Annotated in this window: 56 protein-coding genes and 2 tRNA genes (2 of these 58 cut by a window edge); 41 read left to right on the forward strand and 17 right to left on the reverse strand. The window is 69.8% G+C overall.

The features are described from left to right. The 3 genes in view from MK786_RS00545 to MK786_RS00555 are tightly spaced (each overlapping or abutting the next) and all read left to right on the forward strand, a layout consistent with a single transcriptional unit that may run on beyond the window. Positions 1 to 318, forward strand: the 3' portion of a protein-coding gene (locus MK786_RS00545; protein ID WP_241110317.1) for a TetR/AcrR family transcriptional regulator. The gene continues 369 nt to the left of window position 1, outside the view; the window shows 318 of its 687 coding nt (coding positions 370-687); the start codon falls outside the window, past its left edge; the stop codon is at positions 316 to 318. Next, complete coding sequence (locus MK786_RS00550; RefSeq protein ID WP_241110318.1) at positions 318 to 1,070, forward strand: 3-hydroxybutyrate dehydrogenase; 753 nt, start codon at positions 318 to 320, stop codon at positions 1,068 to 1,070. Before MK786_RS00545 ends, MK786_RS00550 begins: the two co-directional genes overlap by 1 nt. Further along, positions 1,067 to 1,972: an alpha/beta fold hydrolase gene (locus tag MK786_RS00555; RefSeq protein WP_241110319.1), complete on the forward strand. Its 906-nt coding sequence runs from the start codon at positions 1,067 to 1,069 to the stop codon at positions 1,970 to 1,972. Before MK786_RS00550 ends, MK786_RS00555 begins: the two co-directional genes overlap by 4 nt. An 83-nt stretch (positions 1,973 to 2,055) precedes the next feature. Here MK786_RS00555 and MK786_RS00560 read toward each other — a convergent pair whose 3' ends face one another. Continuing rightward, positions 2,056 to 2,844 (reverse strand): IclR family transcriptional regulator, encoded by a 789-nt coding sequence (locus MK786_RS00560; RefSeq protein WP_277397149.1) that lies wholly within the window; start codon positions 2,842 to 2,844, stop codon positions 2,056 to 2,058. A 113-nt stretch (positions 2,845 to 2,957) separates the two neighbouring features. On the opposite strand from MK786_RS00560, the gene MK786_RS00565 reads away from it, so the two are divergent. From MK786_RS00565 to MK786_RS00580, 4 genes are all read left to right on the forward strand, one after another. Beyond that, positions 2,958 to 3,758, forward strand: a complete 801-nt coding sequence (locus tag MK786_RS00565) for a CoA transferase subunit A (RefSeq protein ID WP_241110321.1) — start codon at positions 2,958 to 2,960, stop codon at positions 3,756 to 3,758. Between the two features lies 1 nt (position 3,759). Then, on the forward strand, positions 3,760 to 4,413 hold the full coding sequence (locus MK786_RS00570) for a CoA transferase subunit B (RefSeq protein ID WP_241110322.1): 654 nt from the start codon (positions 3,760 to 3,762) through the stop codon (positions 4,411 to 4,413). Further along, positions 4,410 to 5,594, forward strand: a complete 1,185-nt coding sequence (locus tag MK786_RS00575; protein ID WP_241110323.1) for an acetyl-CoA C-acetyltransferase — start codon at positions 4,410 to 4,412, stop codon at positions 5,592 to 5,594. The genes MK786_RS00570 and MK786_RS00575 overlap by 4 nt, the downstream gene beginning before the upstream one ends. 67 nt (positions 5,595 to 5,661) lie before the next feature. Beyond that, positions 5,662 to 6,135, forward strand: coding sequence for a GNAT family N-acetyltransferase (locus MK786_RS00580; protein WP_241110324.1), 474 nt, complete (start codon positions 5,662 to 5,664; stop codon positions 6,133 to 6,135). A gap of 3 nt (positions 6,136 to 6,138) precedes the next feature. On the opposite strand, the gene MK786_RS00585 is transcribed toward MK786_RS00580, so the two are convergent. Beyond that, a complete protein-coding gene (locus MK786_RS00585) occupies positions 6,139 to 6,402 on the reverse strand; it encodes a hypothetical protein (protein WP_191766733.1) in 264 nt (87 codons plus the stop codon). Positions 6,403 to 6,505: 103 nt separating this feature from the next. On the opposite strand from MK786_RS00585, the gene MK786_RS00590 reads away from it, so the two are divergent. The 10 genes from MK786_RS00590 to serA all read left to right on the forward strand — a co-directional run bounded on the left by MK786_RS00590 (position 6,506) and on the right by serA (position 17,552). After that, entirely contained in the window at positions 6,506 to 7,972 is a 1,467-nt protein-coding gene (locus tag MK786_RS00590; protein WP_374200390.1) for a trehalose-6-phosphate synthase, read from the forward strand. Then, a complete protein-coding gene (otsB, locus tag MK786_RS00595) occupies positions 7,969 to 8,799 on the forward strand; it encodes a trehalose-phosphatase (protein WP_241110326.1) in 831 nt (276 codons plus the stop codon). The genes MK786_RS00590 and otsB overlap by 4 nt, the downstream gene beginning before the upstream one ends. A gap of 10 nt (positions 8,800 to 8,809) precedes the next feature. Then, on the forward strand, positions 8,810 to 10,516 hold the full coding sequence (gene ilvD / locus MK786_RS00600) for a dihydroxy-acid dehydratase (RefSeq protein WP_241110327.1): 1,707 nt from the start codon (positions 8,810 to 8,812) through the stop codon (positions 10,514 to 10,516). Between the two features lie 45 nt (positions 10,517 to 10,561). Continuing rightward, a complete protein-coding gene (locus MK786_RS00605; RefSeq protein ID WP_241110328.1) occupies positions 10,562 to 12,364 on the forward strand; it encodes an acetolactate synthase large subunit in 1,803 nt (600 codons plus the stop codon). Positions 12,365 to 12,367: 3 nt separating this feature from the next. Then, entirely contained in the window at positions 12,368 to 12,877 is a 510-nt protein-coding gene (gene ilvN / locus MK786_RS00610) for an acetolactate synthase small subunit (RefSeq protein WP_241110329.1), read from the forward strand. Positions 12,878 to 12,933: 56 nt separating this feature from the next. Continuing rightward, positions 12,934 to 13,959 carry a ketol-acid reductoisomerase gene (gene ilvC, locus MK786_RS00615; RefSeq protein ID WP_241110330.1) on the forward strand — a complete coding sequence of 342 codons (1,026 nt, stop codon included), beginning with the start codon at positions 12,934 to 12,936 and terminating at the stop codon, positions 13,957 to 13,959. Positions 13,960 to 14,185: 226 nt separating this feature from the next. Further along, on the forward strand, positions 14,186 to 14,710 hold the full coding sequence (locus MK786_RS00620; protein WP_241110331.1) for a hypothetical protein: 525 nt from the start codon (positions 14,186 to 14,188) through the stop codon (positions 14,708 to 14,710). 173 nt (positions 14,711 to 14,883) lie between these two features. Further along, on the forward strand, positions 14,884 to 15,435 hold the full coding sequence (locus MK786_RS00625; RefSeq protein ID WP_241110332.1) for a DNA polymerase III subunit gamma/tau: 552 nt from the start codon (positions 14,884 to 14,886) through the stop codon (positions 15,433 to 15,435). Continuing rightward, complete coding sequence (locus MK786_RS00630; RefSeq protein WP_241110333.1) at positions 15,432 to 15,797, forward strand: bacitracin resistance protein; 366 nt, start codon at positions 15,432 to 15,434, stop codon at positions 15,795 to 15,797. Before MK786_RS00625 ends, MK786_RS00630 begins: the two co-directional genes overlap by 4 nt. Positions 15,798 to 15,947: 150 nt before the next feature. Further along, entirely contained in the window at positions 15,948 to 17,552 is a 1,605-nt protein-coding gene (serA, locus tag MK786_RS00635) for a phosphoglycerate dehydrogenase (protein ID WP_241110334.1), read from the forward strand. A 36-nt stretch (positions 17,553 to 17,588) separates the two neighbouring features. Here the strand turns inward: serA and MK786_RS00640 are convergent, their stop codons facing one another. Then, positions 17,589 to 18,134 (reverse strand): TetR/AcrR family transcriptional regulator, encoded by a 546-nt coding sequence (locus tag MK786_RS00640; RefSeq protein ID WP_277397124.1) that lies wholly within the window; start codon positions 18,132 to 18,134, stop codon positions 17,589 to 17,591. 75 nt (positions 18,135 to 18,209) lie between these two features. Between MK786_RS00640 and MK786_RS00645 the strand changes: the two genes are divergently transcribed. The 8 genes from MK786_RS00645 (at position 18,210) to MK786_RS00680 (ending at position 27,065) form a co-directional block, all read left to right on the forward strand. After that, complete coding sequence (locus tag MK786_RS00645) at positions 18,210 to 19,754, forward strand: MFS transporter (protein ID WP_241110335.1); 1,545 nt, start codon at positions 18,210 to 18,212, stop codon at positions 19,752 to 19,754. Between the two features lie 36 nt (positions 19,755 to 19,790). Further along, the gene (locus MK786_RS00650; protein WP_241110336.1) at positions 19,791 to 20,858 is read left to right on the forward strand and encodes a 3-isopropylmalate dehydrogenase; all 1,068 of its coding nucleotides are present in this window, start codon (positions 19,791 to 19,793) and stop codon (positions 20,856 to 20,858) included. A gap of 63 nt (positions 20,859 to 20,921) precedes the next feature. Further along, complete coding sequence (locus MK786_RS00655) at positions 20,922 to 22,028, forward strand: branched-chain amino acid aminotransferase (RefSeq protein ID WP_241110337.1); 1,107 nt, start codon at positions 20,922 to 20,924, stop codon at positions 22,026 to 22,028. A gap of 215 nt (positions 22,029 to 22,243) precedes the next feature. Then, the gene (locus MK786_RS00660; RefSeq protein ID WP_241110338.1) at positions 22,244 to 23,011 is read left to right on the forward strand and encodes a fumarylacetoacetate hydrolase family protein; all 768 of its coding nucleotides are present in this window, start codon (positions 22,244 to 22,246) and stop codon (positions 23,009 to 23,011) included. Positions 23,012 to 23,028: 17 nt separating this feature from the next. Then, positions 23,029 to 24,288 (forward strand): MFS transporter, encoded by a 1,260-nt coding sequence (locus MK786_RS00665; protein ID WP_241110339.1) that lies wholly within the window; start codon positions 23,029 to 23,031, stop codon positions 24,286 to 24,288. Between the two features lie 107 nt (positions 24,289 to 24,395). Next, positions 24,396 to 25,538, forward strand: coding sequence for a 3-oxoacyl-[acyl-carrier-protein] synthase III C-terminal domain-containing protein (locus tag MK786_RS00670; protein ID WP_241110340.1), 1,143 nt, complete (start codon positions 24,396 to 24,398; stop codon positions 25,536 to 25,538). Next, positions 25,535 to 26,212, forward strand: a complete 678-nt coding sequence (locus MK786_RS00675) for an iron-containing redox enzyme family protein (RefSeq protein ID WP_241110341.1) — start codon at positions 25,535 to 25,537, stop codon at positions 26,210 to 26,212. Before MK786_RS00670 ends, MK786_RS00675 begins: the two co-directional genes overlap by 4 nt. Before the next feature lie 13 nt (positions 26,213 to 26,225). Continuing rightward, the gene (locus MK786_RS00680; protein ID WP_374200392.1) at positions 26,226 to 27,065 is read left to right on the forward strand and encodes a hypothetical protein; all 840 of its coding nucleotides are present in this window, start codon (positions 26,226 to 26,228) and stop codon (positions 27,063 to 27,065) included. 23 nt (positions 27,066 to 27,088) lie between these two features. Here MK786_RS00680 and MK786_RS00685 read toward each other — a convergent pair whose 3' ends face one another. Further along, complete coding sequence (locus MK786_RS00685) at positions 27,089 to 28,159, reverse strand: aminotransferase class V-fold PLP-dependent enzyme (RefSeq protein WP_241110343.1); 1,071 nt, start codon at positions 28,157 to 28,159, stop codon at positions 27,089 to 27,091. A gap of 81 nt (positions 28,160 to 28,240) precedes the next feature. Between MK786_RS00685 and MK786_RS00690 the strand changes: the two genes are divergently transcribed. The 3 genes from MK786_RS00690 to MK786_RS00700 all read left to right on the forward strand — a co-directional run bounded on the left by MK786_RS00690 (position 28,241) and on the right by MK786_RS00700 (position 30,899). Continuing rightward, a complete protein-coding gene (locus tag MK786_RS00690) occupies positions 28,241 to 29,221 on the forward strand; it encodes a LysR family transcriptional regulator (protein ID WP_241110344.1) in 981 nt (326 codons plus the stop codon). A 15-nt stretch (positions 29,222 to 29,236) separates the two neighbouring features. Then, entirely contained in the window at positions 29,237 to 30,751 is a 1,515-nt protein-coding gene (gene gltX / locus MK786_RS00695) for a glutamate--tRNA ligase (RefSeq protein ID WP_241110345.1), read from the forward strand. Between the two features lie 76 nt (positions 30,752 to 30,827). Then, positions 30,828 to 30,899 (forward strand) — tRNA-Gln (locus MK786_RS00700). A 141-nt stretch (positions 30,900 to 31,040) separates the two neighbouring features. Here MK786_RS00700 and MK786_RS00705 read toward each other — a convergent pair. Beyond that, a complete protein-coding gene (locus tag MK786_RS00705; RefSeq protein WP_241110346.1) occupies positions 31,041 to 31,211 on the reverse strand; it encodes a hypothetical protein in 171 nt (56 codons plus the stop codon). Positions 31,212 to 31,337: 126 nt separating this feature from the next. Between MK786_RS00705 and MK786_RS00710 the strand changes: the two genes are divergently transcribed. Next, complete coding sequence (locus MK786_RS00710) at positions 31,338 to 31,901, forward strand: hypothetical protein (protein ID WP_241110347.1); 564 nt, start codon at positions 31,338 to 31,340, stop codon at positions 31,899 to 31,901. A 73-nt stretch (positions 31,902 to 31,974) separates the two neighbouring features. Here the strand turns inward: MK786_RS00710 and MK786_RS00715 are convergent, their stop codons facing one another. The 5 genes from MK786_RS00715 to MK786_RS00735 all read right to left on the reverse strand — a co-directional run bounded on the left by MK786_RS00715 (position 31,975) and on the right by MK786_RS00735 (position 37,116). Continuing rightward, positions 31,975 to 33,384, reverse strand: a complete 1,410-nt coding sequence (locus MK786_RS00715; protein WP_241110348.1) for a glycoside hydrolase family 130 protein — start codon at positions 33,382 to 33,384, stop codon at positions 31,975 to 31,977. 44 nt (positions 33,385 to 33,428) lie between these two features. Then, positions 33,429 to 34,328 carry a glycosyltransferase gene (locus MK786_RS00720; protein ID WP_241110349.1) on the reverse strand — a complete coding sequence of 300 codons (900 nt, stop codon included), beginning with the start codon at positions 34,326 to 34,328 and terminating at the stop codon, positions 33,429 to 33,431. A gap of 110 nt (positions 34,329 to 34,438) precedes the next feature. Then, complete coding sequence (locus MK786_RS00725) at positions 34,439 to 35,572, reverse strand: glycosyltransferase (protein WP_241110350.1); 1,134 nt, start codon at positions 35,570 to 35,572, stop codon at positions 34,439 to 34,441. Between the two features lie 138 nt (positions 35,573 to 35,710). Continuing rightward, positions 35,711 to 36,739, reverse strand: coding sequence for a glycosyltransferase family 4 protein (locus MK786_RS00730; RefSeq protein WP_241110351.1), 1,029 nt, complete (start codon positions 36,737 to 36,739; stop codon positions 35,711 to 35,713). Positions 36,740 to 36,747: 8 nt separating this feature from the next. Further along, on the reverse strand, positions 36,748 to 37,116 hold the full coding sequence (locus tag MK786_RS00735) for a helix-turn-helix domain-containing protein (RefSeq protein WP_241110352.1): 369 nt from the start codon (positions 37,114 to 37,116) through the stop codon (positions 36,748 to 36,750). Positions 37,117 to 37,611: 495 nt separating this feature from the next. Here MK786_RS00735 and MK786_RS00740 point away from each other — a divergent pair, with 495 nt between their 5' ends. Both MK786_RS00740 and MK786_RS00745 read left to right on the forward strand, forming a co-directional pair. Further along, complete coding sequence (locus MK786_RS00740; RefSeq protein ID WP_241110353.1) at positions 37,612 to 38,316, forward strand: GAF and ANTAR domain-containing protein; 705 nt, start codon at positions 37,612 to 37,614, stop codon at positions 38,314 to 38,316. Between the two features lie 24 nt (positions 38,317 to 38,340). Next, positions 38,341 to 39,054 carry a GAF and ANTAR domain-containing protein gene (locus MK786_RS00745; protein WP_241110354.1) on the forward strand — a complete coding sequence of 238 codons (714 nt, stop codon included), beginning with the start codon at positions 38,341 to 38,343 and terminating at the stop codon, positions 39,052 to 39,054. Between the two features lie 33 nt (positions 39,055 to 39,087). Here MK786_RS00745 and MK786_RS00750 read toward each other — a convergent pair whose 3' ends face one another. After that, on the reverse strand, positions 39,088 to 40,188 hold the full coding sequence (locus MK786_RS00750; protein ID WP_241110355.1) for an acyl-CoA desaturase: 1,101 nt from the start codon (positions 40,186 to 40,188) through the stop codon (positions 39,088 to 39,090). Positions 40,189 to 40,442: 254 nt separating this feature from the next. On the opposite strand from MK786_RS00750, the gene MK786_RS00755 reads away from it, so the two are divergent. After that, entirely contained in the window at positions 40,443 to 41,288 is an 846-nt protein-coding gene (locus MK786_RS00755) for a hypothetical protein (protein WP_241110356.1), read from the forward strand. Here the strand turns inward: MK786_RS00755 and MK786_RS00760 are convergent. Continuing rightward, positions 41,228 to 42,148 (reverse strand): aminoglycoside phosphotransferase family protein, encoded by a 921-nt coding sequence (locus MK786_RS00760; protein WP_241110357.1) that lies wholly within the window; start codon positions 42,146 to 42,148, stop codon positions 41,228 to 41,230. The two genes, MK786_RS00755 and MK786_RS00760, sit on opposite strands and share 61 nt — an antisense overlap. A gap of 83 nt (positions 42,149 to 42,231) precedes the next feature. Between MK786_RS00760 and MK786_RS00765 the strand changes: the two genes are divergently transcribed. The 4 genes from MK786_RS00765 to MK786_RS00780 are packed head-to-tail and all read left to right on the forward strand — an operon-like array spanning position 42,232 to position 46,349. Beyond that, a complete protein-coding gene (locus MK786_RS00765; RefSeq protein WP_241110358.1) occupies positions 42,232 to 43,011 on the forward strand; it encodes a DeoR/GlpR family DNA-binding transcription regulator in 780 nt (259 codons plus the stop codon). Further along, positions 43,008 to 43,961 (forward strand): 1-phosphofructokinase, encoded by a 954-nt coding sequence (gene pfkB / locus MK786_RS00770; RefSeq protein WP_241110359.1) that lies wholly within the window; start codon positions 43,008 to 43,010, stop codon positions 43,959 to 43,961. Before MK786_RS00765 ends, pfkB begins: the two co-directional genes overlap by 4 nt. Before the next feature lie 31 nt (positions 43,962 to 43,992). Further along, positions 43,993 to 46,044, forward strand: a complete 2,052-nt coding sequence (locus MK786_RS00775) for a fructose-specific PTS transporter subunit EIIC (protein ID WP_241110360.1) — start codon at positions 43,993 to 43,995, stop codon at positions 46,042 to 46,044. A 35-nt stretch (positions 46,045 to 46,079) separates the two neighbouring features. Further along, a complete protein-coding gene (locus MK786_RS00780; protein ID WP_191766768.1) occupies positions 46,080 to 46,349 on the forward strand; it encodes an HPr family phosphocarrier protein in 270 nt (89 codons plus the stop codon). A gap of 97 nt (positions 46,350 to 46,446) precedes the next feature. Here the strand turns inward: MK786_RS00780 and MK786_RS00785 are convergent, their stop codons facing one another. Continuing rightward, a complete protein-coding gene (locus tag MK786_RS00785; RefSeq protein WP_241110361.1) occupies positions 46,447 to 47,085 on the reverse strand; it encodes an MBL fold metallo-hydrolase in 639 nt (212 codons plus the stop codon). Positions 47,086 to 47,226: 141 nt separating this feature from the next. On the opposite strand from MK786_RS00785, the gene MK786_RS00790 reads away from it, so the two are divergent. After that, positions 47,227 to 47,302, forward strand: a tRNA-Glu gene (locus tag MK786_RS00790). Between the two features lie 43 nt (positions 47,303 to 47,345). On the opposite strand, the gene MK786_RS00795 is transcribed toward MK786_RS00790, so the two are convergent. The 4 genes from MK786_RS00795 to MK786_RS00810 are packed head-to-tail and all read right to left on the reverse strand — an operon-like array spanning position 47,346 to position 50,521. Then, positions 47,346 to 47,942, reverse strand: a complete 597-nt coding sequence (locus MK786_RS00795; protein ID WP_241110362.1) for a hypothetical protein — start codon at positions 47,940 to 47,942, stop codon at positions 47,346 to 47,348. After that, positions 47,939 to 48,781 (reverse strand): endonuclease/exonuclease/phosphatase family protein, encoded by an 843-nt coding sequence (locus MK786_RS00800; protein ID WP_241110363.1) that lies wholly within the window; start codon positions 48,779 to 48,781, stop codon positions 47,939 to 47,941. The genes MK786_RS00795 and MK786_RS00800 overlap by 4 nt, the downstream gene beginning before the upstream one ends. A 28-nt stretch (positions 48,782 to 48,809) precedes the next feature. Next, the gene (locus MK786_RS00805) at positions 48,810 to 49,967 is read right to left on the reverse strand and encodes a DUF4349 domain-containing protein (protein WP_241110364.1); all 1,158 of its coding nucleotides are present in this window, start codon (positions 49,965 to 49,967) and stop codon (positions 48,810 to 48,812) included. Next, positions 49,964 to 50,521: an RNA polymerase sigma factor gene (locus MK786_RS00810; protein WP_241110365.1), complete on the reverse strand. Its 558-nt coding sequence runs from the start codon at positions 50,519 to 50,521 to the stop codon at positions 49,964 to 49,966. Before MK786_RS00810 ends, MK786_RS00805 begins: the two co-directional genes overlap by 4 nt. A 286-nt stretch (positions 50,522 to 50,807) precedes the next feature. On the opposite strand from MK786_RS00810, the gene MK786_RS00815 reads away from it, so the two are divergent. The 4 genes from MK786_RS00815 to murA all read left to right on the forward strand — a co-directional run. Next, the gene (locus tag MK786_RS00815; RefSeq protein WP_241110366.1) at positions 50,808 to 51,878 is read left to right on the forward strand and encodes a TerC family protein; all 1,071 of its coding nucleotides are present in this window, start codon (positions 50,808 to 50,810) and stop codon (positions 51,876 to 51,878) included. A gap of 208 nt (positions 51,879 to 52,086) precedes the next feature. Then, positions 52,087 to 53,577 carry a 3-isopropylmalate dehydratase large subunit gene (leuC, locus tag MK786_RS00820; RefSeq protein WP_241110367.1) on the forward strand — a complete coding sequence of 497 codons (1,491 nt, stop codon included), beginning with the start codon at positions 52,087 to 52,089 and terminating at the stop codon, positions 53,575 to 53,577. Position 53,578: 1 nt separating this feature from the next. Further along, positions 53,579 to 54,175 carry a 3-isopropylmalate dehydratase small subunit gene (gene leuD, locus MK786_RS00825; RefSeq protein ID WP_241110368.1) on the forward strand — a complete coding sequence of 199 codons (597 nt, stop codon included), beginning with the start codon at positions 53,579 to 53,581 and terminating at the stop codon, positions 54,173 to 54,175. Between the two features lie 71 nt (positions 54,176 to 54,246). Beyond that, on the forward strand, positions 54,247 to 55,377 hold the 5' portion of the coding sequence (gene murA / locus MK786_RS00830) for a UDP-N-acetylglucosamine 1-carboxyvinyltransferase (RefSeq protein ID WP_241110369.1). The gene runs 237 nt beyond the window's last position; 1,131 of the gene's 1,368 nt are visible here — the first part of the coding sequence; it begins with the start codon at positions 54,247 to 54,249; its stop codon lies beyond the right edge, outside the window.

Genomic DNA, 55,377 nt, shown 5'->3' on the forward strand with positions numbered 1-55,377 from the left:
TACCGAGTGGTGCGCGAGGCGGAGTTCGTCTCGCCCGACGTGCTGCGCCTGCACTACACGCGGATCGTCGAGGGATACGAGGCCGGCCTGCGCGCGGCGCAGGACGTGGGCGACGTCGATCGCGCCCTCGACCCCGAGACCACCGCCTGGGCACTCATGGGCATGGGCGAACTCATCGGCATGCGCTTCCTGCTGTGGGAGCGCGACGCCGACGGCCGCCCGCCCGCCCAGCTGGACCCCGTCGTGTTCGACGGGATGACCCGACTCATCGACAACGCGCTGGCGCCGAGGACGACGCAGCCGGAAGGACCGAAGTGATGGCCGAGCAGGACCTGGCGGGCAAGCGCGCCCTCGTCACCGGAGGAGCGAGCGGCATCGGGCTCGCGTGCGCCCATGAGTTCGCGGGGCGCGGTGCGCACGTGATCATCGCGGACCTGAATGCGGATGCCGCGGCCGCCGCGGCGGCGGAGGTCGGCGGCGAGGCCTGGGTGGTCGACCTCTCCGACACGGCCGCGCTCGATGATCTGACCCTCGATGTCGACATCCTCGTCAACAACGCCGGCATCCAGCGGGTCAGCCCGATCACGGAGTTCGACCCCGACGCGTTCCGTCTGCTCCTGCGCCTGATGCTCGAGTCGCCCTTCCTGCTGGTGCGCGCGGCGCTCCCCGGCATGTACGAGAAGGGCTGGGGGCGCGTCATCAACATCTCGAGCGCACACGGTCTGCGGGCGAGCGCGTTCAAGTCGGCCTACGTCGCCGCCAAGCACGGCCTCGAGGGACTCTCGAAGGTCACCGCGCTCGAGGGCGCCTCCCACGGCGTGACGAGCAACTGCATCAACCCGGCGTACGTGCGCACGCCGCTCGTCGAGAAGCAGATCACCGATCAGGCGAAGGTGCACGGCATCCCCGAGAGCGAGGTCGTCGAGAAGATCATGCTCACCGAGACCGCCGTGAAGCGTCTCGTCGAGGCCGACGAAGTCGCCTCCCTCGCCGGCTGGCTCGTGTCGGACAAGTCGGGCATGGTCACCGGCGCGTCCTACACGATGGACGGCGGATGGACGGCGCGGTGAGTCACACGTACCGGCAGCTCGACGTCCCGGTGGACGGCGGCCTGCTCCACGCGGGGGTGTGGGAGACGGATGCCGCGGCCGACGCGCCCTCGGTGCTCGCGGTGCACGGCGTCACGGCGTCGCACCTGGCGTGGCCGTTCGTCGCCGAGCGGCTTCCGGGCGTGCGCGTGGTGGCGCCCGACCTCCGCGGCCGTGGTCGCAGCAACGGCATCGAGGGCTCCGCGGGTATGGCTGCTCACGCCGACGATCTCGCCGCGCTGCTCGATGCGCTCGGCATCGATCGCACGGTCGTCGTCGGCCACTCCATGGGGGCGTTCGTGTCGGTCGTGTTCGCAGCCCGCCACGCCGAGCGGGTCTCGCGCCTCGTCCTCGTCGACGGCGGGCTGCCGCTCGACGTGCCCGCGGGGATGGACACCGACGCCCTCGTCGCGGGGATCCTCGGTCCTACCGCCGCGCGCCTGTCGATGACGTTCGCCGACACGGGGGAGTACCTCGACTTCTGGCGCCGGCACCCTGCGTTCACCGACGCCTGGACGCCCGAGCTCGAGCGCTACCTCGCCTACGACCTCGTGGACGACGGAGCGGGGGCGCATCGCCCGGCCACGAGCTACGCGACGACGGCGGATGACACCGTCGACATGAACACCGGGACCACGCTGCCCGACGCCCTGGCCGGGCTGCGGCATCCGACTCGCCTGATCACCGTCCCGCGCGGGCTTCAGAACGAGCCCCCCGGCCTCTACGCGCCGGCGCACCTCGACCGCGTGCTCGCCGCCAACCCGTCCGTGCGGCACGAGCGGGTCGAGGGATTCAACCACTACACGATCGTGATGTCCCCGGGTGGCGCGGATGTCGTCGCGGCCGCCGTGCAGGAGGAGCTCGCCGCGGTCCCCACCCCCTGATGCTCACCTGTCACGAAGTGCCGCCCGCCGCGGCACTTCGTGACAGGTGAGCGGAGGCGGTTGTGGTGGGCGAGGGTGGCGGGTCAGCGGGCGGCGCCGGCGATGCGGGTGGTCAGCTGGTGAGCGTGCGCGAGGAGCGTGCGTCCGAGCTCCGGCAATCGCTCGGGGCCGAAGCGGAACTCGACGCCCGTCAGGCTCAGCGCCCACTGCGGGTGGCCCTCACGCGTGAACACCGCCGCGCCGAGACCCCAGCTGCCCTCGACGATCAGGCCCGGGTTGACCGCGTAGCCGCGCTCATGGGTGTCGCGCAGCCGCGCGCGCAGGCGCTTTTCGCCGTGCGACGCGCCCCACCGGCGGGAGAGCTCCGGATGCCGCTCCAGGTAGGCGTCCACATCGTGGGGCGGCAGGAAAGCGAGGATCGCGAGCCCGGCCGACGCGACACCGAGCGGAAACCGCACGCCCTCCGACAGCACGAACGAGCGGATGGGGAAGCTGCCCTCCTCGCGAAGGAGGCAGACGGTCTCGTCCCCGCGCCGCACCGAGAGGAAGGCGCTCTCTTCGGTGCGCACCGCGAGCGACCGCACGATGTCGCGGGCGATGCCGGTGATGTCGTAACGGGATGCCGCGACCGACCCCATGAGGTAGAGCTCGGGTCCGGGCATCCACCGGCCCGTGCGATCATCCTGGTCGACGAGGCCTTCATGGCGCAGCGCGGCGAGCAGGCGGTGCGCAGTGGGACGGGTGAGCTCGGCGTCACGCGCGAGGTCGACGACCGACATGCCCTCGGCACCCGCCGACGTGACGAGGCGCAGCAGCCGGGCCGCCCGCGCGACGGACTGCGCGCCGGGGATCGAGCGCGCGTGCTTCGCCAAGTTGTCCACGATGTGGACACTACGCCCGTGGTCTTCCACATGGCAAACCTCGGTGCGTCGGGGTTCGGGTGACGGACGCAGGATGGAGTCGTCCGGCAACGAAGGAGTAGCACGTGATCGACAAGACGTGGGGGTCTGCCGCCGAGGCGGTCGCCGACATCCCCGACGGGGCATCGCTCGCCGTCGGGGGGTTCGGCCTCTCGGGCAACCCCATCGCCCTCATCGAGGCCCTGCTCGCGCAGGGGACCCGCGAACTGAGCATCGTCAGCAACAACTGCGGCGTGGACGACTGGGGCCTCGGCATCCTGCTGAATGCGAAGCGCATCCGCAAGATGACCTCGTCCTACGTCGGCGAGAACAAGGAGTTCGAGCGCCAGTTCCTCTCGGGCGAGCTCGAGTTGGAGCTCACGCCGCAGGGCACACTGGCCGAGAAGCTGCGCGCCGGGGGCTCGGGAATCGCTGCCTTCTACACGCAGACGGGCGTCGGGACGCAGGTCGCGGAGGGCGGGCTGCCGCGCCAGTACGACGGAAGGGGCGGCATCGCCGTGGCCTCGCCGGTCAAGGACGTGCGCAGCTTCGACATCTCGGGCGAGCCGCGCGACTACGTGCTGGAAGAGGCCATCGTCACGGACTTCGCCCTCGTGCACGCGCTCAAGGGCGACCGGCACGGCAACCTGATCTTCAACAAGGCGGCCCGCAACTTCAACCCGCTCGCGGCCATGGCCGGGCGCGTGTGCATCGCGCAGGTGGAGGAGCTCGTCGAGCCCGGCGAACTCGACCCCGACGGCATCCATCTCCCCGGCATCTACGTGCACCGCATCGTCGAGGTCGGCGGCGACATCGAGAAGCGCATCGAGCGCCGCACCGTATCGGTCAGCGAGGCGCTGAGCCGCGACATCCCCGAAGGAGCCTGACATGGCACTCACCCGCAACGAGATGGCTGCGCGCGCCGCCCGGGAGCTCTCCGACGGCGCCTACGTCAACCTCGGCATCGGCCTTCCGACGCTCGTCCCCAACTATGTGCCCGATGACGTCACCGTCGTCCTGCAGTCCGAGAACGGCATCCTCGGCGTGGGGCCCTACCCGACCGAGGACGCGGTCGACCCCGACCTCATCAATGCGGGCAAGGAGACCGTCACGACGCTGGCGGGCGCGGCGTTCTTCGACTCCGCGACGAGCTTCGGCATGATTCGCGGTGGCAAGATCGACGCCGCCATCCTCGGCGCCATGCAGGTGTCCGCCACCGGAGACCTCGCGAACTGGATGATCCCGGGGAAGATGGTCAAGGGCCCGGGCGGCGCCATGGATCTGGTCCACGGCGCGGGCACGGTCATCGTCCTGATGGAGCACGTCGCGCGCGACGGCTCCGCCAAGATCGTGAACGAGTGCTCGCTGCCTCTCACCGGCCGCGGCGTCGTCGACCGCATCATCACCGACCTCGCCGTGATCGACGTGACGGAGGATGGACTCGTGCTCGTCGAGCTCGCGCCCGGCGTCACGGTCGACGAGGTGATCGCCGCCACTGAGCCGGCGCTGCTCATCGCCGACGAACTCAAGGAGGAATCATGACCCACGACGACGTCGTCATCGTCGCCGCCGCACGCACGCCACAGGGGCGTCTGAAGGGCCAGCTCGCCCCGCTCACCGCGGTGCAGCTCGGCAGCGCGGCCATCCGGGGAGCGCTCGAGAAGGGCGGCATCCCCGCTTCCGCCGTCGACGCGGTGCTCGTCGGTCAGGTGCTTCCCGCCGGCTCGGGCCAGAACCCCGCTCGCCAGGCCGCCGTCGGCGCCGGCATCGGGTGGGACGTCCACTCCGGGTCGGTCAACAAGGTCTGCCTCTCGGGCCTCACCGCCATCATCGACGGCGCTCGCATGATCGCGGTCGGCGACGCGAAGGTCGTCGTCGCCGCGGGTATGGAGTCCATGACCCGCGCGCCTCACCTGCTCATGGGATCTCGCGACGGCTGGGCCTACGGCTCGATCGAGGTGATCGACCACATGGCGTACGACGGTCTGACGGATGCGTACGACCGGGAGAGCATGGGAGCGTCGACCGAGCGTCACAACGGCCGCCTCGAGGTCACGCGCGAGGCGCAGGACTCCGTCGCGGCGCGCTCGCACCAGCGGGCGGCCGCCGCCCACGCGGACGGGCTGTTCGACGCCGAGATCGTCCCCGTCGAGATCCCGCAGCGCAAGGGCGACCCGATCGTCGTCACGAAGGATGAGGGCGTGCGGCCTGAGACCACCGTCGACACGCTCGCCCGGCTTCGCCCTGCCTTCGCGGAGGGCGGCTCGATCACCGCCGGCAACTCGTCGCAGATCTCGGACGGTGCTTCGGCCGTCATCCTGACCAGCCGGTCGCACGCCGACGAGAACGGCTGGCCGGTGCTCGCCGTGATCGGCGCGTCGGGTCAGGTCGCGGGCCCCGACAACTCGCTGCACTCGCAGCCCGCCCGCGCGATCGAGAAGGCGGTCGCCAAGCAGGGGATCGCCGTCTCCGACCTCGACCTGGTCGAGATCAACGAGGCTTTCGCGGCAGTCGTGGTGCGATCGCAGGCTGAGCTCGGGCTGTCGGACGACGTCGTGAACCCGCACGGTGGCGGCATCGCCATCGGGCACCCGATCGGCGCGTCGGGCAACCGCCTGGTCGTCCACGCCGTGCACGAGCTGATGCGCCGCGGCGGCGGCACCGCGGCCGTCGCGCTCTGCGGCGGTGGCGGGCAGGGAGACGCCCTCATCATCACGCGCTGAGGCGCGCGCGGCTCATCCGCAAACGCGGAGGATGCGGCGGCGGGTCGCCGGGCGATAGCGTCACGACGTGACCACGATCTCCCGACCGACCCCCGCCGACCGCGCCGAGTGGGACGCGCTCTGGCAGGCGTACATCGCGTTCTACGAGTCCGAGGTGCCCGCGCACGTCTCCGACTCGACGTTCGCTCGCATCCTCGCCGACGACGAACTGCACGGAGCGATCGCATGGGATGCCTCGGGGCGCGCGATCGGTCTGGTGCACTGGCTCACTCACCCGGCGACGTGGTCGACAGGCGTCTACTGCTACCTCGAAGACCTCTTCGTCGATCCCGAGGCGCGGGGGAGCGGCACCGGCCGCGCCCTGATCGAGCACGTGCGCACGTGGGCGGCGCAGCACGGCGCCGAGAAGGTCTACTGGCTGACGCAGAGCGACAACGCCACAGCGCGAGCCCTGTACGACAGGCTCGCCGTCTCGACCGGATTCGTGCACTACGAGATCTCACTCGACCCGGATTCAGCGGCGGGTGAGGACGAGGTCTGAGGTCTAGCGGCGCTCGCGCTTGAGTCGGTTCTGCTGGAGCTTCTTCTCCTGGCCGTGCACCGGCGAGTCGGGATCGATGACCCCGCCGCGCGACGCGCGACGGACGTCGACGATCGCTCCGATCACGAGAGCGACCGAGATCGCCCAGCTGAGCCACCCGAGGGCTGTGCGCCAGGTGAAGGGGGCGTCCTCGCGCATTCCCCTCAACAGCGTCAGGCCTCCGGTGATGGCGGTCATGAGGCCCGTGCCGAAGAGGTACTTGCGCATGCGCCCACGCTATCGCGGCGAACTGCCCGCGGTCGCCCCTTGACAGCCATCGCCGCGCACGTCAAGCGGGGAAGGCGGTCGCGACGAGCGCGATAGCCTGAGGATGCCTCGTCCCCAGCCACCGTCAGGAGCCCGAGTGACCCAGGCCGAACTCGTCGTCGTCGCCAACCGCCTTCCCGTCGACCACGTGGCCGACGGCTCGGGGGAGCAGTCGTGGCGCCGTTCCCCCGGAGGGCTCGTCACCGCGCTCGAGCCGGTGATGCGGCGCGCCGACGGAGCGTGGGTCGGCTGGCCGGGCAAGGCCGGCATCCACATCGAGCCGTTCGAGTTCGAAGGCACCCACCTCGTGCCCGTGACGCTCAGCACCGACGAGATCGAGCTCTATTACGAGGGCATGTCGAACGACACGTTCTGGCCGCTGTACCACGACGTCATCGCCGAACCGCGTTACCGCCGCGTGTGGTGGGACTCCTATGTGAAGGTCAACCGGCGCTTCGCCGATGCCGCCGCCGCCGCCGCCGCTCCCGGCGCGACGGTGTGGGTGCAGGACTACCAGCTGCAGCTCGTGCCGCGCATGCTGCGGGAGGCCCGGCCCGACCTCGTGATCGGATACTTCCACCACATCCCGTTCCCGGCATACGGTCTCTACTCGCAGCTCCCGTGGCGCCGCCAGGTGCTCGAGGGCCTGCTCGGCGCCGACGTCGTCGGGTTCCAGCGTGTCGCCGACGCCGGCAACTTCGCCCGCGCGGTCCGCCGCGTGCTGCGGTACCCGACCAAGGCCTCCGGCATCGCGGTGCCCGACGACGACGGCACGACGCGCAACGTGCTGGCGAAGGCCTTCCCGATCTCGATCGACGCGTCGTCCTATGTCGAGCTCTCGCAGCGACCGGAGATCCGGGCCCGCGCCGCCGAGATCCGCGAGGAGCTGGGCAACCCGAAGAAGATCCTGCTGGGCGTCGACCGGCTCGACTACACCAAGGGCATCCGCCACCGCCTGAAGGCCTTCGGCGAACTGCTCGAGGACGGCAAGGTCTCGGTCGAGGACGTCACGCTGGTGCAGGTCGCGAGTCCCAGCCGGGAGCGCGTCGAGGCGTATGTGCAGCTGCGCGATGAGATCGAACTGAAGGTGGGCCGCATCAACGGCGACTTCGACACGATGGGCCACACCGCGATCCGCTATCTGCACCAGGCCTACCCCCGGGAGGAGATGGTGGCGCTGTTCCTGGCTGCGGACGTCATGCTCGTCACGGCTCTGCGCGACGGCATGAACCTCGTGGCCAAAGAGTACGTCGCCACCCGCACCGACAACCGCGGGGTGCTGCTGCTCAGTGAGTTTGCCGGGGCCGCCGACGAGCTGTCGAGTGCCGTGCGCATCAACCCGCACGACATCGACGGGATGAAGGAGGCCATCATGCGCGCCATCGAGATGCCCGCCGCCGAGCAGGGCAGGCGCATGCGAGCCATGCGGCGGAAGGTCATCGAGAACGACGTCGCCCGCTGGTCGCAGTCGTTCCTGGCGGCGCTCGAGGCCGCCGGCACGGCGAACCGCGCAATCCGGAGGACCGCATGAGCGCCGATCCCCACGACGAACTCCGTACGGCGATCGCCGGGGTCGTGGCATCCGATCGCCTCCTCATCGCGCTCGACTTCGACGGCACCCTGGCGCCGCTCGAGGACGAGCCGATGGATGCCCGCATGCTCCCGGCGGCGCGCGAGGCGGTCGAAGCCGTGGGCGCCGCGCCGGAGACCGTCGTCGCGCTGGTGTCGGGCCGCAGCCTGTCCGACCTGCGGGTCATCGCGGAGCATCGCGACGACTCGCCGCTGCTGCTGGCAGGGTCGCACGGAGCCGAGTTCTGGATCCCGGGGGAGGGCGTGGTCACCCACGACGACGACCCCGCGGATGCCGCCCTCCGCGACGAGCTGCGCACCCACGCCGAGCAGGCGACCGCCGACCTCGACGGCGTGTGGATCGAGCCCAAGCGCTTCGGCTTCGGGGTGCACACACGCAAGGCCACCGCCGCCGACGCGGCGGAGGCGAACCTCCGCGTCGACGCGCTGGTCTCGGCGGAAGCGCCGCACTGGCGCCGCCGGACCGGGCACAACATCGTGGAGTACGCGTTCCGTCACGAGGGCAAGGACTCCGCCGTCGCGGAGCTGCGCGCGCGCACCGAGGCCTCGGCCGTCCTGTTCGCGGGCGACGACGTCACCGACGAGGACGCGCTGAAGAGCCTGGGCGCGACCGACCTGGGCGTGCACGTCGGCAACCGGCCGACGGCGGCCACCCTCACGGTCGCCGACATCCCCGCGATGGCCGAGCTGCTCGCCGTCATCGCGGCCGAGCGATCGGCCACGCGGGAAGAGAACCCCTCCGGGGAGCGACCCGCCGCGCGGCAATAGACTCTGCTTTATGCCCCAGCCTGACAACTCCATCGACATCAAGCCCCGCAGCCGGGTCGTCACCGACGGCATCGAAGCGACCACCTCACGCGGGATGCTCCGCGCGGTCGGCATGGGCGACGAGGACTGGGACAAGCCCCAGATCGGCATCGCGTCGAGCTGGAACGAGATCACGCCGTGCAACCTGAGCCTCGACCGGCTCGCGCAGGGCGCCAAGGAGGGCGTGCACGCCGGCGGCGGCTACCCGCTGCAGTTCGGCACGATCTCCGTATCGGACGGCATCTCGATGGGTCACGAGGGCATGCACTTCTCGCTCGTGTCGCGCGAGGTCATCGCCGACTCGGTCGAGACGGTGATGATGGCCGAGCGTCTCGATGGGTCCGTTCTGCTCGCGGGCTGCGACAAATCGATCCCCGGCATGCTCATGGCGTCGGCCCGCCTCGACCTGTCGAGCGTGTTCCTCTACGCCGGATCGATCGCCCCCGGCTGGGTGAAACTGTCCGACGGAACCGAGAAGGACGTCACGATCATCGACTCGTTCGAGGCCGTGGGTGCGTGTCTCGCGGGCAAGATGAGCGAGGCCGACCTCAAGCGGATCGAATGCGCGATCGCCCCGGGCGAGGGCGCGTGCGGCGGCATGTACACCGCGAACACCATGGCCTCGGTCGCCGAGGCGCTCGGGCTGAGCCTCCCCGGCTCGGCTGCCCCGCCGTCGGCCGATCGCCGCCGCGACTACTTCGCCCACCGCTCCGGCGAAGCGGTGGTCAACCTGCTGCGCCAGGGCATCACGACCCGCGACATCCTCACCAAGGAGTCCTTCGAGAACGCGATCGCCCTCGCAATGGCGCTCGGCGGCTCGACCAACGTCGTCCTGCACCTGCTCGCGATCGCCCGCGAGGCCGACGTCGAGCTGAGCCTGCACGACTTCAACCGCATCGGCGACAAGGTGCCGCACGTGGCCGACATGAAGCCCTTCGGCCAGTACGTCATGAACGACGTCGACCGCCACGGCGGCATCCCGGTCATCATGAAGGCCATGCTCGACGAGGGCCTGCTGCACGGCGACGCGCTCACCGTGACCGGCAAGACGCTCGCCGAGAACCTGGCCGAGCTCGACCCCGACCCGATCGACGGCACGGTCATCCACACGTTCGACGACCCGATCCACGCCACCGGCGGCATCACGATCCTCCACGGCTCGATGGCGCCCGAGGGCGCGGTCGTGAAGACGGCAGGGTTCGACGCCGCCGTGTTCGAGGGCCCCGCCCGGGTGTTCGAGCGCGAGCGCGCCGCGATGGACGCGCTGGAGGCCGGCGCGATCGACAAGGGCGACGTGGTCGTCATCCGCTACGAGGGCCCCAAGGGCGGGCCGGGCATGCGCGAGATGCTCGCCATCACGGCCGCCATCAAGGGCGCGGGCCTCGGAAAAGATGTACTACTCTTGACGGACGGAAGATTCTCAGGCGGCACAACCGGCCTGTGCATCGGCCACATAGCACCCGAAGCGGTGGACGCAGGTCCCATCGCCTTCGTGCGCGATGGTGATCTGATACGGGTCGATATCGCGGCTCGCACTCTCGACCTACTCGTCGACGATGCAGAGCTCGACTCCCGCCGCTCTGGCTGGGAGCCGCTTCCTCCGCGCTATACCCGTGGCGTCCTTGCCAAATACTCCCGTCTCGTGCGCTCTGCAGCAGAGGGCGCGACGACCGGCTGAGTTCGGCCACTGACACATCCCTTCGACCGATCGAGGATCCTCACCATGCCCGCCGAAACCGCTGCGGCCGTTCCCCGGCCACCCGCTCGCACCGCCACCGCGCCCGTGCTCACGGGCGCCCAGGCGGTCGTCCGCTCGCTCGAGCTGCTCGGCGTCACCGACGTCTTCGGGCTGCCGGGCGGCGCCATCCTCCCCGTGTACGACCCGCTCATGGACTCGAGCGACCTGCGCCACATCCTGGTCCGCCACGAGCAGGGCGCGGGACACGCCGCCGAGGGCTACGCCGCGGCGTCGAACAAGGTGGGCGTCGCCATCGCCACGTCGGGTCCGGGCGCGACCAACCTCGTGACGGCCATCGCCGACGCGTACATGGACTCGGTGCCGATCGTGTGCATCACCGGCCAGGTGTTCTCGAATCTCATGGGGACGGATGCCTTCCAGGAGGCCGACATCGTCGGCATCACGATGCCCATCACGAAGCACTCCTTCCTCGTGAAGGACGCGTCCGAGATCCCGGGTGCCATCGCCGCCGCGTTCGAGATCGCCGGCACGGGGCGTCCCGGTCCGGTGCTCGTCGACATCACCAAGGACGCGCAGCAGGCCGAGGTGCCGTTCGTGTGGCCGCCCAGGATCGACCTCCCGGGCTACCGTCCGGTGACCAAGGCCCACGGCAAGCAGATCCAGGCGGCGGCCCAGCTGATCGCCGAGGCCAAGAAGCCGGTGCTGTACGTCGGCGGCGGAGTCATCCGCGCGCAGGCGGCCGCCGAGCTGCGCACGCTCGCCGAGACCACCGGCGCGCCGGTCGTGACGACGCTCATGGCACGCGGCGCATTCCCCGACTCGCACCAGCAGCACCTGGGCATGCCCGGTATGCATGGGACGGTGCCAGCGGTGCTCGCGCTGCAGGAGGCCGACCTGATCGTGTCGCTCGGCGCGCGGTTCGACGACCGTGTCACCGGCAAGGCGGCGCTGTTCGCTCCCCATGCGCAGGTGGTGCACGTCGACATCGACCCCGCCGAGATCTCGAAGATCCGCGCCGCCGACGTGCCGATCGTGGGCGATCTGAAGGACGTGCTGGTCGACCTCGATGTCGCATTCCGCGCGGTGTCCGACGGCGTCCGGCCCGACATCACCGAGTGGTGGTCCTTCCTCGACGGCCTGCGTGACGAGTTCCCGCTCGGCTACACGGCGCCCTCGGACGGACTGATGTCGCCGCAGTACGTCATCTCGCGCATCGGCGAGCTCACCGGACCGGAGGGCGTGTTCGCCGCCGGTGTCGGACAGCACCAGATGTGGGCCGCCCAGTTCATCAAGTACGAGCGCCCCAACTCGTGGCTCAACTCGGGCGGTGCGGGCACGATGGGCTACTCGGTCCCCGCGGCCATGGGTGCCAAGGTCGCCGAGCCCGACCGTCATGTGTGGGCGATCGACGGCGACGGCTGCTTCCAGATGACCAATCAGGAGCTCGCGACCTGCGCCATCAACAACATCCCGATCAAGGTCGCGATCATCAACAACTCGTCGCTCGGCATGGTGCGTCAGTGGCAGACGCTGTTCTACGACGGCCGGTACTCGCACACCGACCTCAACACCGGTCACGACACCGTCCGCATCCCCGACTTCGTGAAGCTGGCGGAGGCGTACGGCTGCCTCGCGATCCGCGTCGAGAAGGAGGAGGACGTGGATGCCGCGATCCAGACTGCGCTCGAGACGAACGACCGCCCCGTCGTCATCGACTTCGTGGTGAGTGCGGATGCGATGGTGTGGCCGATGGTGCCGCAGGGCGTCAGCAACAGCTACGTCCAGTACGCCCGCGACCACGCGCCTGCCTTCGAGCAGGAGGACTGAGCCATGACAACGCACGTGCTGAGCCTCCTCGTCGAGGACAAGCCGGGTCTGCTGACCCGCGTCGCCGGACTGTTCGCCCGTCGCGGCTTCAACATCGAGTCGCTCGCAGTGGGTGTGACCGAGGTCCCGGGACTCTCGCGCATCACCGTCGTGGTCGACGTCGACGAGCTGCCGCTCGAGCAGGTCACCAAGCAGCTCAACAAGCTGGTCAACGTCATCAAGATCGTCGAACTGGATGCCGCGGCCTCCGTGCAGCGTGAGCACATGCTCATCAAGGTGCGCGCCGACAACCAGACCCGGTCGAACGTGCTGGAGGTCGTCAGCCTCTTCCGCGCGTCTATCGTCGACTACGCCACCGATGCGCTCGTCGTCGAGGTGACGGGCGACAAGGCCAAGGTCGAGGCCTTCCTGCGCGCCCTCGAGCCCTTCGGCATCAAGGAGCTCGCACAGTCGGGTCTGCTGGCCATCGGCCGCGGCGGCAAGAGCATCACCGAGCGCGTGCTGCGCGGCTGAGCCGCGGCATCCGCTCTCCAGACCACACGAACCATCACACAAGGAGACACACCCCCATGGCTGAACTCTTCTACGACGCCGACGCCGACCTGTCGCTCATCCAGAGCAAGAAGGTCGCGATCGTCGGCTACGGCTCGCAGGGCCACGCGCACGCGCTGAACCTCCGCGACTCGGGCGTCGAGGTCGTCATCGCCCTCAAGGAGGGCTCGAAGTCCACCGAGAAGGCCCAGGACGAGGGCTTCGAGGTCAAGACGGTCGCCGACGCCGCCGAGTGGGCGGACGTCATCATGATCCTCGCGCCGGATCAGCACCAGCGCGGCATCTTCAACGACTCGATCAAGGACAAGCTCGTCCCGGGCAAGACCCTCGCGTTCGCGCACGGGTTCAACATCCGCTTCGGCTACATCCAGGCACCCGAGGGCGTCGACGTCATCCTCGTCGCCCCCAAGGCGCCGGGCCACACCGTGCGCCGCGAGTACGTCGCCGGTCGCGGCATCCCGGACATCATCGCTGTGGAGCAGGATGCCTCGGGCAGCGCATGGGACCTCGCCAAGTCGTACGCGAAGGCGATCGGCGGCACGCGCGCCGGCGTCATCAAGACGACGTTCACCGAGGAGACCGAGACCGACCTGTTCGGCGAGCAGGCCGTGCTGTGCGGCGGTGTCTCGCAGCTCGTCCAGTACGGGTTCGAGACCCTGACCGAGGCGGGCTACCAGCCTCAGATCGCCTACTTCGAGGTGCTGCACGAGCTCAAGCTCATCGTCGACCTCATGTGGGAGGGCGGCATCGCCAAGCAGCGCTGGTCGGTGTCCGACACGGCCGAGTACGGCGACTACGTCTCTGGTCCGCGCGTCATCGACCCGCACGTCAAGGAGAACATGCAGGCCGTGCTCGCCGACATCCAGTCGGGCGCATTCGCGAAGCGCTTCATCGACGACCAGGACAACGGCGCCGTCGAGTTCCAGGAGCTGCGCGCGAAGGGCGCTCAGCACCCGATCGAGGAGGTCGGCCGCGACCTGCGCGGTCTGTTCGCCTGGAAGCAGCAGGACGAGGACTACGTCGAGGGCAGCGCGGCGCGCTGACCTGACAGCTTCGAGGGGTCGCACCGTCTGATCGAGGCGGGGCGGTCCCTCGACTTCCGCGCGCACGGTACTCCGGCGCCGCGGTTCGGGCCGTCCCCCACGAGGGGACGGCCCGTCTCATTCGAATCGCCCGCTCGGGCCGAGCATTTGGTATCACCCCCGCCCGCGCACCGCTCTCTCATGGCAGCCGGAAGCCCGTCCGGCGGAATCAAGGGAGAGCCCCCAAATGAACACCATCACACGCGGAGGTCGCGGCCGGAAGGCCGCCTTCACCGCAACGATCCTCGCGGTCGTCGGACTGGGACTGGCGGGATGCCAGACCGGGGTCGCCGACCTGAACCGGACGAACGCACAGGACGCGCCGCAGTCCGCTCAGCAGGCCGAACGCTCGGCCGAGGCGGCGCAGTCGCGGTACGAAGGCCTGGCCGAGTACTGGCAGCTGCGCGCGCAGCGCGCCGACACGCTCCGCACCGAGACGCAGCAGAGCGCCAGCCGCGCCGCCGACGCTTCGCAGTCGCGGTACGAAGGCCTTGCCGGGTACTGGGCGGGTCGCGCACAGCAGTCCGACACCTCGGTGCGGGTCCTCGCTGACCGGGTCGAGACCCGGAGCGGCGTGTCGCACGTGCTCGTCAGGCCCGAGCGGAACCGCGGGACCACCCAGGTCCGCGTGCTGGCCGACCGCGTCGACACGCAGGCGCCCGAGGTCACGGAGGTCCGAGTGCTTGCCGACCGCGTCCCCACGCATGAGTGACCGCCGGATGCGCCCGTGGTCGCCGACCACCCCGATGGGCGACAACGGCCGCGGATCACACGCTGAGGCTCCCGTAGGAAGCTACGGGAGCCTCAGCGTGTGCGCTGGGGCGGCGACGACGCGGGGAAAGCGCGGGTCCACGCGCTCACCCGGTGCACCGCTACGCTGAGGGCGTGACTCACGGACGCGACGACGACGCCCTCTCGTGGGGCGGTGACGACGACCCGACTCTGGACGTCGGCGCCGCGGAACCCCACGCGGTGACGCCCGCCGCCGAGACCGCTTCGCTGCCCGAAGGCTGGAGCGCGGTCGGGCGGGGGAGTGAGGCCGTCACCCCCGAGGCGAACGACGGCGCCGACCTGCACGACGGCCCGCTCGACGCGCGCGGGTCGATGGAGTCCCCGGCGCAAGGTGACCCGGTGCGCGAGCCGATGGGCAACGCCGAGCTGATCACGCTCGGCGTGATCGGCGGGTTCTCCGCGCTGTACGCGATCGGTTGGCTGATCGGCGCGCTTCGGCTGCAGGGCACCGCACAGTTCCTGGTCGCACCCGTGGCGTACCAGATCAGCCTCTGGCTCGCGGTCCTCGCGCCGCTCGTCTGGTTCGCGGCGGTGTTCCTCCTCACCGCCGCCTCCAAGACGTGGGTGAGGTTCGCATGGCTGGCAGCCGGTGTGGTGCTGCTCGTGCCGTGGCCGTTCATCATGGTGGGGGCGATCGGACGATGAGCGATTCGATCGCGGATGCCGCGGCATCCGGTTCCCCCGCCGCGATGCGGACTCCCGTCTGGGTCGTCGTCGCGATCTCGGTCGTCTTCGGGCTGTTCTACGCGTACGCGCTGTGGAACGCCCTGGCCTTCCTCATCGCGCAGGCGAGCGGTCCGCTCGGGCTCAACGGCTACGGCTGGTTCGTCCTGCTGCTGGCGGTGGTGTTCCCGCTGGGCGTCTTCGGAGCGGCGTTCGCGCTGGCGTGGCGACGGCCCGCGTGGCAGTTCGCGCTCGTGCTGTTCACCGGGCTGTGCGTGGTGGCCGTGTTCTGGCTGAATGTCATCGCGTACGCGGCGGTCTACGGCGCGTCGCTGCTCGGCTGACGCGGTGCGTCACACGGTCGGACGACCCGACCGGGCCGCGCTAGGCTGAGACAGGCCTCGCCCCCGCTGGCGTGCGGCGCGGCATCCGCTCTGCCCTGCACTGACGGACGGCCTCTGCCCGTCGCGCACAGCCCCAAAAGGAACCATCCCGTGACGAAGCCTGTCGTTCTGATCGCCGAAGAACTCTCTCCCGCCACGATCGACGCCCTGGGTCCGGACTTCGACGTGCGCAACGTCGACGGCACCGACCGCTCGGCGCTGCTCTCGGCCCTCGCGGAGGCGAACGCCGTGCTGATCCGCTCGGCGACCAGGATCGACGCCGAGGCCATCGCGGCCGCCCCCGTGCTCAAGGTCGTCGCCCGCGCCGGCGTCGGACTCGACAACGTCGACATCAAGACCGCCACCACGGCGGGTGTCATGGTCGTCAATGCGCCGACCTCGAACATCATCTCGGCGGCCGAGCTCACGGTCGGCCACATCCTGAGCCTCGCGCGCCGCATCCCCGCCGCCCACGCGTCGCTCGCCGATGGCCAGTGGAAGCGCAGCTCTTACACGGGCACGGAGCTCTTCGAGAAGACGGTCGGGATCATCGGCCTCGGCCGCATCGGCGCGCTCATCGCCGCCCGCCTGCAAGGCTTCGACATGCGCGTCGTCGCCTACGACCCCTACGTCACGAGCGCACGCGCGCAGCAGCTCGGCGTGCAGCTGCTCAGCCTCGACGAGCTGCTGGAGCAGAGCGACTTCGTCACCATCCACATGCCGAAGACCCCCGAGACCACGGGCATGATCGGCGCCGAGCAGTTCGCACTCATGAAGTCCTCCGCGTTCGTCGTCAATGTCGCGCGCGGCGGACTCATCGATGAGGAGGCGCTGTACACGGCGCTCACGACGGGCGAGATCGCCGGGGCCGGCCTCGACGTCTTCACCTCGGAGCCCCCCGCCGAGGGCGGCTCTGCGCGTGCGCTCCTCGACCTCCCGAACGTCGTCGTGACCCCGCACCTGGGCGCCTCGACCGACGAGGCGCAGGAGAAGGCCGGCGTGTCGGTCGCCCGCTCGGTGCGCCTGGCGCTCGGCGGCGAGCTCGTGCCCGACGCCGTCAACGTCGCGGGTGGCGTCATCGACCCGTACGTGCGCCCCGGGATCCCGCTCGTCGAGAAGCTCGGCCAGATCTTCGCGGCCCTCGCGCGGTCGCCGCTCACGAGCCTCGACGTCGAGGTGCACGGTGAGCTCAACGACTACGACGTCAGCGTGCTCAAGCTCGCCGCGCTCAAGGGCGTCTTCACGAACATCGTCAGCGAATCGGTGTCGTACGTGAACGCGCCGCTGCTCGCCGAGCAGCGCGGCGTCGAGGTGCGCCTGATCGTCGACGACGACAGCCCCGAGTACCGCAACATCATCACGCTCCGCGGCGCGCTCTCCGACGGCTCGCAGCTGGCGGTGTCGGGCACGCTCACCGGCACGAAGCAGATCGAGAAGCTCGTCGGCATCAACGACTACGCGATCGAGCTCCCGATCGAGAAGCACCATGTGGTGATGCTCTACACCGACCGCCCCGGCATCGTCGCGGTCTACGGCCAGAAGTTCGGCGACGCCGGCATCAACATCGCGGGCATGCAGATCGCGCGCAGCGAGGCCGGCGGTCAGGCGCTGTCGGTGCTCACCGTCGACTCCCCGGTGCCCGATGACCTGCTCGAAGAGGTGCGGTCCGACATCCAGGCCGATCTGTTCCGCCAGATCGAGATCACCGAGTCCTGATCCCGGCGCCCGATATCCCGGCGCTGCGGAGCGGCGTCACGCCTTCGCGGCGCGCTCGACCATCGCGATGAGCGCGTCCAGCGCCGCGCCCCGGGGGACCGGCCCGGGGATGGACCCGCCTTCCAGGGCATTGTTGAAGTACAGCCCGTCGCTGACCAGCATGACGAGGTCGAGTGCGGTGGCGTCCTTGGTGTGCGTGCGCAGAACGTCCGCCCACTGGTCGCGGATGTCGCGCAACGCGACGCGGGCACGCGCACTGCCACCCTGTGCGAGGCGCGACGTGGCGAGGATCGCGCGGTCGATGCGGTCGTTCTCCATGACCGAGGTGCGCAGGAAATAGGCGATCGGTCCCTCGGGCGAGGCCGCCATCGCGGCGACGTCGTCCTCGACGAGGACGTGGAGACGCTCGAGGAGCGCGGATTCGAGCGCATCCTTCGAGCCGAAGTGGTACAGCAGGCCGCCCTTCGAGACCCCGGCCGCGCGTGCGGTGGCCTCCATCGTGGCCGCGCGTTCGCCCTCCTCGATGAGGATCGCCTCGAAGGCGTCGAGCACCTTGTCTCGGGCGAGGGGAGGGCGACTCATGTCGTCGATGCTATCGACGGATGTCCCGGCATCCTGTTACTATACCGACCGGACGGTATAGAAACTGAGGATGACATGACCACCGCGACGATCGCCGAACGCCCCGTCGACGCAGGACAGCGCGTCGGGTGGCGCGGCTGGCTCGCGCTCGTGGTGCTGATGCTGCCCGTGCTGCTCGTCTCGGTCGACAACACCGTGCTGAGCTTCGCGCTGCCGGCGATCGCGCTCGATCTCGAGCCCACGAGCGCGCAGCAGCTGTGGATCATCGACGCGTACCCTCTCGTGCTGGCCGGACTGCTCGTCACGATGGGCGTGCTGGGCGATCGCTTCGGGCGGCGACGGATGCTGCTCATCGGCGCGACCGGGTTCGGCATCGTCTCGGCGCTCGCAGCGTTCGCCCCGACGGCCGCCCTCCTCATCGCGGCGCGCGCGGGCATGGGCGTCTTCGGCGCGATGCTGATGCCCTCCACGCTGTCCCTCCTGCGCACCGTGTTCGCGAACCGCGACCAGCGACGCCTCGCGATCGCGATCTGGGCCGCCGGGTTCTCGGCCGGTGCCGCACTCGGGCCCGTGGTGGGCGGCATCCTGCTCGAGCACTTCTCCTGGGGCTCGGTGTTCCTCATGGCCGTGCCGGTGCTCGTACCGCTCCTCGTCTTCGTGCCGCTGCTGGTGCCCGAGTCGCGCGATCCGCGCCCCGGCCGCATCGATCCGGTGAGCATCGCCCTCTCGATGGCCGCGCTCGTGCCGATCGTGTATGCGATCAAGGAGCTCGCGGTGCACGGCATCTCCGGGATCGCGCCGGTCCTCTTCGCCGTCGGCGCGCTGTTCGCCGTCCTCTTCGTGCGCCGGCAGCTTCGCCTCGAGACCCCCATGCTCGACATGGCGCTGTTCCGGCGCGGCTCCTTCAGCGGGGCGATCCTCGTCAACCTGCTGAGCGTCATCGCCCTGGTCGGCTTCCTGTTCTTCGTGGCGCAGCACCTGCAGCTCGTGGTCGGCCTGTCGCCGATGGAGGCCGGACTCGCGCTCGTTCCCGGACTCGTCGCCATGATCGCGGCAGGTCTGATCGTGGTGCCGCTCGCGAAGCGCTTCTCCTCGCGGATCATCGTGCCCGCGGGGCTGGCGGTGTCGGTGCTGGCCTATGTGACGATCGCCGTGACCGCGCAGGACGGCGAGGTGTGGGTGCTCGCCCTCGCGTTCGTCGCGCTGGGCGTCGGCATCGGCATGGCCGAGACCGTCTCGAACGAGCTGATCCTCTCGAGCGCACCTCCGGAGAAGGCCGGAGCCGCCAGCGCCGTGTCGGAGACGGCGTACGAGCTGGGCGCGGTGCTCGGCACCGCGGTGCTCGGAGGGCTGCTGACCGCGCTGTATCGCAGCAGCCTCGTGCTGCCCGACGGCCTTACCGCCGAGGCCGCCGACGCGGCGCGTGAGACGCTTGCCGGAGCGATCGCCGCCGGAAGCGGCCTCGAGCCGGGTCTGGCGGAGCAGTTGCGGGATGCCGCGGCCCGCGCATTCGACGCCGGCGTCGGCGTGACCGCGCTCATCGGCGCCGCGCTCATCGTGACGGCGGCCGTCATCGCGGCCACTACCCTGGAGAGGACCGCGTCCGCGTCCGAGCACTGAGCCCGGGAGCCGCCGGGCGCCCAGGCGAGGAGAGCAATGCCGCGCGTGCAGGATCCAGGTGTCGTGAAGCTGGCCGTCATCCCGGGCGACGGGATCGGCCCGGAGGTCATCGCCGAGGCCGAGAAGGTGCTCGACGCGGCGACGGCGGGAAGCGGCATCCGATTCGAGAAGACCCGATTCTCGCTGGGAGCCGCGCGGTTCCTCGACACCGGCGACACGCTCACCGACGCCGACCTCGACGCGATCAAGGAGCACGACGCGATCCTGCTCGGCGCCGTCGGCGGAGTGCCCGGCGACCCGCGTCTGAAGGACGCGAACATCGAGCGCGGCCTGCTGCTGAAGCTGCGCTTCGAACTCGACCACTACGTCAACCTGCGGCCGTCAAAGCTCTACCCGGGCGTTCCCGGCCCGCTCACCGAGCCCGGCGACATCGACTTCGTCGTCGTTCGCGAGGGCACCGAGGGGCCGTACGTGGGCAACGGCGGCTCGATCCGACGAGGCACGCCGCACGAGGTCGCGAACGAGACCTCCGTCAACACCGCCTTCGGCGTGGAGCGGATCGTGCGATACGCCTTCGACCTGGCCGAGCGCCGCGCGAAGAAGGTGACGCTCGTCCACAAGACGAACGTGCTCGTGCACGCCGGCGGCATCTGGAAGCGCATCGTCGACGCGGTGTCGGCGGAGCATCCGGAGGTGGCCGTAGACTACCTGCACGTCGACGCGGCCACCATCTTCCTGGTCACGAACCCGGGCCGTTTCGATGTGATCGTCACCGACAACCTCTTCGGCGACATCCTCACGGACCTGGCCGGCGCCGTCACGGGTGGCATCGGTCTCGCCGCATCGGGCAACATCAACCCCGACGGCGCGTTCCCCTCGATGTTCGAGCCCGTCCACGGTTCGGCGCCCGACATCGCGGGTCAGCAGTCGGCCGACCCCACGGCCGCGATCCTGTCGACCGCCCTGCTGCTCGATCATCTCGGGCTGCGGGCCGAGTCCGAGGCCGTCACCCGCGCGGTCGAGGCCGACATCGCCGACCGGGGCACGGTCACCCGCACCACGGCGCAGATCGGCGACTCCATCGCCGCCCGCCTCCGGGCGTAACCTGGAACCGGCAGGCGCCACCACACACTCAGCGGAACCCTCCGCAGGAAAGCAAGGCCCGTCATGACGCTCATCGACTCCGATCCCGACACCGGACTCGCCCCGCTCGAGTTCACCGTCAACCGCAATCTGCAGGCGAAGTCCGCAGAGCAGCGCGCCGAGATCCTCGCGAACCCCGGCTTCGGCACCAGCTTCACCGACCACATGGTCGACATCTGCTGGTCGACCGGCGGCGGCTGGCACCGCCCGCGCGTGCAGCCCTACGGCCCGCTCTCGCTCGACCCGGCCGCGGCGGTGCTGCACTACGGGCAGGAGATCTTCGAGGGCATCAAGGCCTACCGTCACGCGGACGGGTCGATCCACACCTTCCGCCCCGACCAGAACGGCCGCCGTCTGCAGCGCTCGGCGCGCCGGCTCGCGCTGCCCGAGCTGCCGGTGTCGTACTTCATCCAGTCGCTCCGTGAGCTCATCGCCGTTGACGGCGACTGGGTGCCTTCGGGCCCCGACCAGAGCCTCTACCTGCGCCCGTTCATGTTCGCGAAGGAGGCGTTCCTCGGCGTGCGACCCGCGCACAAGGTCGGCTACTACGTGATCGCATCGCCCGCGGGCGCGTACTTCACCGGCGGCGTGCGGCCCGTGTCGATCTGGCTCAGCGAGGACTACGCCCGAGCCGGCAAAGGCGGCACCGGGGCGGCCAAGACCGGCGGCAACTACGCCGCGTCGCTGCTTCCGCAGTCCGAGGCGTACGAGAACGAGTGCGACCAGGTCGTCTTCCTCGACCAGGACCGCAACGTCGAGGAGCTCGGCGGCATGAACGTCGTGTTCGTCTACAAGGACGGCACCATCGTGACCCCGCAGTCGGACTCGATCCTCGAGGGCATCACGCGCGACTCGATCCTCCAGCTCGCAATGGATCGCGGCCATAAGGTCGAGGGCCGGGCGGTCTCGTTCGACGAGTGGCGCGAGGGCGTAGCATCCGGGGACATCGTCGAGGTGTTCGCCTGCGGCACCGCCGCCGTCGTCACTCCGATCGGCCTGCTCAAGGGCCGCGACTTCGTCGACGAGCAGCCCATCGGCGAGCTTGCGCTCTCGCTGCGCGAGGAGCTGACCGACATCCAGTACGGCCGGCGCGAGGACAAGCACGGCTGGCTCTTGCGCCTCGACGCCTGACCTACGGCTCCGGATGCCCCGGCCCGTCCCACACGCGACGGCCGGGGCATCCGCGTTCCTTTCGTGCTCCTACTTGCTCCGCGAGACTGCAGTGGTGCACCGAGACCGCAGACGCTGGCTGCATTCTCGGCGCACCGATGCGGTCTCGCGGATCTGGGGGCGCGTAGGGGGCGTGGGGCCGGGCGCGCTTCGGGAGGGGTGGCTAGGCTGATCCGGTGAGGATCGCGCGCTTCAGCCACAACGACGCCATCAGGTTCGGAATCGTCGACCAGGGAGAGCTGGTCGTACTCGCGGGCGACCCGATGTTCGCGGGCTACGACACGACAGGGGAGCGCGTGCCGCTCGCCGACGTGGCGCTGCTGGCGCCGGTGATCCCGCGGTCCAAGCTCGTGTGCGTCGGCCGCAACTACCGCGATCACGCCGCCGAGATGGGCAACGACGTACCGTCCGCCCCTATGCTGTTCTTCAAGCCGAACACGTCGGTGATCGGCCCCGGCGACGCCGTCGTGCTGCCGAAGGGCTCGGACTTCATCAGCTTCGAGGGCGAGCTGGCCGCCGTGATCGGCCGCATCGCGAAGAACGTCCCCGCCGAGAACGCCCTCGACTACGTCTTCGGCTACACGATCGGCAACGACCTCACCGCCCGCGACTGGCAGAAGTCCGACGGGCAGTGGGCGCGGGCCAAGGGCTTCGACACGTCGTGCCCGCTCGGCCCCGCCATCGAGACCGAGTTCGACGTCCACGGGCCGGCGGTGATCACCACGCGCCTGAACGGCGAGGTGCGCCAGCAGGGTCCGATCTCCGACATGATCTTCTCGCTCGCCGACGTGATCGCTTACGCCTCGGCCGCGTTCACTCTCCTGCCGGGCGACGTCATCCTCACCGGCACGCCGGCCGGCGTGGGGCAGATCTCGGCGGGAGACACCGTCGAGGTCGAGATCAGCGGGCTCGGCATCCTGCGCAACACCGCGCGTGACGCGTGACTCCTGATGATCGTCGCATGACCGAGGCGGATGCGGCAGCCCTCCAGCCTGCGGCCGTCGCGGCGGTGCAGCGACGCACGGTCTGGGTGCTCTCGCTCGGCCAGATCCTCGGCGGCCTCGCCTTCGGCGCCACAGTCTCTCTCGGCGCCGTGCTGGCGGCTGAGCTCTCAGGCGACGACGCGTTCTCCGGGTTGGCTGCCGCCGCCGTCACGCTGGGCACGGCTGCCGTCGCCGTGCCGCTCGCCGCGTTCGCGAGCCGGCGCGGTCGCCGGCCGTCGCTCGCGATGGGCATGGCGATCGCGCTGGTCGGCGTCGTGCTGGTCGTCGTGGCGGCGGCGGTGCAGTTCTTCCCGCTCCTGCTCCTCGCGTTCGGGCTGGTCGGCGCCGGCCAGGCCGCGAATCTGCAGACCCGCTTCGCGGCGGCCGATCTCGCCACCGACGCGACGCGAGGACGCGACCTGTCGATCGTGGTGTGGGCGACGACGATCGGCGCGGTGCTCGGCCCGAACCTGACCGGCCCCGGCGAGGCGCTCGGTCAGGCGGTGGGGATGCCGGCACTCACCGGTCCGTATCTCATCACGGTCGTCGCCCAGCTGCTCGCCATCGCGGTCTACCTGTCAGCGCTCCGCCCCGACCCGCTGCTGCTGGCGTACCGGATCGTGGCCGCGGCGAAGGACACCGCGCGCGGGGCGATCGCCAAGCCCGACCAGCCAGTCGTGGCGCGGTACGCGATCTTCGCGGTCGCGGCGGCGCACGGCGTGATGGTGTCGGTCATGGCCATGACGCCCGTCCACCTCCTCCATCACGGGGCGTCGCTGTCGATCATCGGGCTCACGATCAGCCTGCACATCGCCGGCATGTTCGCCCTCTCCCCGGTCTTCGGCATCCTCGCCGACAGGGTCGGCCGCGTGCCGACGATCCTGATCGGCCAGGGTCTGCTCGCGGCATCCCTCGTCACCGCGTCCTTCGGGCAGGAGTCCACCGTCTCGGTGACGGTCGCCCTCGTGCTGCTCGGACTCGGCTGGAGCGCCACGACGGTGTCGGGATCGACGCTGCTGACCGAGGCATCGGCGGAAGGCCAGCGCACCCGGCGGCAGGGTCTGAGCGACCTGACCATGAGCCTGGTCGGCGCCGGCGGTGCGATCCTCGCCGGACTGGTGCTGTCGTGGATCGGATACGGCGGGCTCGCGCTCGCCGTCGGCGTCGCCGTCATCGCCACGGTGCTGCTGGCGCCCTTCGGCCGCCGCACACCGGTGTCCTCGGGGGGAGTCGAGTGATATCGATGACGACCGTGCCGGCGGTATATTCGCGACCGGGAATGCAGTTTTGTGACCTCGCCACAACGTTCCGCGCCGCGCGGGCGGGCATGCCCTAGCGTCGCTCCATGGGCACGACGGCGTCTGCGTATCTCACCGGCTTCGGCCGGTATCTTCCCGGCGAGCCGGTCGACAACGCCGGGATCGTGGCACGGCTCGGCGGCGACGACGCGGTCACCGAGCGCATCCGTCGCCGCGTGCTCGAGGCGAACGGCATCCGCACGCGGCACTACGCGCTCGACGGCGACGGCGAGCCGACCGAGCTGAACGAAGAGCTGGCCGTCAAGGCGCTGCGCGCCGCCCTCGACGACCGGGGGATGGATGCCGCAGACCTGCGCATGCTCGCGACCGCGACGACGATGGGCGACGTGCTCGTCCCCGGGTTCGCGTCGATGGTGCACGGGCGTCTGGGCGGCGGGCCGATGCAGCTGCTCTCCGCGTCGGGCGTGTGCGCGTCGAGCCTCGCCGCACTCGACGCCGCGGTCAGCAAGGTGCGCCTCGGGGACCATCCGCGGGTCGCCGTGGTGGGCTCGGAGCTCGCGAGCCGGAGCCTGCGGCAGACACGGTTCGACGGCATCCGTGCGGGCATGGATTCGCACTTCCTGCGCTGGATGCTGTCGGACGGTGCCGGTGCGGTCGTGGTCGAGTTCCAGCCTCACCCGAGTCGTCCGTCGCTGCGCGTGGACTGGGTGCGCCACGTCTCGCTCGCGCACGAGCACGACGTCTGCATGCGCGCGGGCATGGCCGGCATCGACCCGGTCGTGGGTCAGACCTGGCAGGACGTCCCGGTCGACGAGGCCGAAGCAGCCGGCATGTTCGTGCTCCGCCAGGACGTCAGCGTCCTCGACGACCTCGCGGGGGCGGGGCTGGCCCAGTTCGAGGAGCTCGTCGACATCGGCCTGGTCGACGTGCACCACCTCGACCATGTGCTGTGCCACTACAGCACCAACATGTTCCGCGACCTCGCCTTCGACGGGCTGCGCCGCCGCATCCCGACGCTCGACACCTCGCGGTGGTTCTCGAACCTCGAGACCTGCGGCAACACCGGCGCCGCGAGCATCTTCATCGCGCTCGAAGAGGCGTGGCGCAGCGGACGCTTCTCGCCCGGCGAGACCATCCTGCTGGCCGTCCCGGAGTCCGGCCGGTTCGCCTTCGCCTTCGCCCATCTGACCGTGGTCGCCCCGACCGAACAGCAAGGAGCCTCGACATGACGACCGACACGATCACCGCTCCCGCGACGCTCGCCGAACGGCTCGCCGCGGTGTGGGACGACTTCGAGACCCGCCTCGACGGGGTGCCGATCCTGCAGCGTCTCGCCGACGGCACAGTCACCATCGACGACTATCGACGCCTGCTTTTCAACCTGCGCCAGCAGGTGGTGGACGGCTCGCCGTGGATCTCGCGCGCCGCCGCCTCCTTCGACATCGCGCACTTCGATCTGCGCTCGGCGGCGATCCGCCACGCGGAGGAGGAGCACCGCGACTACCTCATGATCGAACGGGACTACGTCGCCGTCGGAGGCTCGCTCGCCGAGCTGCGTGCGGGCCGGAAGAACCTGGGCTCCGAGGCGCTGTCGGGATACATGTTCCATTACGCCGACCGGCCGAATCCGGTGGGGCTGCTCGGCGCCATGTTCATCATCGAAGGGCTGGGGGCGCGGCGAGCCGCCGGCTGGGCCACGCGGTTCCAGGAGGTCCTCGGGCTGGCCGACAGCCAGGTCCATTTCATGAAGTACCACCAGGATGCCGACGCCGAGCACACCGGCGACCTCGAGGCGATCCTGAACTCGGGGGCGATCGACCACGCGGCGGCCGATGAGATCGTCCGCTGCGCCGAAGTGGTGGCGCGGCTCTACGTCCTCCAGCTCGAGGAACTGGACCGCTGACGTGCCGGAGTTCGTGCGGTCTGATCCGAGCATGTGGGAGGCGGTGTACGCCGACCCTTCGATCCCGCTCGACCGTGCGCTCGTCCGGCAGATCATCGACGACCAGCGGCGGCCGTCGCGGCGATGGCTGTACCCTGTGGCGCGCCTCTTCTCCCGCCTTGTCGTCGCGCTGATCTCGATCGTCAAGCGCGTACTGCCATTCCGGTGGATGCCGCTCTCGACGATGGATTTCCTCTGCGTGTGGTTTCTGCGGCACTTCGTCTCGCCCGACGCCGTCGACCTGCTCATCCGCCACTTCGTGGTCGAGACGAATCTGGTGAACTTCATCATCCGCAACACTCCGATCGACATGGAGCCGGTGACACTGCGCCCCGAGACGCTCGCGGGTCTCGGGGACAACGCGGTGGTCGAGCACGACGTCAACGTCTACGACCTTCTGATCGCGCTCGATCCGGTGCCGCTGACGCGACCGGAGCACCTCGACTTCACCCAGCTCGACATCCCGCCCCTCGACGCCGAGCGGTATCGCCGACGCGTGCTGCGGCTCGACATCCAGACGGCGCTCTGCTTCATGAACATCCCGTTCTCGATGGCTCTCACCGTCGAGGAGTACCGCCGGGCGGTGCATTCGATCCGCTTCGACGACTCGTTCCTCGAGATCCTGGCGCTCGTGTGCGACGACGACACCTTCCGGCACTGGAAGGTCGGCGGGCTCAGCCTCTGGATGGACTCGAACGTGGATGTGCCGCAGATGGTCTTCCGGCACGCGCTGGTGTGCGAGTACGCGCACGCCCGTCTGGTGAAGCTCGCCGGCGGCGCCTACCCCCGCCAGACCCCGGCGGACTTCGACTGAGTGCGGAGGGGAGCGGTCCGGGCTCAGCGACCGAGCGCACGCAGCGCGAGGTCCACGTCGTCCTCGTCGTTGAAGACGTGGAAGGCGACGCGCGCGCGTCCGGCGCGACCGGACGCGACCACGCCTGCCACGGTGAGCGCCGCCAGATCGGTGCCGCCGGCGTCCGCCCACGTCACGATCGCACTCCCGCGCTCCGGGACATCGTGGCCCATCCCTCCGCGGAAGCGTCGCGCCAGGCCCGTCGTGTGCTCGTGCACCGCTCGCGCGTCGAGCGACGCGAACAGCGCGAGCGCGTGCTCGGCTCCGACGAATGCCTGCCAGGCGGGTGACACGTCGTAGCGCGTCGCATCGGCTGCGAGCTCCACTGCGCCGTAGCACGAGGTCCACGGGTCCGGTCCGGCGTACCAGCCGGCGAAGAGGGCCGGCATGTCGCTCTGCAGCCCCGGTGAGACGGTGAGGAACGAGACGCCTCGGGGTGCGCACAGCCATTTGTACGCGTGACAGATCAGGGCGTCGAAGCGCGATGCGTCGACCGGCAGCCACCCGATGGCCTGGGTGGCATCGCACAGTGTTCGCGCGCCGTGTGCGGCAGCGGCGGCGAGGATCGCATCGACGTCGGCGACCTCGCCCGTCGCGGACTGGACGAGGGAGAAGACCACGAGCGACGTGTCGGGACCGACCGCCCCGGCGAGATCGTCGAGCGCCGCTGTCCGCACCCGCAGGCCGCGGCCGGAGTGGACGAACGGGAGCACGATGGATGAGAAGTCCCCGTCCGCGATGAGCACCTCGGCTCCGTGGGGGAGTGACGCAGCCACCAGCGCGGCCGCGACGGAGGCCTGCGAGCCGATCGCCACGCGTTCGGCGCCGATCCCGACGAGGGTCGCGAAGTGCGCCCGGCTGCGCTCCACGGCTGCGGAGTAGGCCATCGGGTCCGGACGTCCAGCGGCCGCGGCATCCAGATCCGCAATGATGGCCGCACGACTCGCGCGAGTGGGAAGACCGACGGTGCATGCGGCGAGATAGCCGCGCCCTCCGGTGAACTGCGACCGTGCAGCGGTGAGCGTCGGGCGCGAGGATGCGGCGAGAGTGGGCATGACTCCAGGGTGATCCTCCGCAATGTATTCGTCTACGGGAGGTGATGGATGCGAATCATCATGGCAGGTTATGCTTCGCGCATGACCGTGTTCGATGACGTCGACATCGACCCTCATGCTCTGCGCGTCGTGAAGGCGATCGCCGATGAGGGTTCGATCACGAGAGCGGCCGTCGCGCTCGGCTACAGCCAGCCCGCCATCAGCCAACAGCTCAAGCGCCTCGAACTGAGGCTCGGGGTCCCACTCGTCGAGCGCGTGGGCCGCAGCGTGCGCCTGACCGAGGCCGGTCGGATCCTGGCGCGCCACGCGCCGGCGGTGACGACGGCACTGGATGCCGCGGCCGGCGAACTCGCCGAGCTGCGGGGCCTGCGCGCCGGGCGGGTGCGACTGGTGGGCTTCCCGTCCGCGTCGCCCACCGTCGTGCCGCGCCTGCTCGCCGAGCTCGAGGAGCGCCACACCGGAGTCACCGTCACGTACCTCGAGGCGGAGCCGCCGGAGGCGGTCGAGGCGGTGCGTGAGGACCGCGCCGACATCGCGCTGACCTTCAGCTACCCGGGCGACCGCGACGATCCTCACGGACCGAGCGCCCGTGGCCTCTCGGTCCGCACCGTGGGCACCGACGACCTCCTGGCGGTGCTGCCGGCGGGCCACCGTGCGGCCACGAGCCCGGTGGTCGACGTCGCCGGTCTCGCGGGGGAGAACTGGATCGCCGGGTGCCCTCGGTGCCGTGGACACCTCCTCGAGCTCTGCGCCCGCGCCGGATTCGAGCCGCACATCGCGTTCGAGACCGACAACTTCGTGGCGGTCGAGGGCCTCGTGGCGCAGGGGATCGGCGTCGCGACACTGCCGCGCATGGCCGTGGCATCCTTCCCCCAGCTGCCGGGAGTGGTCACGCTGCCGCTTCCTCAGACGGAGTCCCGGACGATTCACGTCGTCACGGCGCACGGTGCCGAGCGCGTGCCCGCCATTCGGATGACGCTCGCATCGATCACCCGCCTGCTCGACCACTCCGAAGAGGCGGGCCGCGTCGCGGAGGCGGCCGGTGGCGCCGGCATCGGCTGACTAAACTCGGAGGCGATGTCTTCCTCACCCGATCCCCGCACCACCACCGCGACCGGGGCGGACGTGCGCGTGCGCTTCTGCCCGTCGCCGACCGGCCTTCCGCACGTCGGTCTCATCCGCACCGTCCTGTTCAACTGGGCGTACGCGCGGCACAACGGCGGCAAGCTGGTCTTCCGCATCGAAGACACCGACGCCGCGCGCGACAGCGAGGAGAGCTACCAGCAGCTCCTGGATGCGCTGCGCTGGCTCGAGATCGACTGGGACGAGGGCGTCGAGGTCGGGGGACCGCACGCGCCGTACCGCCAGTCGCAGCGCCACGACATCTACCGTGAGGTGCTCGAGAAGCTCGTCCACGCCGGAGCTGTATACGAGAGCTACTCCACCGCGGAGGAGATCGACGCGCGCAACGAGGCCAACGGCCGTGCAAAGCAGCTCGGGTACGACAACCATGACCGCGACCTGACAGATGAGCAGAAGGCCGCCTTCCGGGCGGAGGGTCGAGAGCCGGCCTGGCGCCTGCGCGTGCCCGACGAAGACCTCACCTACGTGGACCTCATCCGCGGCGAGGTCACCTTCCCGGCCGGATCCTTCCCCGACTTCGTGCTCGTGCGCGCGGGAGGCGTGCCGCTCTACCCCTTCGTGAACCCAGTCGACGACGCGCTCATGGGCATCACGCACGTCATCCGCGGCGAAGACCTCATGCCGTCGACCGCGCGTCAGCTCGCGCTGTACCGCGCGCTCGTCGACGCAGGCGTGACCACATTCATCCCGCGCTTCGCCCACATGCCGCTCGTGCTCGGCGAAGTCGGCAACAAGAAGCTCTCCAAGCGCGACCCGAAGGCGGACCTCTTCCTCCAACGCGAGAAGGGCTTCATCCACGAGGGCCTGCTCAACTACCTCTCGCTTCTCGGCTGGTCGATCGCGCCGGATCGCGACGTGTTCTCGCTCGGCGAGCTCGTCGAGGCGTTCGACATCGTCGACGTGAATCCGAACCCCGCCCGCTTCGACCAGAAGAAGGCGGAGTCCATCAACGGAGATCACATCCGGATGCTGGAGCCCGCCGACTTCGCCGGCCGGCTGGTCCCGTACCTCGCGGCCGCGGGGCTGGTCAGCGAACCGCCGACGGCGCAGCAGCAGTCCGTCATCGAGTCGGCGGCACCGCTCGTGCAGGAGCGCATGCAGCTCCTGGGGGAGGCGCCCGGACTGCTCGGGTTCCTGCTGCGCGACCACGTCGCGTACGACGAGGACGCGCTGTCGAGCCTGCCGGCGAACGCGGGCGAGGTGCTCGTCGCATCGGTCCGCGCGCTCGAGGTCCTCGCCGAGGGCGGGTTCACGGCCGCCGCGATCCAGGAGGCGCTGTCGGCCGCCCTCATCGACGGGCTCGGGCTCAAACCCCGCGTCGCCTACGGTCCGTTGCGCGTCGCGCTCAGCGGTCGCCGCGTGTCGCCCCCGCTGTTCGAGTCGATGGAGCTGCTCGGCAAGGCCGAGACGATCCGCCGGCTGCGTGCTCTCCGCGAGCACCAGGGCTGACCCACCGCGCTCGGTTTGGCTCACGTGCCGCGGTCGTCTAGACTTGATCCTCGGCACGACTTCGGTCGAAACGCCTTGGGGTATGGTGTAATTGGCAACACGGCTGATTCTGGTTCAGTTGTTCTTGGTTCGAGTCCAGGTACCCCAGCAGTAGTCTTCGCAGGATTCCGCAGCAGATTCCATGCTCGTGTCGGGGTCACTTCGCCGGCCTGAAGGCCCGCGTCCACGTACTCGTCCGTGTTCGCAGAGACGGACGAACGGGAGCCGTTCGCATGCCCGCTGCCGCTGTTCAGACGCCGTTGCTGCGGCGGGCGGCCGCGCGTCGAACGAAGAAGAAGATGAGCGTGCCTACGAAGAGGATCACGCCGATGACGCCCAGCCAGAGCAGGCCCTCGAGAGCGAACCCCACTACCGCCAGGATGGCCCACACCACCAGGAGGATCACGATCACAGTTGCCATCTCCCCACGCTACTCGCGCGGATCGCGCGTGGGTAGGGCACGACCAATCCGGTGACACGTTGCCACTTCGCGCGTGATCGCTCCGAACCTGTGAGTCGCACATGTGGGAGGCGTAGCGTCCGGCGTATGGACACGAACACACGCGCGAGCGGCGCACACTCCGCGACGCTGGGCCTGGCATCGGTGATGGTCGCTTCACTGCCGGCTGCGCTGATGACCGAGGCGGCGCCTGACCGATACACGGTGGAAGCCGTGTTCACCCGTCGCCCGGAGAAAGACGAAGTGGCGGAGATTGTGGGCACCCGGACGCGTGATGTTCTCGTCAGTGCGGGGTATCCGACGGTGGCATTGGCGGTCGCCGACCGACGCCTGGTGATCGCCGACACGAATCTGGAGGAGTTGCGCGACGGGCTGGCGGCCGTCATCGCCGACCGACTCGCCGCGATCAGCACGCAGATCCATGCGAGGCAGGATGCTGCCGCGATCCTGTTCGAGGAGGCGGCCATGCGCGAGCACACACGTGCCGCAGCTGTCACCGCCCTCGCGGAGTCGATCGCATTCGAGGGTTCGCCGACCGCAGCGAACCCCCGGCCCGGCGCGACGGATGCCCCTTCTTCCGGCAACGAGGACAGCGGACAGATCGCCGATTGGAGCAGCGAAGGCGGGCACGGGCGTTACGCGCGAGCGTGACCGAGGACCACGGTGGCGCGAGGGCTCCGGGCCGTGAGCGTGGCAGCTCCACCGGCTGCACGCGCTGGCCGAGCTATGGGACGAGGCGCGCAAGAAGCTCATCGACCTCGATCGAGCCCACACCGATGCGCGAGTCCCCGATGCCGATCGGGATCCAGATCAGGTCGTCCTTGATGAGCCCGCCGCAGGAGTACACGACGTTCGGCGTATAGCCGTCGCGGCGCTCGTCGAGCGGCTGCAGGATCGGTGTCGCCGTCCGTCCGAGGACGATCGTCGGATCGTCCCGGTCCAGAAGGAGCGCTCCGAGAGAGTAGGTGCGCATCGGGCCGACGCCGTGCGTCAGGACGATCCAGCCGTGGGAGGTCTCGAGCGGCGGTCCGCAGTTGCCCGTCTGCACCATCTCCCAGGGCTGCTCCGGTGCGTGGATCTTGTCGAGCTGGTCCCAGATCACGCCGTCCTGCGACTGCGCCAGTGAGATGCTCTCACCGCCGGTTCGGCTCAGGGCGAGATACCTGCCACCCACGGGGCGCGGGAAGAGCGCCATCCCCTTGTCCTGGGCGGCCCCGCCGGTCAGGCGATGGATGTCGAATTCACGCAGATCGTCGGTGACGATCAAACGAAGTGCGATGTCGCGACCGTCGTACGCGGTGTACGTCCCGCGGTACTGCGTGGCGCCGGTGAGGTCGGTGAATCGCACAAGCCGTGCGTCCTCCATACCGTGACGTTCCTCGGCCGTCACGGGCGTGAGCACGCGTTGACTGAGCGCGGTCTCGGGAGCGAACGCGGCGCGATAAGCGGCGTTCCTCAGCTCGCGCAGCGCCTCGATCTGCCGAGCGCTGTCCGCCCGCCTCGTCAGCGCGCTGGGCAGGCGGGCGATCGACGCCTCGAGGTCGGAGATCGTGAATCGCTCCGGAAGAGCCTGCACCACGCTCTGCGAGATCTCAGTGGCGATGCCTTCCTCCTCCGCCGCTGCACGGAAATGTGCGATGCTCCACTCCGCTTCTCGGATCCGCGCTCGCCAGAGCGGCCTCTCACGCTCCTGGAACACCCAGTTCCGGCCCGGACCGATGATCGCTTCGGCGAATTCGATGCAGGAGCGGTGCCCTTCCCCGATCGACCTGAGGGTGAGAGCGACGCGCAGCTGACCGGGATCCAGGCCTGTCTGGTCGGGGTGCTCGACCGCACTGGGGTTGCACAGCGCAGCACCCTCCACCGCATACTCGGAGGTGAAAGCGGCGCCGAGCACCAGCCGTCGCGCGACGCTGATCTCGACCGATTCCGGTAGACGCGAACTCACGATGTCGGCGTTGCTCAGGAACACATTGCGGACATCGGGATGCCGGGAGCCGAAGTCGCGGGCGAGCTCGGCGGCGAGCTCGTCTGCCTCGCCGGTGGTCATCGCCATCACGCGCGCGGTGATCTCGGCAGCGCGAGAGCGGTGGGCGGACCACTCCTCGCCCGGAAGGAACAGCTGCGCGATCACTCGTTCAGGCTGAGCCGCAAGTTCCGCCGCATGCACACGAACGGTCATCGCCCGTCCCCCTCGCGGTGTCGGAGTGCCTGCTGGTAGGTGCTCAGTGCGGCCAAGGTCGATTCCGCCCCGCGATTCTCGTTTCGCCCACCCGGTTCGAGCCCGTCGAAACCGGCGCCGGTCTGGTCATCGAACATGATCACTCCGGCGTCGTTGAGACCAGTGAACCAGCGCCACGCCATCGCAATGGGGGGTAGCCACGCGCTGCTGCCCGTCACCGCGTAGGCACGAGCGCACGCGTCCGCGAATGCGGCGAGCTCGATGGGCTGCTGATCGAAGAATGGCCCCACGTCGCCCGGCCCGCGCCCACCCGTCCCGGTCACGGAGAATCGGTCGTGCGACGTCTCCACGGATAGCAGGAACTCGAGCATCCGCAGGCCCCTCGCCGTGGCATCCGCATCATCGACGGCCTGCCCCGCAGCCATAAGTGCTTCCGCAATGGAGGCGTTTCCGTAGGTGAGCCGGCGTTCGGGCCAGATCCACGCAGGATCGTCCGGCACGGGGACGGCGGCCACGAACTCTCGCAGCAGGGTGCGGGCGATGTGATCATCCGAACGCACCCGCACGATCTCAGCGGCTCCGAGCGCTGCGAAGGCCAGGGTTCGCAGGCTCGTCGACCGCTGGCGCGCGGCGATGCGGAAAGTCCGCAGCGCCCGAGTCCGTGTCCAGGGATCGCCCCTCTGGGCGGCGACCGTGCCGAGCGCCCACAGCAGCCGTCCCCACCAGTCGCCCATGGTCGGCGCGTCGGACCAGTCCCCGGTGGCGCTCATGCGATTGTGCGCGAGTCCGTCGGCGCGCACCGCCGACTCCAGGAAGCGCAGATAGATCGCGGCGAGTTTTCGGAGGTCGGCGGTCTGCTGCGGTTCGCGAGTGACCACGATCAGCGCCCGGGCCACGTCATCGACGCAGTATCCGTGCTCACGGCGTGGCGCGTCCAGGCGGGCATGCTCGAAGATCCCGTTGTGATCCGTGAGTACGCCCAGGTGCTCATATGACGGAGCGTCCATCATGCTGCGCGCGCGGCGAGGAGTCTCGCGGTGAGGACGCGGTAACGGTCGGCGACTGCGGACCACGTCGTCTCGTGTGCTTCACGGAGGGCCGTCTCGCGCATGCGGTCGGCGACGGACGGGCCGGTGAGGATCTCGCGGAGCGCATTCGCGATGGAGTCCGGATGCTGGTGGCGGACGATCGTCCCGGCTCCGCCCGACAGCAGCTCCACTGCGTGGGGAAAGGGCGTGGCGACCACGGGAACGCCGGCTGCCACAGCCTCGGCGAGCACGCCGGACGTCGCCTGGTCGACCGAATCGTACGGCAGAAGCACCGCATCCGCGGAGGCGATGAGCGCGGCGAGCTGTGCGGCATCGAGATAGCGGCCGTCGAGGTGCACGGACGAATCGAGCCCCAGCTCAGCCGCGAGAGCCGTGAGCATGGTCCGGTAGTTCTCGCCCGCGTGGGCGAGAACCTTGGGGTGTGTCTGTCCGGCGACGATGTACTCGACCGGAGGCGTGACGTCCGTGAGCTCGGCCATGGCGCGGATGCCCCATTCGAGGCCCTTGCCCGGTGAGAGGAGCCCCCACGTGACGACGCGGCGGCCGCTGTGCGGCACCGACTCGCTGAGGCCCACATGCTGAACACCGTGCGGGATGACGTGGACGCGGCCGAGATCGACCGCATAGCACGCACCGAGGTTCTCGCGGGCCCGGGTGGTCATGACGACGACCACCGAGGCGAGCCGGCATACCTCGATGAGCACCTCGCGCTGATGCGGCGTGGGGGCGACGAGGACGGTGTGGAGCACGACGATCGTCGGGATCGTCATCGCGGCGAGCACCTCGAGAACCTGGTCCCCGTCGCGTCCGCCGAAGATCCCGTACTCATGCTGCACGATCGCAACATCGCACGCGTTCAACGTCGAGGTCGCCCGTACCGTGCTGACCCTGTCATCCGCGATCAGGTCGGTGCGCACGCGAGACCGAGCGCGGACGTCGCGCGGTGAGCGATCCTCCGGCTGGTCGAGCACCCGCACGATCGTGCCCTCCTCGTCGCCGACGAGGACCAAGGCGTCGGAGAGGGACTCGGTGAAGGTGGCCAGACCGCAGCGGGTAGGCGGAAACGTGCTGAGGAATCCATAGCGTGTCATGCTGACGCTCTCTGTGGTGCCCGGGCGATACCGCTCCGGGCGATGGCGAGACGTCTGCCAACGGCATCCCTCGTGGGACCGCGCCCTCATCGCCGCAGTCCGGTTCACGCCCGAGTCCACGACCGGGCGCTGTGGTCGTCACCGTACGCGCCCGACCTGTACGCGCGCCCAGGGTCGCTGATTCAGCACAGAATGGTAGGCGCGCAGGTACTCGTCGACCATCCGTTCGACGCCGAATCGGGCGACGGCGCGATCGTGCACGTGACGACGGTCGAGTGACTCGACGGCCGGCAGCGCCGAGAGGGCCTCCTCGATCGAAGTCACCGCAGTGCCGGTCACCCCCTCGTCGAGGACCTCGGCCATCGACCCGCGGCGATACGCGAGAACAGGGGTGCCGCACATCATGGATTCGATGACGGAGAGCCCGAACGGCTCGTCGAACTCGGCCGGGTGGAGCAACGCGGCGGCGTATCCGAGAACTCGCGCGCGTTCGTCGGCTCCCACATCGCCGAGGAAGGCGACGCGCTCGCCGTCCACGTGCGGTTCCACCTCGGCGTGGAAGTAGTCGGCGTCCTGAACGAGTCCGCAGATGACAAGGCGTCGACCGGCGCGCCGCGCGATCTCGATCGCCGTCGCGGTGCCCTTGTCGGGGTGGATGCGCCCGAACGACACCAGATAGTCGTCCGGCTCGGTGACAAAGGGGAGTTCTCCCGGGTCGATCCCGTGGTGGATCGTGGCGAGATAATCCAGCTCGGGGGAGCGGTCCGCGTCAGAGATCGAGACGAACGCCGAACTCGAGGCGATGTACGCGGGCAGGATCGCTGGCCCTGAGAAGCCGTGGACGGTGGTGATCATCGGCGCCTGCCACTGCGCGGTGAGCGCCAGCGGAAGCCAATCGACGTGGTTGTGCACCAGGTCGAACTCGCCCGAGCGCTTCAGTGCGTGAGCGATGTGCAGCGCCTCCCATACCCGGCCATCCATCGACGGGTCCTGCGCGTAGCCGTGCTCCGCGACGGCTTCCAACCGGGCACCGGTGATGGAGTCACCGGTGGCGAACAACGTGACCTCGACTCCGCGGCGGACAAGGCCCTCGGTGAGAAGGCTCGTCACGCGCTCCCACGGACCGTAGCTCACCGGGGGCGTTCGCCAGGCGATGGGCCCCAGCATCGCGACCTTCACCGGAGCACTCGCGCTGACGCCATCTGGTCCGCACGGGTGATCGTGACCAGGACCTCCTCCAGGAAGCCGGCGACGACGTGCGCATCGCTGAGGGTCAGACGGGCGTCGACGGCGCGGAGGGTGGTGGTGAGCGGGTCGAGATCGTCAGCGTTCACGGTGTCGCCGACCACGCGGGTGATCTTCTTGCGGCGATCATCACCGTTCTCGGCGACCACCACGAGGCCGCGAGCCAGCAGCCGGTCGACAAGCGCGGTGCCCGACGGTGCCGCGAGATGAAGGTCGGCGGCGATCATCGTCGCGGTCACCTCGGCTGTTGGACCGCGCTCCAGAAGGAACCGCATCGCGGCTCGGTCCGTCTCGCTCATCTCGGATGTCGGGCGTCGACGCCTCCGGATTCGCGCATCAGCGCGTCGCACGCTCTCCAGCAGCGCCCCGACGTCCGGACGCGGCGGCTCGGCAACGCCCGTGATGGCAACCGTGTCCCACATGTCATCCTCTTGTCCCCGACTCCATCGAGGTACCGGATCGGAACTTCGCCTGGTGCGTCGATCGTTCTTCACCGACCAGCTCGAAGCGGGAAGGTGAGAACGGACCCACCCCACCACACCGATGCGTCGAACTCGTAAGCCATTGACCTCCGCGGCGGCAGCGGGTAGTCGCACGCGGGTGCGCCAGAGATGAGCGACGTGACCCTCGGCGCTCGTCGACGCTCCGAGTGGCCGCGGTCAGGCTGCCGGTCTCGCATCGACGCTCCATCCGGACACGCGAGTTCGCGCCGATGTCGAAGCAAGGCGGGTACGATCACCACGAGGGCACCCGGACCCAGCGCCCGCACATTCCGATGCGAACGGCGGGAAGCGATGTCCACGACAGCCGGCGACGGACGACCACCTGATGCCTTCTCGCTCGCAGCTTCCGCACTCGCCGTCACGGGAGGCGATGATCTGTGCTCGCCCCTGCGAGCGGCAGTCGCGATGCCCGGTGCGGTCGTCTCCACGCTGGGCCCCCCGATGGGATCGCAGACGGTGTGCGCGAGCTCCAGGCTCGGCGCCAGGATCGACGAGATCCAGATCGACCTCGGGGAGGGTCCCTCGTGGGAGGCGCTTCGCACCCGGCGCCCTTTCGCGGCGGCCGATCTGCGCGTGGAAGGCGGAGCACGCTGGCCGGGAGCCTGGGCGGCGTTGCGGGAACTGGAGGTGGGATCGTTCTACGCCTTTCCCCTCTTCGTCGGGAGCGTCAGCATCGGGTCGATCGCGGTCTACTCGGCGGGCGCGCGCGATCTGTCCGACTCCGAGCTCGCGGGAATGAGTGGGCTGGCCGAGATCGTCTCGGTCGCGCTCCTGCGCCGGGCATTGGATCGTCTCGAAGGGGTCGGCGATGAGGGGCCAGGCGAGCCCTACTCGCGCCGCGAAGTCCACCAGGCGACGGGCATGATCGCGGCAAGGAACGGGATCGACGTGGACAGGGCCCTCATACTCCTCCGCGGCCACGCCTACGCGACGGGTCGCCCCGTGCGCGACGTCGCTGCGGACGTCATCGCCCGCATCCTCGACCTCGTCCTATGACAGGACGCCGCTTAGGATGGCGGCATGACGGCGCCGACCCGCGAGCTTCAGCTGCTGGGGACCTTCGTCACCCTTGCCGACTCCCTCGTCGACGACTTCGACGTCGTCGACCTCCTCCAGCGACTCGTTGACGAGTGCATCTCGCTCTTCGACGCCGCCGCGGCCGGCATCCTCCTTCTCAATCCGGCGCATGAGCTCGAGGTGATCGTCTCGACGAGCGAGCGGAGTGAGCTCGTGGAGCTGATGCAGCTGAGAGTGGGCGCGGGCCCCTGCGTCGAGGCGGCGACGACCGGGAAGGTCGTCTCCGTCGACGACATCGATGCGATCTCCGACCGCTGGCCGGCTTTCGCGGCCGATGCCCGCGCCTCCGGATTCTCATCGATCCACGCGATTCCGTTGCGACTGCGCGACTCGACGCTCGGATCGCTGAACCTGTTGCGGGATGAACCCGGGGCGCTCAACGCGGCCGATGCTGCCGCGGCCCAGGCGCTGGCGGACATCGCCACGATCAGCATCCTGCAGCAGCGGCTGGTGGAGGAGTCCGAGCTCACGCAGGCACAGCTCCAGCGGGCGCTGGACACCCGGGTCGTGATCGAGCAGGCCAAGGGGTATCTCGCCCAACGACGCAACATCGACATGGACGAGGCGTTCGCGCGGATCCGGAGTCATGCCCGCTCGACGCAGGCGCGAATCGGCGTCATCGCCGCCGACATCATCGCCGGCCGATTGGTCCTCTGACCGCGCCGGCGCGCCGCCGCTTGCCGGATCCGGCTAGATGGCTTGACGCTGCTGGAGCAGCGGACACTCGAACGGATCGCGCTCGCCGAGCCCCACCCTGTTGATGTAGCGGACCACGATCGCGTAGGACTGCCAGAGACCCGTCTCCGTGTACGCCACGCCGTTCTCACGGCAGTAGGCCCGGATCATCGTCGACGCTTGGCGCAGATGCGGCCGGGGCATCGACGGGAAGAGGTGGTGCTCGATCTGGTAATTTAGCCCGCCCATGGCCATGTCCAGCAGCCGGCTGCCGCGGATGTTCCGGCTCATGAGCACTTGACGGCGGAGGAAATCCACCTTCACGTCGGCCGGGACGAGCGGCATCCCCTTGTGGTTCGGAGCGAAGGCCATGCCCATGTAGACGCCGAACAGGCCGAGCTGCACCCCGAGGAACGCGAACGCGATGCCCGGCGAGAGCACGAGGAACACGAGCGCCACGAATCCGACGATCCGTATCGAGAGGAACCCGATCTCGATCGGACGGCGATGCAGCGGCTCCCGGGAGAACACCCGCCGCACACTCGATGCGTGCAGGGAGAGTCCTTCGAGAAGCAGGATCGGGAAGAACAGCACCCCCTGGTGTGCGATCAACCAGCGCAGCGGCCCGCTGCGGCTGGCGCGCCGACGGTCCGCCTGCTCCGGTGTGAACGCGATGACGGGGAGCTCGATGTCGGGGTCGCTGCCGATCTTGTTGGGGTTGGCGTGATGCCGGGTGTGCTTGTGCTGCCACCAGCCGTAGCTCATCCCCACGAGGAGGTTTCCGATCACGAGGGTGGTCCAGTCGTTCCAGCGGCCCGAGCGGAAGATCTGCCGGTGCGCAGCATCGTGGCCGAGCATGGCGACCTGCGTGAGAACGATGGCCAACACGGCGGCCGTCACCAGCTGCCACCAGGTGTCGCCGATGAGGATGAAGGCGGTGAGCACGCCGGCAATGGCGATCGGGGCCGCGACGAGCTTCGCCCAGTAGTAGCCGTAACGACGCCGCATGAAGCCGCTTCGGGTCACCCTCTGCGAGAGTGCCGTGTAGAGATTCGGCGCCTTCGGCGGTGCGGACCGCACGGATGCTGCGATCGATCCGGAAGGAGAGACGGCCATCTCGTGCTCCTGTCATATGAAGCGCGCACAGATCGTGTCGCATCAATGACGAAGTCCGGGTCATCTGTTCTCAGAATATCCCCGTGACTCGGCGCTCCTCCGGCGTCACGGTAAACGCACAGGAAGGCGACATCGCGAACACGGGCGGGCGCAGATGAGAGTCGCTGGATCGGCGCGGCCGGACTGGATTTCTTGGGGAGCATCGACAAAGACGTTCCCGACACGAAAGGCGCGGCCAGGCGGATAATGTCCCCATGGACGCGTCATCGCTGACTGCGGCCCGATCGAGGGAGCTCGCCGACCTGCGCCGCCGCGCGTACGGCCCGAATGCCGACATCGACTCGGACCCGGCCGCGCAGCGCCGGCTTCACGAGCTCGAGGAGCTGGTTCGGCCTTCGATTTCCGAAGCGTCGTCGCCGCCCGATCGCCAGATTGACGGCGACCGGCGGCGCTCGAGCCCGGACGGCGCTGCCGCTGGCGAGCGCACCCGCACGCCGTCATCCGTCGCTCTCTATCCGCCTTCCGAGGCACCCGATGAGGATGCGGTCGAAGTGCCCCGGCCGGCCGTGACGGCACCGGCCCGGCGGTGGTGGCAGCGTGTGCCTCTCTGGGCTGTGACCGCGGTCGCGGGAATCGCCGTCGGGCTCGCCGCGGGGCTGGCGTGGCCCACCGACTCCGAGCCGCCACCGGACCTGACGCTCGACGTCGAGCCGGGCGGGGGCGAGCGGGGCGCGGGTTTCACCGAGAACCTCGATTACTGGGGTGTCGATCCCGGAAGCGTCGTGCCGCACGAGCAGTTCGACGTGATCCAGGTGTGGACCGCCCGTGCGGTCGACGAGTCGCGCTGCGTGCTGCTGTCGCACGACGGCGGGTTCCTCAGCGCGACATGCAGCGGCGGCGGTCTCGATCCCGTGCTCGATTTCACGGTGTACGACGGCATGTCGCTCGAGTTCGACGAACCGCTCCCGATCGGCACGGTGATCCGTTTCGTGGGGCGAAGCGGCCACGTCGACGTGTGGGTGAGCGCGCCGGGAGACCCTCAGGCGGGGGATGCCTCGGCCAGTATCTGGCCGGCCGCGTCGGCGCCCAACCGCGCGTAGTCCGGGTTGTCGTCGCTGTGAGCGAGCAGCACCACGGCGATCGACGCCGCCCAGGCATGCGCGCGGATCCAGGTGGAGCGGTCGTACCGGTCGCCGGCCGCCTCGATGAACGCAGATCTCCCGGCGGCGTCGAAGGCGAGCCAGGCGACCGCCAGGTCATAGGCCGGATCGCCGGCGGTCACGTCGCCGAAGTCGATGATCGCCACGAGACGCGCGCCATCGGCTACCAGGTTGCCCGGGTGCAGGTCGCCGTGCACCCAGACCGCTGGGGCATCCCACGGTCGCTCGGCGACGCCCCGCAGCCAGACGTCCGTGAGCGCGGATGCTGCGGCGGCGTCGAGCCGTCCTGAGGCAGTCAGTTCGTTCACCCGCTCCGCGAAAGCTGCGGCGCGGGTTGCGAGAGGTCTGCCGCGCACGGGGTTGATGGGGTGGTCGGCCGGTGCGATCACATGCAGGGCGGCGAGGGCGTCGGCGAGCGGTGTGGCCCACCCGGTGCGGTCACGGCGCGGCACATCGATTCCTCGAACGCCCTCGAACCACGGCGTGACCGACCATGCCCACGGGAACCCGTGTCCGGGAACGCCCAGCACGACCGGCGCAGGCACGCGCACGCCGGTCGCCTCGACGGCCGGTGCGAGGAGAGGAAGGCTGCGCTGCTCGTGCACGATCAGCGGGGCGGCGGCAGCCCGGCGAGGGAGGCGCACGGCCAGCTCGTCGCCGAGGCGCCAGATCTCGCAGTCCCATCCGTCGGCGACCCGGCGCAGGGGGAGCGCGGCCATCTCGGGTGGCGCCTGGGCGACCAGAAGGCGGCGCACGTGCGTCTCGTCGATCGCAACTTCTGCAGGGGGTTTGTCGGCCACCGTCCGACGATACCGGGACGCGCATGTCTTTTTTTGTGTTGATATGTGTTGTAGTCTGTGGGAATTCCAACGAAGGGTCGCAGATGTACGCAACGGAGCGTCAGGAGCAGATTGAACGACTGCTGCAGAACGACGGTCGTGTGAGCGTCGTAGAGCTGGCCGGCCTCTTCGACGTCACGACCGAGACGGTGCGCCGCGACCTCGACCAGCTCGAGGCCGCGGGCGCACTGCGCCGGGTGCACGGGGGCGCCGTCAGCAGCGATCGCGGCAGCACCACCGAGTCGCCCCTCTCGGTGCGTCAGCAGCGTCACGGCGTCGCGAAGGCCGCGATCGGCCGGCGGGCCGCCGCCGCGCTGGGCGAGCGGTTCCGTGGATCTGTGTTCTTCGACGCCGGCACGACCACGGCAGCCGTGGCGTCCCAGCTCGCCCCACGGCTCTCTTCGGACCAGATCGAGGTCGTCACCCACGCCATCAGCCTCGCCGACATCCTGAGCGCGGCGCCCGGCGCAGGACTGACCCTCGTGGGCGGGCGCGTCCGAGGTGTGACGGGCGCGGCCGTCGGCGCCGACACCGTCCGCTCGATCGAGGGCATGCGTCCCGACGTCGCCTTCGTCGGAGTCAACGGGGTGTCGGCGAGTTTCGGACTCAGCACGCCCGATCCCGAGGAAGCGGCGGTCAAGCGAGCGATCGTCCGCTCGGCTCGCCGTGTGATCGTGGTCGCCGATGCCGAGAAGCTCGGGTCCGAGCTTCTCGTCGGCTTCGCATCGCTGGCCGACATCGACGTCCTCGTGACCGACGCCCAGCCCGACGCCGAACTGGCCGCCGCCCTCGCCGACGCCGACGTGGAGGTGTGGCACGCATGATCGTCACCCTCACCGTGAACCCATCGCTCGATCGGACGATCGAGCTCGACCAGCCCCTTCGCCCCGGGGGAGTTCAGGGCGCGGTCTCCGCTCGAGAGGACGCCGGCGGAAAGGGCATCAACGTCGCCCGGGCCGTCTCCTCAGCCGGCGTCGACGTGGTCGCGGTCCTGCCGCTCGCCCCCGACGACCCGTTCGGCGCCGTACTGCGCCGATCATCGATCGTCGCACGCACCGTCGCGGTCGACGGTCACGTCCGTGCGAACGTCACCATCACCGACCCTTCCGGCGAGACGACGAAGCTCAACCTCCCGGGCGTCGCGTTGAGCGAAGCGGATGCCGCGGCCGTCGTCACGGCTGTGGTGAAGGCCTCGGAGGGCGCTCGCTGGCTCGTGCTGGCAGGCTCGCTCCCGCCGGGGGTCCGCGACGACTTCTACGTCGACGTCATCGCGGCGGTGCGCCGTGCACACGGCCCGAGCGCGCCGCAGATCGCGGTCGACACTTCCGGGCCGGCGCTGGCGACCGTCGTCGCGCGCGCGCGGCCCGACCTCATCAAGCCCAACGACGACGAGCTCGCCGAGCTCGTCGGCCGGCCTGCACTGCCCCCGGGCGACCTCGCGAGCACCGCGGGCGAACTCGGCCGCACGCTCGTCCCGTCGCGCGTCGCCGCTGCGCTCGTCACGCTGGGGTCCGCAGGGGCCGTACTCGTGACGCCCGAAGGCGCCTGGTCGGCCGCTCCGCCCGTCATCCGCGTGGCCAGCACCGTCGGTGCCGGCGACAGCTCGCTCGCCGGCTACGTCCTTGCGGACTCCCTCGGCGCCCCGGCGGATGAGCGATTGCGTCACGCGGTGCGCTATGGCGCGGCGGCTGCTTCCCTCCCCGGCACCCAAGCCCCGTCGCCCGCCGATCTGCCGGAGGGCGACGTGATCGTCACCCGCCTCTCGCCTGCCTGAATCCCGTCCTCACCGACCATTGGAGGTCACCGTGTCCGACACCATCACTCCGGACCTCGTCAGTCTCGACGTCGGCCTCGGCGCCGACAAGGAAGCTGTCATCCGCTCACTCGCCGCCCGTGTCGTGGCGCAGGGTCGCGCCACCGATGCCGAGGCGCTCTTCGCCGATGCGTGGGCGCGTGAGCAGAAGGATGAGACCGGCCTGCCCGGCGGCATCGCGATCCCTCATGCCAAGAGCGCGGCGGTCACAGAGCCGTCGCTCGCCTTCGCGCGGCTCGCACCGGGCGTCGACTTCGGCGCACCCGACGGCCCGGCCGACCTCGTCTTCCTGATCGCCGCGCCGGAAGGGGCGGCCGAGGCGCATCTCGCCGTGCTGTCGAAGCTCGCGCGCAGCCTCATGCAGGACGACTTCACGGCCGGTCTGCGCTCGGCCGCCAGCGACGACGAGGTCGTCGCCATCGTGCGCGCCGCGATCGGAGAGGGAGATGTCTCGGCCGCGCACGCCGCCCCCGCGGCTGCGCCGGCCACCGTCGCATCCCCTGCGGCCGCGCCTGACGACCTGACCGTCGACGGGCGCCCCGCGCGCATCGTCGCGGTGACCTCGTGCGCGACCGGCATCGCCCACACCTTCATGGCGGCCGATGCGCTGACGGCGGCGGGAAGCGCGGCGGGCATCGACCTCGCTGTCGAGCCGCAGGGCTCCAGCGGCTATCAGGCGCTGCCCCGAGAGGTGATCGACGGCGCCGACGCCGTGATCTTCGCCACCGACGTCGACGTACGCGAACTCCAGCGATTCGCCGGCAAGCCCGTCGTGCGCTCCGGCGTGAAGCGTGGCATCGAGCAGCCGCGGGAGTTGATCGCGGAGGCGGTCGCCGCAGCGAACGACCCGGGCGCGACGCGTGTGTCCGGCACCGCGAGCGAGGCGAACACGACCGCCTCGGCGGATTCGGTGTCATGGGGAGCGCGCATCCAGCGGATCCTCCTCACCGGTGTCAGCTACATGATCCCGTTCGTCGCCGGCGGTGGCCTGCTCATCGCACTCGGGTTCCTGTTCTTCGGCAGCGACTACAGCGCGCCGGGCAACGCCAACACCGTTGTCGTCGAGAACTCCCTGTGGGACCTGCCGGAAGGGGGGCTGGGCATCTACCTGGGCTCTGTGGCCTTCGCCATCGGCGCGGCCTCGATGGGCTTCCTGGTCTCGGCCCTCGCGGGATACATCGCGTTCGCGATCGCCGACCGGCCGGGCATCGCGCCCGGTTTCGTCGCGGGCGCCGTCGCGGTCCTCATGAACGCCGGCTTCATCGGCGGCATCGTCGGCGGACTCCTCGCCGGTGTGACGGCCTGGTGGATCGGCACATGGCGGGTGCCCCGGTGGCTGCGCGGGCTCATGCCGGTCGCGATCATCCCCCTGCTGGCGTCGATCGTGGCATCGGGACTGATGGTGCTGTTCCTCGGGCGGCCGATCGCGACGCTCATGGAGTGGCTGACCGTCTGGCTCAACGAGCTCGCGGGAACAGCGGGAATCGTCGTCGTCGGCGTGATCCTCGGACTGATGATGTGCTTCGACCTCGGTGGGCCCGTCAACAAGGTGGCCTACGCGTTCGCAGTCGCCGGTCTCGCCGCGGGGTCGCCCGAGAACCCCACGCCCTACCTGATCATGGCCGCGGTCATGGCGGCCGGCATGGTGCCGCCGCTCGCCATGGCGCTCGCCTCCACGGTGCTCGCACGAGACCTGTTCCCGCCGGTCGAACGCGAGAACGGCAAAGCCGCCTGGCTCCTCGGCGCCGCCTTCATCAGCGAGGGAGCCATCCCGTTCGCGGCCGCCGACCCGCTGCGCGTCATTCCGGCCTCGCTCGTCGGCGGTGCGGTGACGGGTGGGCTCAGCATGGCCCTGGCCGTCCAGTCGCTGGCGCCGCACGGCGGAGCGTTCGTGTTCTTCGCGATCAGCCCGTTCTGGGGCTTCCTGGTCGCCATCGCGGCAGGTACGGTCGTGACCGCGCTTGTGGTGATCGCCCTCAAGAAGTGGGTCGGCCGCAAGGAGCTCGAACAGGCAGAGGCTCCATTCGAGGCCGTCCCCGCGTGACCGACCGAACGACCATCCACCGAAGGAGACAGGAAATGGCAGAACGTCAGGCCACCATCGCGAGCAGCTCAGGACTGCACGCCCGACCCGCGAAGCTCTTCGTGCAGGCCGTGCAGGAGAAGGGCGTCCCCGTGACGATCGCGGTGGAGGGCGGCCCCGACCTCAACGCGGGCAGCATCCTCTCCCTCATGGGGCTCGGCGCGTCGCATGGTACCGTCGTGACACTCAAGGCCGAAGGGGACGGAGCGGAGCAGGCGCTCGACGAACTCGTCGAACTGCTCGAGACCGATCTCGACGCCGAGTAGCGCAACGGGCCGCCGAGCGGCCCGAGCGAGTCGAGACGACGGATGCCGCGGAAAGTGAAGCCGCGCGGCATCCGTCGTCCGCGTTCCGGTGACCTTCCTACAGGTCGGTGGAGTCGCCCGGTTCGAGGAGGAGGAACTCTCCGCCGTGCTGCTCGACCGCCCACCGCAGCCGCGCGCGATGCATGTCTCGGCCGAGCACGGAGAGCGTCATGTCGTGGGTGCCGAACGCCTGCCGCGGCGCCACCGCCAGCACGAAGTCCATCGCCTCGCCGATCTTGAGCCACGGGGCGCCGAGCGGCGCGGCCAGCAGGCGCACCTCCCGGCCCGATGGGACCGCGTAGGAGTCGCCCGGGTAGTAGAACTCGTCGTTGACCATCACGCCCACGTTGTCGATCACCGGAATGGACTCGTGGATCACCGCGTGCCGGCCGCCGAAGAACTCCAGGCGGAAGGGCCCGAGCTCCAGGGTGTCGCCGGGGTGGACCGCGGTGACGTCGTAGCCCGCGGCGGCCTGGACGACGCCCTCTGGGCCGTAGATCGGGGTGCCCGGGTACGCCTTGAGCAGCCGGTCGAGGTGGTCGGGGGTCCAGTGGTCGACGTGTTCGTGGGTGATCACGATCCCCACGAGATCCTCGAGGTCGGTGAGCGGCGTCGTGAACGAGCCGGGGTCGATCACCAGCGTCCGGCCGGCTTCGGTGAGGGTCAGGGTGGCGTGCTCGAACTTGGTCACTCGCATGCTCCGAGTCAACTCTGCAGGTCGGTCACGAGCAAGCGCGGCGCGGCCCCCGGCCTCGAATTCGACACACGCAAGCGCACCCGACCCGGCGGATTTGGAGAGGGCATGAACGCCATGGCATAATCGAACGGTTGCGAAAACGGCCCCATCGTATAGCGGCCTAGTACGCCGCCCTCTCACGGCGGTAACGCGGGTTCGAATCCCGCTGGGGTCACCAACAGGCAAGAAGCCCGGTCCATCGGACCGGGCTTCTTGCTTCGCTACCGGTCGCCGGCCGAGACCGTCGCGCACGCCCCCACGGGCACGGCGGCGATGACGATCCCGGCGGCCACGCCCCCGAGGCCGCCGACCGCCATGTCGCCGATCGTGTCGGCATACGCGACGAAGATGTCGTCGCTGATGAAGGCGTGGCCGAACCACTCGACCATCTCCCAGAGCGCGCTGATCGCGAGCGCCAGCAGCGGCACGACGAGGAGCGGGACGCGTCGCATCGCGCGGGCCTCGGGGTGCCACGGGACGACGCCCCACCGGCTCAGCAGCACGCAGAGCATCGCAGCCAGCACGCCGGTCGCGACGAAGTGCACCGCGAGATCCCACCACGCGATCGATGTGTAGAGATCGAGTACGTTGCTCCAGGCGGCCACAAGGATCGTGACGCCGTAGGTGATGTCGAACGCCGGTCGCACGCCGAGGAAGCGGGGGAGGAGAGTGGCAGGCAGCGCGAACGCCAGGATCCCGGCATCCGTCGGCGTCCACCAGATCGCACCGGCGAGCACACTGAGCACGGCGAGGATCCGCACGGCGTCGGCGCTGATCTCGGCGGAGCCGCGGGGCCAGCGCAGGAACGCCCGCCTCATGCGCGTTCCTCCGCCGTGATCCGCACGACCGTCTGCACGGGAAGGTGGTCCGATGGCCAGCCGCCGTCGATCCGACCCGCGTTGATGGCGCTGCGGTCGACGGCCACACCGGGCGACACGAGGATCCAGTCGATGCGCGCGCCCTTCAGCCGCGGCGTGCGGTATCGCGCGTAGGTCCCCCATTGCGGGGTCAGACGAGCGGATGCCGCGACCCACGCGTCCCGGAGGGCGTCGCCGTCCGCCGTCAGCGTCCGCACGGGGGGAGAGAAGACGCCGCTGTTGAGATCACCGGTGACGATCACGGGCGTCCCTGCGGCGGCGGCGCGGTCGCGGATGCGGGCCGCTGAACGCACTCTCGACCGGGGTGACAGCGGGTCGAGGTGCGTATTGAGCGCCGTGAAGGAGTGCGCCGTCGAGCGATCCGTGAAGACGGCGGAGACGAGGACCCGCGGGATCGGGTTGCCCCACGTGCGCGAGCCGGCGACGTCGGGGCGATCGGACAACGCCTGCTGCGACCAGCGCACGAGCTCCAGACGCTCGGCGTCGTAGACGATCGGGCATCCCTCACCCCGACCGGTGGCACTGCGGCCCTGGCCGACCAGCCGGAACGCCCGACCGAGCGCGTCCCGCACGAGCGACGCCTGGTCGGGGAGCGCCTCCTGCAGGCCGACGAGCGTCGGGCGCTCCGTGCCCATGAGCGTGCGCACGCGCGGCGCCCGGGCACTCCACCGATCCGCCGGCGGCGACGCGGCGGAACCCATCCGGCGGCGCACGTTGAACGTCATCACATGGAGTCCGGGCGGGTCCACCGGCCCGATCAGGGGGTCGTAGCGGCTCACGTGGTCTCCTCGTCGCGGAGGACCCACGCTAGTCCGACGGCGGTGCGGCTTCCGAGGAGGTTGACACGGGCCCGCGGTCTCGTCCGCTCGCCCGCCGGCCACGCACCGCTCGGACGATCAGCCATACGATCAGGCCGGCGACCGCCACGACGGCGAGCCACGGGATCAGGAAGCCGAGCGCGATCACGATCCCGTTGAGGGTTGCGACCAGTCCGTTCCATCCGGCGACCAGGCCGTCGGCGAAGCCCGCAGGATCCGCCTCGACCGGCTCGACGACGGGGGAGAGCGTCACGGTGAGCGATGACATGGCGACCTGGCCCTCGAGCATCTCGAGCTGCTGCTGGTATGACTCCAACAGCGCCTGCCGTTCGGACAGCGCCGCCTCGGCGGCGATCAGGTCGGCGACGTTCGTCGCCTCGGCCATCAGGTCGATGAGGCGGTCGACGGATGCCTGGGCCGCATCGATGCGCGCGCGCAGGTCGACGGTCTGCTCGGTGACGTCCTGTCGGTTGATGGACGACGCCGTGACCTCGCCGACATCGGACAGCTCCTCGATGACCGCCGGCAGTTCACCGGACGGGACGCGGATGCTGATCCAGGCGCCGTCGGGAGTGTACGGGTAGGGCATCGTGTCGTATGCGATTCCGGTCTCGGGGTCCACCGGGTACGACGCGCCGTTCGTGCCGATGCTCATCGACTCCACGTAGCCGTCGTGGGCGACGGCGGAGTTGCCGATGGCCCGCGCCGCGACGGTCACGTCGTCGACCGAGACCGCGGCGGAGGCGGTCGTGACGATCTCGCGATCGGCGGTGGCGTCGTCGCCCATCACTGCGGCGCCGGGCTCGCTGGACACATCACCGCCGCCAGCGGTGCTCTCCTCGCTCGCGCCGCCCGCGTCGCCGTCGGTCTGGACGGCGGCGTCGGGGGCGACTGCGTAGTCGGCCGATCCGCCGCCCGCGCCCCCGACGAGGGGGACGACGCTCGGGGCGATGATCGCGGCGACCGCCACGATCGCGGCTGCGGCGCCTCCGGCCAGCCAGATCCGGCCGCGACGCGCGCGGCGCGTCTGCGTCGACGACCGTTCGCGGGCGATGTCGGCGAACAGGGCGTCTTCGAGCTCGTCGATCCGCTCGTCGCTCAGTGCGGGAAGCGCCACCGGCGCCCCCGTGGGGTGCTGGGTGCTCATGTGCTCTCCTTCACAACGGTCCGGAGACGCGTCCGGATGCGGGAGAGACGATTGCGCACGACGCCGTGGGCGACGCCGAGTTCATCGGCGGCGGCCTGATAGGCGTATCCCTCGGCCGCGCACAGACGGAAGATGTCGCGGTCGAGGGGGCTGAGCCCGGCGACCTCCTGCAGGATGCGATCGGCGAGGTCCGCGCCGATCACCTGCTCCTCGACGTCGACCGTCGCGGGGAGGGTCTCGTCGGCGGCAGCCGCGGTGTGCTCTCGATCCCGCTTCTGCCGGCGGATGCGGTTGGCCGCCTGGAAGCGGCACACCGTCGCCAGCCAGGGCAGGGGCGATTCGCCGGCCAGTTCGAGGCCGGGCAGCTTGCGCCACGCGACGAGGAACGTCTCCTGGGTGACGTCCTCGGCATCGGCCGCGTTGCCCACCAGCCCGTAGGCGAGCCAGTACACGGGTCGCACGTAGGCGCGGTAGAGCGAGCGGAAGGCGTGCTCGCTGCCTCCCGCCGCCTGCGCCACGAGCGCAGCGTCATCCCGCTCGGTGTCCTGTCGCATTCCCATCCTTCGCCCCGACGGCGCCGCCGCCGGGGGAGGCGACGTCGCGGAGCACCATTGTCTCTCACGGTGTCAGTGTCGGCGGGAAGCCGATCGTCTCGCGCGCGGGCGGCGCGGCATCCCGAGCCTGTATCCTGATCGGGCGAGAGGGAGTATCCCGACAGCGCGCGTTCGTCATCACGGGTTCCGATCATGCAGCCCCGGACGCGTGCCACGACCGTCGATGTCGTGGGGAGAGACTCTCGGCCTTCCGCCGACCCCTCCGTATCTCCCTCGAAAGGCCTCAATGGACCTCGAACTCCCGCTGTGGTTCGAAATCGGATCGCTCGTGATCCTGTCGCTGATCCTCCTCGCCGACCTTCTGCTCATCCTCAAGCGGCCGCACATCCCTTCGACCCGCGAGTCGACGCTGTGGGTCGTGTTCTACGTGACCCTGGCGCTGATCTTCGCCGGGCTGATGTGGGTGTTCGCCGGTGCCGAGTACGCCGGGCAGTTCGTGGCCGGCTGGCTGACGGAGTACAGCCTCTCGATCGACAACCTGTTCGTCTTCGTGCTCATCATGAGCCAGTTCGCCGTGCCGCGCCGCTATCAGCAGGAGGTGCTGATGGTGGGAATCATCATCGCGCTCGTGCTCCGCGGCCTGTTCATCCTCGCCGGCGCCGCGATCATCGAGCAGTTCAGCTGGGTGTTCTACCTCTTCGGCGCGTTCCTCGTCTGGACGGCGTGGCGCCAGGCGTTCCCCGGCGGCGACCACGATGACGACGTCAAACAGGAGAACTTCATCGTGCGCCTGCTCCGACGCGCGATCGACATCAGCGACCACTACGACGGTCCGAAGATCCGCACCGTCGTCGACGGCAAGAAGATGTTCACGCCGATGATCATCGTGTTCGCGGCGATCGGCGTCACCGACCTGCTGTTCGCGATCGATTCGATCCCCGCGATCTTCGGCATCACCCAGAGCGCCTTCATCGTCTTCACCGCGAACATCTTCGCGCTGATGGGCCTGCGGCAGCTCTACTTCCTGCTGGGCGATCTGCTCGATCGCCTGCGCTACCTCCACTACGGCATCGCCTTCATCCTCGCGTTCATCGGGGTGAAGCTCGTGTTCCACGCGATGCATGTCAACGAGCTGCCGTTCATCAACAACGGCGAGCACATCGAGTGGGCGCCCGAGATCTCGACCTGGATGTCGCTCGGCGTCATCGTCGTGGCGATGGCCGTCGCGACGATCGCGAGCCTGGTCGCGTCGTCGCGCGAGAAGAAGGCGGCGACTCCGGATGCCGCGGCCGCCGCCGTCGCGGAGGAGAAGGGCACCCCGCCCGCCGTCGAGCAGCCGCACAGCGATCGGCACTGACACGAGCTCCGTGCCCGCGCACCGCGCACCCGTCACACGACGTCGAGCGCGGCGCGCCGGCGCCCGGGCGAGTGGTAGCCTGGGCCCCGTGCGGATCGCTCGCCTTCTCCTTAGCGGCCGCGACGAGTCCTCGTTCTAGGCCTCCCTCGTCGCGGAGTTCGCCGCGGGCCCCCTTAGCGGACGCAGTCCCTTCCGAGGAGAACAGAGCATGAGCATTCCCGACGCATCCGGCATCCCCGATCGTCCTCGCACCCTGGCCGAGAAGGTCTGGGACGACCACCTGGTCGTCAAGGGCGAGGACGGACAGCCCGACCTCATCTACATCGACCTGCACCTCGTGCACGAGGTCACCAGCCCGCAGGCGTTCGACGGCCTGCGCGCAGAGGGGCGGCCCGTGCGCCGTCTCGACCTGACGATCGCGACCGAGGACCACAACACCCCGACGCTCGACATCGACAAGCCGATCGCCGACCTGACCAGCCGCACGCAGATCGAGACGCTGCGCCGAAACGCCGACGAATTCGGCGTCCGGCTGCACTCGCTCGGCGACAAGGAGCAGGGCATCGTCCACGTCGTCGGGCCTCAGCTCGGCCTGACCATGCCCGGCATCACGGTCGTGTGCGGTGACAGTCACACCAGCACGCACGGCGCCTTCGGGGCCATGGCCTTCGGCATCGGCACGAGCGAGGTCGAGCACGTCATGGCGACCCAGACACTGCCGCTGAAGCCTTTCAAGACGATGGCGATCACCGTCGAGGGCGAGCTGAAGCCAGGCGTCACCGCGAAGGACATCATCCTGGCGATCATCGCCAAGATCGGCGCGAACGGCGGTCAGGGCTACGTGCTCGAGTTCCGCGGCAGCGCGATCCGCTCCCTCTCGATGGAGGGGCGCATGACGATGTGCAACATGTCGATCGAGGCCGGCGCGCGCGCCGGCATGATCGCACCCGACGAGACCACCTTCGAATACGTCAAGGGGCGCCCCCATGCCCCGCAGGGCGAGGACTGGGACGACGCCGTCGCGTACTGGCGCACTCTGCCCAGCGACGAGGGCGCCGTCTACGACGCCGAGGTGTACCTCGACGCGACCGAACTCGAGCCGTTCGTCACCTGGGGAACCAACCCGGGGCAGGGCGTCTCGCTCTCCGGGGCAGTGCCGTCGCCGTCGGACATCGCCGACTCGAACGAGCGCGCCGCCGCCGAGCGGGCGCTGGAGTACATGGACCTCGCGCCGGGCACACCGATGAAGGATGTCGCCGTCGACGCCGTCTTCATGGGGTCGTGCACCAACAGCCGCATCGAAGACCTCCGCGCGTTCGCCTCCGTCGTCCGCGGCCGCACCAAGGCCGAGGGCGTGCGTGTCATGGTGGTTCCTGGCTCGGCCCGCGTGCGGCTCGAGGCCGAAGCCGAGGGCCTCGACAAGGTGTTCACCGACTTCGGCGCGGAGTGGCGCTTCGCGGGCTGCTCGATGTGCCTCGGCATGAACCCCGACCAGCTGGCGCCGGGCGAGAGGTGCGCCTCGACGAGCAACCGGAACTTCGAAGGGCGCCAGGGCAAGGGCGGCCGCACGCACCTGGTGTCGCCGCTCGTCGCCGCCGCCACGGCGGTGCGGGGCACGCTGTCGAGCCCGAGCGACCTGGATCCCGTTCCGGCCGGGTCCGCCGTCGGATCGCCGGCGACGGCAGGAGCGGAGGCCTGACATGGAGAAGTTCACCACGCACACCGGTATCGCCGCTCCGCTGCGCCGATCGGCGGTCGACACCGACCAGATCATCCCCGCCGTCTACCTCAAGCGCGTCACCAAGACGGGCTTCGAGGACGCCCTGTTCGCCAGTTGGCGCCAGGACCCCGAGTTCGTGCTCAACCAGCCCGCGTACGACGGCGCGAGCGTGCTCGTCGCCGGACCCGACTTCGGCACCGGCTCCAGCCGCGAGCACGCCGTGTGGGCGCTGCGCGACTACGGATTCCGGGTGGTGCTGAGTCCTCGGTTCGCCGACATCTTCCGCGGCAACGCCGGCAAGCAGGGCCTCGTCGCCGGCGTCATCGACGAGGCGGACCTCGAGCGCGTCTGGAACGCCATCGAGGCCCAGCCCGGCATCTCGATGACGGTCGACCTCGAGGCCCGTCGCGCGTCGATCGGCGATCTCCAGATTGCTTTCGACATCGACGATTACACTAGGTGGCGGCTTCTCGAAGGGCTCGACGACATCGGGCTCACGCTGCGCAACGAAGACAGGATCGCGCAGTTCGAGGCTCGCCGCGAGGCATGGCGGCCGCGGACGCTCCCCGTTCCGTAAGCCAGGGCACGCGCCCCACCCGGGCGCGTGATCCGCTCCGCCCCCTCCAAGACACAAGTGAGGTCCACCGGATGAAGTCCGCTCTCAGCGTTACGCCCACCACCCCCGAAGGCGAGGAACCAGCCGGTGAGGTCCTCGCGATCCGCGGTGGGCGTCCGCTGACCGGACGCGTCGAGGTGAAGGGTGCGAAGAACCTCGTCACGAAGGCGATGGTGGCGGCGCTGCTGGGCGGCACGAACAGCGTGCTGCGCGACGTCCCCGACATCAGCGACGTCCAGGTCGTCCGCTCGCTGCTCGAGGTCCACGGCGTCCACGTCTGGGACGGCGAGGAGGAGGGCACGCTCCACTTCGACCCGAGCGGGGCCGTTTCGGCGCACTTCGAGGCGATCGACGCGCACGCCGGGGCATCCCGCATCCCGATCCTGTTCTGCGGCCCGCTCCTGCACCTGCTGGGCGAGGCGCTCATCCCCGACCTCGGCGGGTGCCGCATCGGCGACCGTCCGATCAACTTCCACATGGACGCGCTTCGCGCGTTCGGCGCGGTCGTCGACAAGAGCTACGAGGGCATCCGGATCACGGCGCCGGACGGCCTCCACGGGGCGGACATCGAGCTGCCGTACCCGAGCGTCGGTGCGACCGAGCAGGTCCTGCTCACGGCGGTGAAGGCCAAGGGCACGACCGAGCTGCGCAATGCGGCCATCGAGCCCGAGATCATGGACCTGATCGCGGTCCTGCAGAAGATGGGCGCGATCATCTCGTACGAGCCCAACCGCGTCATCCTCATCGAGGGTGTCGACGAGCTGCGCGGCTACGACCACCGGGCGATCTTCGATCGCAACGAGGCGGCGTCATGGGCATGCGCGGCCCTCGCAACCGACGGCGACATCTTCGTCGGCGGCGCCAAGCAGCAGGAGATGCTGACCTTCCTCAACGTGTTCCGCAAGGCCGGCGGCTGGTTCGACGTGCACGAGGACGGGATCCAGTTCCGGCGTGGCGGGGCTCTCAAGCCCGTGGTCGTCGAGACCGACGTGCACCCCGGATTCATGACCGACTGGCAGCAGCCGCTCATCGTCGCCCTCACGCAGGCGGAGGGCGTCTCGACGGTCCACGAGACCGTGTACGAGAACCGGCTCGGCTTCACGCAGGCCCTCGTGCAGATGGGCGCCGACATCGTCGTCCACCCGCACGGCATCGACGCCCCC

Source organism: Microbacterium sp. CFH 31415 (genome assembly GCF_022538185.1).
GTDB lineage: Bacteria > Actinomycetota > Actinomycetes > Actinomycetales > Microbacteriaceae > Microbacterium.

Bases quoted from the DNA above. Each gene is read 5' to 3' on its own strand.
- MK786_RS00685 (WP_241110343.1), bottom strand. From the start codon at position 28,159: ATGCCCACTCTCGCCGCATCCTCGCGCCCGACGCTCACCGCTGCACGG.
- MK786_RS00705 (WP_241110346.1), bottom strand. From the start codon at position 31,211: ATGGCAACTGTGATCGTGATCCTCCTGGTGGTGTGGGCCATCCTGGCG.
- MK786_RS00645 (WP_241110335.1), top strand. From the start codon at position 18,210: ATGACCACCGCGACGATCGCCGAACGCCCCGTCGACGCAGGACAGCGC.
- MK786_RS00750 (WP_241110355.1), bottom strand. From the start codon at position 40,188: ATGGCCGTCTCTCCTTCCGGATCGATCGCAGCATCCGTGCGGTCCGCA.
- MK786_RS00690 (WP_241110344.1), top strand. From the start codon at position 28,241: ATGACCGTGTTCGATGACGTCGACATCGACCCTCATGCTCTGCGCGTC.
- MK786_RS00815 (WP_241110366.1), top strand. From the start codon at position 50,808: ATGGACCTCGAACTCCCGCTGTGGTTCGAAATCGGATCGCTCGTGATC.
- MK786_RS00605 (WP_241110328.1), top strand. From the start codon at position 10,562: ATGCCCGCCGAAACCGCTGCGGCCGTTCCCCGGCCACCCGCTCGCACC.
- MK786_RS00785 (WP_241110361.1), bottom strand. From the start codon at position 47,085: ATGCGAGTGACCAAGTTCGAGCACGCCACCCTGACCCTCACCGAAGCC.
- MK786_RS00670 (WP_241110340.1), top strand. From the start codon at position 24,396: ATGGGCACGACGGCGTCTGCGTATCTCACCGGCTTCGGCCGGTATCTT.
- MK786_RS00620 (WP_241110331.1), top strand. From the start codon at position 14,186: ATGAACACCATCACACGCGGAGGTCGCGGCCGGAAGGCCGCCTTCACC.
- MK786_RS00665 (WP_241110339.1), top strand. From the start codon at position 23,029: ATGACCGAGGCGGATGCGGCAGCCCTCCAGCCTGCGGCCGTCGCGGCG.
- MK786_RS00675 (WP_241110341.1), top strand. From the start codon at position 25,535: ATGACGACCGACACGATCACCGCTCCCGCGACGCTCGCCGAACGGCTC.
- MK786_RS00725 (WP_241110350.1), bottom strand. From the start codon at position 35,572: ATGACACGCTATGGATTCCTCAGCACGTTTCCGCCTACCCGCTGCGGT.
- ilvN (WP_241110329.1), top strand. From the start codon at position 12,368: ATGACAACGCACGTGCTGAGCCTCCTCGTCGAGGACAAGCCGGGTCTG.
- MK786_RS00585 (WP_191766733.1), bottom strand. From the start codon at position 6,402: ATGCGCAAGTACCTCTTCGGCACGGGCCTCATGACCGCCATCACCGGA.
- MK786_RS00780 (WP_191766768.1), top strand. From the start codon at position 46,080: ATGGCAGAACGTCAGGCCACCATCGCGAGCAGCTCAGGACTGCACGCC.
- gltX (WP_241110345.1), top strand. From the start codon at position 29,237: ATGTCTTCCTCACCCGATCCCCGCACCACCACCGCGACCGGGGCGGAC.
- MK786_RS00765 (WP_241110358.1), top strand. From the start codon at position 42,232: ATGTACGCAACGGAGCGTCAGGAGCAGATTGAACGACTGCTGCAGAAC.
- pfkB (WP_241110359.1), top strand. From the start codon at position 43,008: ATGATCGTCACCCTCACCGTGAACCCATCGCTCGATCGGACGATCGAG.
- MK786_RS00655 (WP_241110337.1), top strand. From the start codon at position 20,922: ATGACGCTCATCGACTCCGATCCCGACACCGGACTCGCCCCGCTCGAG.
- ilvC (WP_241110330.1), top strand. From the start codon at position 12,934: ATGGCTGAACTCTTCTACGACGCCGACGCCGACCTGTCGCTCATCCAG.
- leuC (WP_241110367.1), top strand. From the start codon at position 52,087: ATGAGCATTCCCGACGCATCCGGCATCCCCGATCGTCCTCGCACCCTG.
- MK786_RS00810 (WP_241110365.1), bottom strand. From the start codon at position 50,521: ATGCGACAGGACACCGAGCGGGATGACGCTGCGCTCGTGGCGCAGGCG.
- MK786_RS00575 (WP_241110323.1), top strand. From the start codon at position 4,410: ATGACCCACGACGACGTCGTCATCGTCGCCGCCGCACGCACGCCACAG.
- MK786_RS00570 (WP_241110322.1), top strand. From the start codon at position 3,760: ATGGCACTCACCCGCAACGAGATGGCTGCGCGCGCCGCCCGGGAGCTC.
- otsB (WP_241110326.1), top strand. From the start codon at position 7,969: ATGAGCGCCGATCCCCACGACGAACTCCGTACGGCGATCGCCGGGGTC.
- MK786_RS00795 (WP_241110362.1), bottom strand. From the start codon at position 47,942: ATGAGGCGGGCGTTCCTGCGCTGGCCCCGCGGCTCCGCCGAGATCAGC.
- MK786_RS00710 (WP_241110347.1), top strand. From the start codon at position 31,338: ATGGACACGAACACACGCGCGAGCGGCGCACACTCCGCGACGCTGGGC.
- MK786_RS00730 (WP_241110351.1), bottom strand. From the start codon at position 36,739: ATGCTGGGGCCCATCGCCTGGCGAACGCCCCCGGTGAGCTACGGTCCG.
- leuD (WP_241110368.1), top strand. From the start codon at position 53,579: ATGGAGAAGTTCACCACGCACACCGGTATCGCCGCTCCGCTGCGCCGA.
- MK786_RS00740 (WP_241110353.1), top strand. From the start codon at position 37,612: ATGTCCACGACAGCCGGCGACGGACGACCACCTGATGCCTTCTCGCTC.
- MK786_RS00630 (WP_241110333.1), top strand. From the start codon at position 15,432: ATGAGCGATTCGATCGCGGATGCCGCGGCATCCGGTTCCCCCGCCGCG.
- MK786_RS00650 (WP_241110336.1), top strand. From the start codon at position 19,791: ATGCCGCGCGTGCAGGATCCAGGTGTCGTGAAGCTGGCCGTCATCCCG.
- MK786_RS00745 (WP_241110354.1), top strand. From the start codon at position 38,341: ATGACGGCGCCGACCCGCGAGCTTCAGCTGCTGGGGACCTTCGTCACC.
- MK786_RS00640 (WP_277397124.1), bottom strand. From the start codon at position 18,134: ATGAGTCGCCCTCCCCTCGCCCGAGACAAGGTGCTCGACGCCTTCGAG.
- MK786_RS00735 (WP_241110352.1), bottom strand. From the start codon at position 37,116: ATGAGCGAGACGGACCGAGCCGCGATGCGGTTCCTTCTGGAGCGCGGT.
- MK786_RS00550 (WP_241110318.1), top strand. From the start codon at position 318: ATGGCCGAGCAGGACCTGGCGGGCAAGCGCGCCCTCGTCACCGGAGGA.
- ilvD (WP_241110327.1), top strand. From the start codon at position 8,810: ATGCCCCAGCCTGACAACTCCATCGACATCAAGCCCCGCAGCCGGGTC.
- MK786_RS00590 (WP_374200390.1), top strand. From the start codon at position 6,506: ATGCCTCGTCCCCAGCCACCGTCAGGAGCCCGAGTGACCCAGGCCGAA.
- MK786_RS00805 (WP_241110364.1), bottom strand. From the start codon at position 49,967: ATGAGCACCCAGCACCCCACGGGGGCGCCGGTGGCGCTTCCCGCACTG.
- MK786_RS00755 (WP_241110356.1), top strand. From the start codon at position 40,443: ATGGACGCGTCATCGCTGACTGCGGCCCGATCGAGGGAGCTCGCCGAC.